This is a genomic window from Chroococcidiopsis sp. [FACHB-1243] (genome assembly GCF_014696895.1).
Taxonomy (GTDB): Bacteria; Cyanobacteriota; Cyanobacteriia; order Cyanobacteriales; family Chroococcidiopsidaceae; genus Chroococcidiopsis.
In genome coordinates, this window is record NZ_JACJQX010000009.1 from 1 (window position 1) to 57,671 (window position 57,671).

The window sequence follows — 57,671 nt, forward strand, 5'->3', positions numbered from 1 at the left end:
TTGAGTTGTGGGATTAAGCAATCGGGCATCAGGTTTATTCATGCCTCCATTGTACCTCTTTTGTCCTTTATTTGTAGCCTTTTCGATTGCCGGGTTAATAAAAGAGCGCACATCGCCAGAATTGCTCTACCTAGAATCAAAATTTGCATCTCTAATGTCTTATGGACTGTCCACCAAACTATTACAAGAATTACTACCAATAGAAGGAGAAATAAACGCTGCATCTATACGCAACAATCTACACGCATTAGGTCAACGCTTAGAATCAGAGTTACCGGAAGAAGCAGGAATATTATTCGAGGGTTGCCAAAGAGATTGGGAGAAGCTCCCCAGACCAGGTTTACCCTTGGTAGTAGGTATGGATGGAGGATATGTTCGTTTCTATGACAGGAAATCTAAAAAAGCCGGAAATTTTGAAGTTATCGCTGGCAAGAGTATAAAAGCAGACGGTGCATCCAAATGTTTTGGCATGGTTTATTGCTACGACACCAAACCCCAACGGCGTATATTTGAGGTGTTGAAATCTCAAGGGATGCAAATGAACCAGCAGGTCAGATTTTTATCAGATGGAGAAGAGATTATACGTGACCTACAATATTATCTCAATCCCAATGCCGAACATATACTTGATTGGTTTCACATCACCATGCGGATAACTGTGATGAAACAAATTGCTAAGGGGATAAGTAAAGAAGATTTGTCAGCAGGTATAAACAGCGAATCCATCCTCAAAGATTTGACTTCATTAAAGTGGTATTTATGGCACGGCAATGTCTTTAAAGGATTATCAAAAATTGAAGATTTAATCGATAGCGCCTTTGTCTTAGGTTCGGATGATGACGAGCGAGAACCAAGTCTTGAGGCACAAAAACTCTGCTCTCATTTGGAAGAGTTTGAAACTTATATTTCAAATAATGGGCAGTATATTCCCAATTATGGCGAACGCTACCGTAATGGAGAACCGATTTCCAGCTCGTTTGTAGAGTCTACCGTTAATCAAGTTATTAGCAAGCGATTCGTAAAAAAGCAACAAATGCGTTGGACTCTCTTATGGGGCGCATCTTCTTCTCCAAATGCGAACGCTAGTATTGAACGGAGAGTTAAAGAGTAAATTCCAGCAGTGGTATCCCGAATTTAGAGTGGATAGCGAACAAAACCAGCCAATGCTTCATACTGCTTAAATCCTCAGTATGAATGCGATTTAATTTACCTTGAAAGCACTAACCTATGTAAAAAACAAGCTAGTTTTTTTCTGTCTATGTACTTACCAACTTTCGTGTGTAAGTTGGTAAAATTAGTTGACATATCCCAAGCTTTTTAGGAGTTTGGGTCATGATGAAACAGATCGTCCAACTATCGAAAGTTGGTAAAACAGAAAAACAAGAGTGTAAATCACCTAACTCTCGCAAGTATTCAGAAGTTAGAACTAGGGAACATTTGTTACCTGAAGAAGTTGAGGCGATGCGGAAAGCCATCAAAAAATTGAAGGGTCGCCACGCTCATCGAGACTCAACCCTAATTTTGCTGCTCTACCGTCACGAATTGCGAGTGGCAGAGGCAGCAGCCTTGCGATGGGAGCAGATCGACTTTAACGGTGGAACGATTTACATCAAGCGAGTCAAAAAGGGAACTCCTTCTACTCACCCACTTTACTCTGATGAGATTCGCTCTCTCCGCAAGTTGCAGCGAGATTATCCTGCTAGTCCCTATGTTTTCCAATCTTCTCGACATGGACCGTTAGCACTTGATACTGTCGGTGGAATTATTGAGCGGGCTGGTGAGTTAGCTGGTCTACCTTTTCCTGTTCATGCCCATATGCTACGACATGGAACAGGTTACTACTTGGCGAATCGAGGTACTGACACTCGGACAATTCAAAGTTACTTGGGGCATAAAAATATTCAGCACACTGTTCGTTACACCGAACTTGCATCTACCAAGTTTCAAGGGCTTTGGGATGATTAATGTTTAGAACGCCTGCTGAATTATTGCCCATCTCCCCCGAAATTTTTCGCTCTCCAATATCTCCCCAGTCGTTTCGTTCACACCTACATGCAACTTCCGCCACGTCCGTCGCTTATCCACTCCATGTTGACGTACTTTCCATTCCCCCTCGCCATACACCTTGACTCCGGTTGAATCTACCACTACATGAATCGCTCCTTCACTCGGTGCCACGGGCATCTCTACCTCCACCTTGCCCATTCGTCGCGACAAGGTACTATGGTCAGGCACCGGCAGGTCAATTCCCATCAAGGCAAAACTTGGACTCCACAAATCCCTCCGTCTGCCGTCCGGGTAGATTAAATAACGATTGAGCCGTTGCCATCAATGCAATTGCCCCATCGCGCTCAGTGCTTAGATGCTCCACGCCTTCCACTCTTTTGTTCATTGATCCACCCTGCTCTTCCCCGCTTCGTCAATCCAAAAGCTCAAGCTTCCTCGTTGTTTGAGCGCAGCATCATAGTTATTCCAGTTGCGGACTCGGCTTTGAGGGTTTAGGTTTCGTTTTCATTGCAAGACAATTCAATGCTTCTCCATCTTCAGTATTTTACCCCCTATCTCATACCGTTTATGCAACAACGCCGAAAAACATACCAGTCGGGAAAAGACTGTAACCTAGCTAAAGTATGTATGTTGAGTTGAAGTACTTGTCCTGGGAGAATCGCGTCGATAAAGCGAGAACGGTTATTGCCTTGACCGTCCGTCGTTATTGAACTCCTAATCGTCCATGCTGGTTCTTCTGCCCATCGAAACTTTAATTTTTCAGCCCTGACTCCTGTGCGCTCAACAATTACAGCTTTGGGAAAGCCCCTACAGCCAGACGCACGAACTGTATCAGCGGCTCGGTCGGCAAATCTAATTACGGAGGTTCGTTGAGGATCTACATTTTTACTGTCCATGAGAAAATCGCTGAGTAGATTTGGTGGTAATCGCTTTATCTGCCAAGGTGCTAGCTGCGATGGTTCGAGCGTGGGGATGAGGTCGGCGATCGCCTCATACCACCCTCGCTTTTTTTCTTTGGCTGGTAGCGATGGCGGAAAGCCGCCCCTGACCGCCCTCAAAACTAATCGAACTCGATGTTGCGGTACGCCGAAATCAGCAGCATCTATTATTTGTCTATCTACCCAATACCCCAATTTGTAAGCATTTGCTCGATTTCAAAGAGCGATCGCGATCTGATGTAGCCGCGCACGTTCTCCAGAAATAAGTATTTTGGCTTTAAAGCTTCTAGATAGCGGCAGAGAACTATACCAATTTCAGCATCTTCTCGCCGTGGAGCAGAGAAACTACGGGCTGCGGACCATTGCTGGCAGGGGGGAGAGGCAAACAAAACATCCACTGGGGGAAGCGAGTAGGGATCGACCTCGGTTAGATTGGCACAAATTGCATCAAAGCTAATATTGCGACGATATGCCTTAACTACTTCTGGATCTTTATCGATCGCCCATTGGGGAGAGAGTACGTCAAGCAGTTGAGTAACCCAACCGCCACCACCGCAAAAGAGGTCGCCGCAAGTTATTGTCATCTTTTTAACCCTAAAAAAGCGTGAGTTGTTGTGTTTTGGGCGGACTGACTTTTTGGTAAAAAGGAGAATCTCTTAAAGTAGCGATCTCGGCTTTGACCCAAGCGAGGTTGTGTCGCCAATAGGGAAAGGTCGCTCCTGCCTTGCGCCAATCGCTCCAAAGGGCGTTGGCAATCGGAGAGCGCCCATCTGTCGTCAGTTTAATACCGTAGCGATCGCACTGATGCAGCAAAACTGGAAGGGGAGGAATACATCCTCGAATGGGTTTGTACCAAGTCACGCCAAAAATATGAACGCGATCAATCCCCGCTTCAGCAATTGCCGGAACAACTTCATCAATAACTTGAAAAAAAGTAGGAAGCCAACGCTTTTGCTTGCCCAAGATACACCAACCACTCAATCCCACAAAGTCTCCCGAGCGGCAATAAGCCAAAACCTTCTCTACGCAGGACATATATTGCTCGGCACTTACGCCTTGACAGCTTTGTACCAAGGTGAAATCTTGCAGTTTATATCTTTGTGAATCCAGATATTTAGCAGCTACAACGGTAGCCTCTACAGCTTTGTTACCTTCGCTAATACTCCATCGCTCCTTTTTACGCGTACCGTTGACGTACTTCTCGTCTATTAGTAAATCATAGGATACGAGCAAGGTTTTCTTTGCTCTAAGTAGATTGTTTAAAGTAAGTAACTGTCTATTTAAAGCTTCTGCTGGAGTAACGCGACAATTGGTTAAAACATCAGTAAAAGCTCCACTGTCATAGAGAATTTTGCTGTTGGAAAAATCTAGGAAACCACAATCCGGTACTCTAGCAATTGTCTTTCTGCTGTGGCTATTCACTCGAACTGGCGACAGCTGAACGCTGCCACAAATATTATTTATTTCTTTCTGATAGGTATTTGATTGAGCGTTAACAAATATTTCCAAATCCGGCTCGTAGGGATTCGTCCCCAGTCCGTAGGCTTCTGATAAAAAACCTAGTAAGTGCGACTTAAAGCGACGGGTGACGTATCTATCTGCTACAAGTTGAGAAGCAATTTTTTCCAGATCGACAGTTGGGTTCACGTACAGCAGTACTCGGTAGGAAGTTGAAGAATACCGTCAACCAAGTACAACTCAAGTTCGGATAAAGGAAAATCCGTGCGCTCGATTTTCTCAACTACAGCAGCATTGATAAAACCTTTGGCACACATGAGCTTGGCACTGCGATCGATATCGACAGTTAGCTGCCAGTGCTGACAATGACGCAAATACGGGTCTTTTCGCAAGAAAGGTTGATAAGAGGCGATCGCGTCGAGCAACCACCCAGCAGAACCCTTTTCAACCAGATAGCAAACACCTTCAGTATAGAGAAAGTGTTGCGAAGGGTGGGGGTAGAAAAGGGTCGTACCTCTAAATTGCGCGAGTAGTTCGCGTGTCAGATTGGATTTTTGAGTGTCGTTCATCTTTCAACCCCCGTGGAGACCACCACTGTAACGGTACTCCGTTCAGTGGTGGGAGGAAACGGGGGACAGGATCTAGGAAACATATCGAGTCCTCCATGTGTTGTAAGTTAAAAACTTGATGTCTTGGGGTTTAGCATTCTGGCAGAGTCGCTTACCCGTCTCGACAGAGTGTAGCGAAACTCTACCTTTACTCGAACCGCCAATAAAACAGAGATTGTACTTAGGGTGCAAGGCTAAAGAACCGCGCTTAAATCCTAGAGACATTGTTCCGCCGTAAGGGGAACGGATGTGACCTGGGGCGTGTTCTAATCGATGTAACTGCCTACGGTGAAATCGTAGGGGAATCACTACTAATAGCTGCGTATTGTCTGGTTTGTCGCGTCCTTCTGTATACCAGTTGGCTAATACAAAAGAATCGACATTTTGCGCTTCAAACTTTTCGGCTAACTTGTTTTTAGTCTTCTTTAGACCTAAAGAATCGCGTAGTCCTTTTGTTTCTAAGCCAGACTTGGTTTCCAGTATTCCAAGTTGACGTAGTTGATTGTAAAACCAAGCTTTACCAACTTCTAATGGACTGAATGAAGTATTCCACTTCTTACTGTTCTTCCAGGTTTTAGCCTTGATATCTTCTACCACAAAAGCAGTAATAGGGAATATCTTGCATAAAGCTTGACAGATACGCAATTTCCATTGCCATCTGGCTTTAGTAGATGGTGTTAGTCTTTGGGTGTTAACTAATCTGTTGGCACGATTTTGACGACAGGGAGTTTTTCTAAACCTTCTGGCTCGTCGCATATTCCGCCGCGTCTCAACGGCATCTTTTACCCAGTCCTCAGCATGAGCCAGAATATTTAGGTAGGTATGAGCTTGAGACTTGACAGTAAAAGCTTCGCGTTTGCTACCTGGGTCAATACCTACTGCAATTGGTTGAGTATTACGGCTTGATGGTTCTACATTTAGTCGAACGCAGAAGATTCCGCGTTTCCAAAATGGGGTAGCTTTGCTCGATTCAATCCAACGTTGCGCCCTGGCAGGTGTTGTTGGCATTAGTGGACGTTGATTTCGATCTACGACTGGTACGCAGCTCCAATGTGCGGGACACCCGCGCTTCCGCTTGCTAACATACATGGCGATAAGCCCAAAGTGTATACATCCCATCGCCGCTGACTATATCAGTGATACAAAACTTGGGAAGCATTCTGTATGTGATTTGAACTGCCACGTCCAGATAGTTCAGTTTACGTTTTCCGCACAGGCTAGACAACTGCTTAGTCTTGCTGGAACTAATTGGCTTTTAGTTCTTCGCAAGCCCACGCTATATTGCTCTTAGCAATTAGCGTTGGGTAGTTGACGCGTTCTCATTTAGTAAACTGGCAAACAACCCAAGCAAAAACAACAACAAGCAAGCACTGTAATATGCATTCAACTAGCTGATAGCCTAACGCTGCTACTAACTGAATCGGCTCTTGTTCAGTGCTTGAGTTGGTAGCTTTTTGAGGAATTTGAAACAAACTGCCGACTAGACACAATCCAATTGCGTAAGGTAGTGACGGTACTGGAGTTTTGAAGACGGGCAAGATGAACCAACTCCACAAATTTTACTAGCACCCAGCCTTGAGCGATCGCGCTAATCGTGCTATACCCTACGAGAAAGAGCAAAAAACCGATAATAGCTCCCATAACTAAAAAAACTTAGCATTGTAGTGACATTTACTTATCGTACTCTCTCGTGTTTATAAGTCGCGATCAACTGGTGGAAAAAGTCGATAAAGCATTTCAAGTCAGTTGCTTGAATTAACAGGTCGAACCTTGCAGGTGCAACGTCATAGTAGTGGTAACGAGTTCCATTTCGGTAATCTACTTGGAGAGTATTGAGTAAGTCGCAGTAACCTATTGCGACAACTTCACATTCTATAACTGGTAGCATTTCAATACTATCAAGAATTTTTTTGCTGGCAACAAACTGAAGGTTTTGGCTGAGAAAAAAATCAGGCTCTAGAAGCCAATCCCTCAGCTTAGTAGTTTTGACTCGGCAGGGATTCCATTTCTCGTTTAATTCTACCACTCTCCGATAATTGGTTTTTGCAAACTCGATAGGTCGATCGGGGGATTTCTTCGTCCGTACCAGCTTCCGCGAACTAGAACGGGGTTCTAATAAAATTGATGTATCTTTCATGAAATATTTTATGCTGTGTAAAAACTATTTGAGCGAAGATAAAGCGCGATCGCCCTTCTTGAAGCGTAGCAGGCACGAGTAGTACCTTCGTTTGACCACACCTGCTCGTACACACCCACAAACAACTTAGATAAGGGGAGTTGCTTAGAAAATTTCGATTTTTGGACTCGTATAGTTACAAACTAATTGTAATTTTGTTTTTTGTCAAGTTTTTCGAGCGGTTGGAGTAGAATCGAACGGTAAGTTTTTGTAACGAGATAGAATTTCTATGGGCTGGGGTGAAAAAATTAGTAATTTAAGAAAGCGCCTTCACCTGACCCAAAGAGAAGTAGCAAAGGCAGTTGGAGTTGACGATCAGACTATATCTAATTGGGAGCAAGGAAAAAGTAAGCCAAAACTAGATCCAGCTCAGACTTTTGCTTTGTGCAAGGTTTTGCAATGTTCTTTGGAAGAACTGGCATCTGCCATCTTAGGTGACTGAGCAAATCGTTTTACTTGTAAAACTATGTAAAGCAAAACGGTAATAATTACCGTTTTGACTGGCTGGCTTCTGCCCGTTTTTGACTCAGGAAGACAAGCAACATTGCTCCACATACTACTATTGCGGTGCGCTGGAGCAATCAATCTATTGTAAAACTATGTAAAGCAAAACGGTAATAATTACTGTTTTGGCTGACTCTTCCACTGAAAGCGTAGAAGTTGAAGTTTGGTGCAAACGGCAACTATTTCAGGCTGCTGCGATTAAAAAAACCGACTTGGGGGCTAGAATGGAAGGCGATAGCTCTTGTTAGTGCCTCAAACCCTATGCCTGCCTCTGTTAGCCCGTCGGTTCGTAAAGGTTTTGATTACAGTAGTCTTGATACTGCTACTTCTGATTTCGTGCGGCAGCAGACTGGCGACATCAAGGTGTTGATGAAGCGTGCTGCCCAAGACATCTTTGAAGTAGGGCAAAAACTCATTAGCGTTAAATCAAGATTAAAACACGGGCAATTTGGAGACTGGTTATACGCTGAATTTGCTTGGACGGAGAGAACTGCCCAACAGTTCATGAACGTAGCCAGACAATTTAAAAACGAAAATTTTTCGGATTTGCAATTTGCCCCTTCTGCCTTATACATATTATCAGCGCCTTCTATTCCTGAAGCTGCCCGTGCCGAAGCCTTAAGCCGTGCCGAGGCAGGCGAAAACATTAGCTTTACTACAGCGAAAGCAATCAAGCAGAAATACACTCCAGCTTCAACTAAGCCTCATCCGAAGGACGATCGCAAAGAAAATGTAGAAGCTGAAAGGAATAGCGACGCAAACGAGCGATCGCCCGCGCCATCACCGTCACCGATTTTACTACCGCAGCCAAGCCCGAAGCAGGAAATCGTTCGCCTTCTCCCTAAAAACCAAACAGAATTTTCTGTGGATGCTAGTCCTGCTCAACCTCAAACTGTGGCGATTGCCACTTCACAACCTAACATTTTAGTCGAGCAGTCGGAAGAAACTGGAAACTGGTGGCAACTAGGAAGACACTTACTTTACTGCGGCGACCCCAATTCTCGCGAATTTTTAGCACGAGTACCGGAAAAACCTCAGCTACTGTTTGCTTTTGCACCAACTCCGACCTGGCTACCTGCCATCAAAGCCAAGACGCAGATCGTTGTGGAAGACTATTTACCTCACGGCAGAAATATCGATCAATTCGATGAGAATTTAGAGTCGAATCTTTTGTTTCACTCCAACTTAAACGATGTGGCAGTTGTTTGTTTTCTCCCAATACCAGAAATTATCTCCGTCGTAAATCGGCTAGATCGTCAGGGATTCTTAGCTGACCCGAACGAAAAGAATTGTAAAAAAGTTATTGATTACTGGAAGGCAGGACGCTTAAAAGTAGAACGAATTAGTTAGTTTCACTTGGAAAAGCCCTCGCGATCGCTTTTCGAGCGAGTTTGGGCTTTTCTTATTTGCTCAAATGCCATTATAATATCTTCAATTAAATAGAAGCTTCGGCTTGGAGGGGAAGGTCTGTCGCAACCAGACTGATTTCACCCACCGAAGGCTCCGACCCATGTTCCTTACCGAGGAGGTCAGAACGCGATGCTTGTTATAGTATTGTGCCGTTTTTACGTGCCAATTGTCAAACAAAAATCAAAAGTTTTTTATCGAAGTTGGGAGCAACCTGCTGCTAGTGACCGTAAGGCACTGGTTTTAACTGGTTGGGGTAGTAGAAAAATACCTACTGGGGCAATCGTCCGCTACTTGGGTGCGATCGTTGCCATTTTCTATTACTATAGGAAGCAGGTAAAACTCAAAACGGTAATTATTAACGTTTTGGAGCGGGACAAGCCTAGAAATAGCCTTTTTGACCACAACTTACTCAAGTCGGGAAGTGGTTGAAGCGACCGGATTGTATTAAAAACAAAAAATTTGGGACGGGCGAGAAGGCACCATCCCCAAAAGCTTTTGCACGAGCTTTTACTAACTGCTGAGTATAGCAAAAAATTGGAGCAGTTGCCAGAACCTTCTCGCCCGTCTCGGTCACAGGAGAAAAACCGAGATGGAACGACACGAAAATTTACATTTGACCGCACTGACGCTCGACCGCCAACAAGTTGTAGCACAGTTAGAGACTCTCGGCTACAAGCAGGGAGACGCGGTGTACGTCAGAGCATTTCTGCCCAAAGAAGACCACCGCTACGCGCCTAACACGGGACGTAAAGCCAATCGCCTCAACTGGGAGCAAGTAGAAGGGTGGCAAGCACAGGGATATGGCGTTTATATAGTAGTGAATGGTGGGGGACATAAAGACGAAGATGTAAAGTCCTGCCGTGCCATCTTCTGCGAGTTTGACGATAGACCGATTGAAGATCAAATTAATTTTTGGCAAGACTTGGGGCTACCAGAGCCTTCGATGCAAATTGCTACCCGCAAGTCAGTCCACTCGTATTGGGTATTTGACGAGCCGATCGCCGTGGAACGATGGCGCGAATTACAAACTGCCCTACTTGCCTACACTGGCTCTGACCCAGCACTGAAAAATCCCAGTCGAGTCATGCGATTGGCAGGGGCTTATCATATCAAACCTGGCTGCGATCCCTTGCGCTGCGACATCATTCATAGTGGAGACAAGCGCTATGGCTACCAGGAGCTACGCGCCGCCATTCCAGTACCAAAAACACTGCTAGAAATACCACCCGTATCGCTGAGATCGCGCTCCTTCACTTCAGAGGGAGGCAAGCGTTACGACGATATTTCCATCCCTATTCCCGCTACAGTCCCTCTAGAAGTTTGCCTCGCCAAAGAATCTCGTGCCTTGCTGGAAGCGGGAGTAGCAGAAGGTGAACGCAATGCTCAAGGAGCCAAACTCGCCCGCGACCTGATCGGTACTGCCAACTACCTGCGCTCGATCGGTCAAAGTTTCGACGGCGACCCCAGGTTACTGCTAGAAGATTATGCCAATCGTTGTTTTCCGCCGCTGCCATCAAGGGAAGTAGAAACAGTCTGGAAATCAGCCGAAAAAGACAACCCCACTCCTAGCTGTACTCCAGAAGGAGTAAACACTTGTATCAGAGCGTGGTACTGGAAGCATCACGTCAAGCCACAGCAAGAATCTACCCAGAAAAACCATAACTATGCTGCTGGTCGTGGCTTTGGCAATACCAACAATCGCGGTGAGAACAAACCACCCGTTGCTACTATCACTCTATGCGATCGCATTCGAGAAATTCTCGACCGAGAAGAGAGCGAATCTAAAATTGCTAACTGTTTGATAGAGCTAGCTAGCGTCACTGGTCGGACTTATAACGAAATTAATCAACTAACCAAAATCATCCGCACTGAGGGAGAACTAGCGGCAGAAGTGATCGAAGCGGTAGAATCTTTTCGTCCCCTACTTAAGAGTAGTCGCAGGCGACTGAATATTTCCTCCTACATAGATCGCACGTTGTCCCAACCGCTGATGGCAAAGGCAGCAGCTATGCCTACCGCTCCAGAATATCTATTTAATACGGTACTTCCTTCTAGCGCCTCACGAATCGGTACGGCAGCAAGAGTTGTGATTAACTCAGAGGGAGGCTACACGCAACCTTGTATTTTCTGGACAGCCAACATCGCCCACTCCGGTCAAGCCAAGACTCCTCCGCAGCAGGTCATCCTCAAGCCGTTAGAGGAAATGGAAGCAGCAGCCAAAGAAAGCCACGACATTCAAATGGAAGATTACGAAAATGACAAGGATGCCGAAGGCAAACCACCAGTGCGACAGCGGCGGTTGCTCAACAACGTCACCACTTCCACTAAAATCAGAATTCACGACGAGAACCCACGCGGCTTACTAGAATATATCGATGAATTAGTAGCAGACTACCAACGGCTAAACCAGTATAAGAGCGGTAAGGGTGACGACCTGCAACTAGAGCTATCGTTTTGGAATGGTTCTGGCGGTAACTTCGACCGCCACGATGCTCGACTGTTCTTGAAGCGCGTTGCTTTGAGCAAGACGGGGACTTACCAGTGGGATACTTTGGCACGGCTGATGGCAACTGACGAAGTTAATTTTATTGCCTCTGGCTATTCCTCCCGATTCCTCTACTGCTCAATCGTGGATGCTCCAGCCCGATTTCTCGATCTTTTATCAATCCCAAATCCCGCTGCCGCCCAGTTAAGAGAAAAACTGTCTTGGTTGTACGCCCAGTTGGAACAACTCCCCGAAACCGATTACTTTCTTTCCCATGAAGCGAAAGTCCTGTTTCAAGGCTGGAATCATACCTTGGTAAATGCCGAGATGGAAGAAAAGCATTTTGGGCTATCGCTAGTCTATGCCAAAATCGAATCTTATACTGCTCGCATTGCACTGTGGCTGCACATCGTCAATGCCGTACTACGTGGAGAGTCGCCTTCACAAATTATCGACGGCACAACAATGCAACACGCGATTGAAATTGCTTTGTTCTATCTCGACCAGCATAAGCTAATCCACGCTCATAATGCACCTAACCGCCAACCAGAAGGCATTTTTCTGAAAGTCCAAACTCAAGCCGAGAAGGTTCATCAAAAGGGTGGTAAGGGTGTGAGTGCTTCGTTCTTGAAAAGCCGGATCAATGCTCTTAAAGGTTGGGCAGTGGAGAAAATTCGCGCTTGCATCTTCAAAGCCTTAGCTGCCTCTGGTCATGGACGAATCGAAGGTGAGGGCAGCGAAATGGTTTATATCCCCAACCCACCAACAGATGATGCCTTAGAATTGGTGGGTTTTGGTGAAGAATTGGTGGCATCACCAATAGTCCAAACCTCCAGCAATAGCGACTTACAAGCTTCAATTGGTGAAATTGGTGAGCGAGTGTGGTCTTGGGGGTCTCCCCCAGGAACATCTCGCGGTGAGGACAGTGCCATGCGGGGGTGTCCCCCGTTGAGGAGCCACTGCGTTGCGGAGGTTCCCTCGTCGATCGCAAGTGGCGTGCAACTGTCCGGTGAAGACACTCGCGTGCGTCCTTTGCCTCCGTTGAGCGAAGTGTCTGGTGGCACAACAACAGAGGCTACTTTTTCTCAGCCGTCAACTGAAGCAATCGCCTCGCCCTCAGACCACCAATTCACCAAATCAGTGGTTGAAACTATTACTGCGACTGGCTTAGACTCTGTTGTTGATACCACCAATTCTGCACCAATTGCACCAATTGAAAAAACACAGCAACAGTCACTAACTGCACGGGAACTGGCAGAGCAAATCCTGTTATGTTCCACCTGGACTGAGATTGCGAGTCGAGTAAAAGAAAACACTAATACGTTAGTAAAAGCTGCTAAGGAAATGACATCTACTCAGCGCCAGGGCTTGACTAAACTGTTAGTCGAGTATTTGTGTCAATTCCCTAGTAATCTCTATCAACTAACTTGGGTTCCCGAAAGGTTAAGGCAACGAGCGATAGAGAAGCTAACTTTTACTATCCACTGCGTAACGAATGCCGTGGAGGGCGCTTTGAATACAACTAAAGAAACGATTTCAGGCTGTAGGTTAAAATACATAGATTGTATTGGGACGCAGAACGAAGTTTGGCTATTTGTGACTCCCAGCGGTGATGATTTTTACGCTGGTCCGAACGCAGTGGAGGCTGTAGCGTGTTATGAATGGTAATTTGCTGCAAGTCCAATCAGTAATAATAGACGCACCGGAACTAACTGAAGACGAGGAACGCGATCGCCATCGGTTGGAGTTACGGGTAGAGCAGGCATTTTATCAGGCAGGAGCTGCACTGCGGGAGTTGAAGGAAAGAAAACTGTATCGCAGTACGCATTCTACCTTCGAGGAGTACTGCCAAGATAGATTTGGCTATCATCGCCGTCACTCATACCAATTAATCGATGCCGCAGTTGTATTTGAGAATTTGTGCGCCAATGGCGCACAAAAAAATTTAGACATTAGTGGCGCACGGATTTTACCAACCAGCGAACGTCAGTGCAGACCGCTGACTCAACTGGAACCAGCCCAACAAGTCAAAGCTTGGCAGCAAGCTATCGAGTTAACAGGTGGCAAGGCTCCCAGCGGTCGTACAGTAAAAGGTATCGTGGAGCGTTTGAAGGAAAAACCGCGCTGGCAAGCTGCTGATTTTTGTTGTATTGGAGATGTATTTGTCCTGAGTAAGTTGGAAGATAGCGATCGCAAGTATAATGGTTATCCTTGTATTGCAGTAGAGCTAAAACAGTTTAGTGTAGATGTTGACGTACACGATACAACTTTAACCGTGAAACCAGAGAACCTGAAAAAAGTTGACTCTCCAGATGCTTATCGCCAGCTTCCACAAATTCTCAAGCGGATTAGACGGTTGCGACAGGTGGATTCGCTCGATCGAAGTGTAATTCGCTTTTTGGAGGAATTGGGTAGGCAAAACTATCTCACAGAAGTTGAGGACATGTTACTCTCTTGCTTGGAGGAGCATTACAAAAAAGGACTACCCGCGACAGAAAACTGGGATTAATCAACTGTACTACCGTTGCACCAAGGGCAGCGCCAACAAAAGCGCAAGCTATGACAAGCCAGGACTTTCTAGCGTTAACGCGGTCTTGGCGAAGAAAGTGGAGCGAACTCGAAGCCGTGCCGAAAAAACTCTGAAGCTTATTGGTAGCCAATGCATTAGCGGGACTAAGCCCCGTCGAGAGAAGCGTGGGAAGAGTGAGCATTCCACCCCCTCCCGGGATCGTATCGATAATCCCCGCTACAAAACTAGTAGCCGCTAAACCAGCTAGGGTAAAATTAGAAATTTCCATAAAACTGTAGGCAATTGCTATTCCATTACGTTCTTTGTATACTAATACATTAAAATATTAACTTTCTTTAACTAGTAAAAATCTCTTGAAACAGCTCTTGAGTTGTTCAAATTAATTTACATCTTACATTAGGAACTAACTTGTCTTTTAGATTTAAAGTTGATACCTTGTATAGGGCTACTTAAAGCTATCTTTTTGAGAAATTTAATTTTCACACTTCATATCTTGCCTGAATCCGCGTCACTTTAGTGCGCGGAGTGGCTCAAATAATCTATCTTTTCTATAAACTTCCTCTATGAATATAACTCGCTTGCGGCAAATAGGATTTACTCTTTCGTTAATCTCATTGATACCTTCGCTTTTGTATCTATTCATTGGCGAAATAGCTCTAATACTAGAGCGTATATTGACAGGAACAATCATCATAGTTATTTTTACATTTATCCTAGAATATATAGTGAGCGGATTCTCAATTTCAAAATTGCTAGTATCTATAAAATTAAAAAAGGGAGCAATGCTTGGCTTTGCTACAGGAATAGTAGCAATGGCGATAATTCGCTCTGGAGCGATTAAGGCAATCTGTCAGCTACTTCACGTAGCGTGTAGACAATTACAAACATCAGGAAGGAATGATTTCTTAATGCTGCCCACTCTACCCCTATTTTTAGCAGTATTGGCGCTCGTGACAGGGCTTGCTGGGTTGATATTAATAGCGCTTGCCCGCCTGGAAGATTTTGCATTTGAAGATTGAAATTGAAAAGTATAAAGTCTGAGAAATATCCCGATTATAGCTTTGTAATAAGAAACTACGCTCGTCATACTAAAGAATAATATTGAAGCTCCGCTAATCTCGGTTAAATAATAGGTCGAGCGAGATATAAAGTGTGGGTTGAGGAACTTCAACACAAAATTTTTTTTATCTTTGCCATCGAGTAAACAACAGAGGAGCAGACTAGTGAAATCTATAAAAAGTTTACCAACACCCGTATCTCCATTTTTGAGTCACTCGGTTACAATTGTAATTCCTTGCTTGAACGAGGAAGGCAGTTTGAAAAAGCTTTTCCAAACGCTCGATCGCGCTTTTCAAAATCTGGGGTTTACTCTACCAGTACTTTTAATTGATGATGGTAGTACAGATAGTACACCACAAATTTTGACACAGTTATGCTGTCAATATGTTTATTTAAAAACAATTCGACATCCTCAAAAGCGAGGTGTTACCGGAGTTTGGAAAACCGCGATCGCCCACGTCAATACAGAATGGGTATTCTGGGGACAAGCCGATCTAGAGTCCGATTTTCAAACCGACTTACCTTTATTGTTAGAAGCTTGCGTACCAGGAGTTGATGGTGTTGCCGGATGGCGACAGCAACGCGGTGATGGTAAAGTCATGGCTTCCAAATTCGCCAATCTTGCCTGTCGGATGTTTTTTGGTTTGAAAATTCATGACATGAACTGGATCAAGCTCGTACGTCGCGATATTCTCGCTGAAATACCCTTCAATATCGTTACTCATCGTTACCTTTTGGCAGTTTTGGCAGGATGGGGATATAATATTACAGAAGTTTTCACACCTTGGCATCCCAGATTTTCCGGCAAAAGCAAATTTGGTCGCGGACGACTAATGACATCGGCAATGAGTTTTCTGAGAGCTTTGTGCTGGTTTCATGTCGAGCGGCAGCTTCACCAACCTCGCTTGTACATTTCAGCTGCTTTCAAGGCGATTTATGTTGGGTTCCGTGCTGGTAGGGAGGCTTTCGAGTTGCAAGTCCAGAGCGATCGTTTAGCAAATTATTGACCGAGTAGCGAGTAGTTTCGACTCTCCGTTGATCCTCGTTCCCAGTTCCTAATGAATAAACGCATTCTCGTTGTCAGTTCGGTATATCCTCAAAATGCAGAAGGCAATCACGGAGCCTTTGTGCGAGAAGCAATTTTACGCTGCCAATCTGCGGAAACTACGTTCTCAGTTTTTGCTCCAGCTTACGAAGGCAGTAAAAGCTATATATTAGATGGCGTGAAAGTTCATCGCTTTCGCTACTGTATCAAGCGGTTTGAAAATCTCGTCCGCGATGGAGCGCCGACTAAGTTGCAAAAACAGCCGCTTTATTTACTAGCAGCAGCGCTTTACATCCTTCTAGGTACGATTCAGTTATTTCTGGTGTGCTGCAAAGAAAAACCCGCCCTACTCCACGTTCACTGGGCTTTTCCCCACGGCTTGATGGCATTTCCTACTAGCAAGAGCTTGGGCATTCCGATGGTGTTCAGTTTTCACGGAGCCGAACTTTTACTCGCAAAGAAATTCCGCTTTGTCTCGACAATTTTGCGTTGGCTTACGCCCCATGCCAACAGCGTCACTGCCAATTCTTCTTTCACGCTAGGATTGGTACGCAAAATTTATGCTGGCGCAGTCACCGTAATTCCCTATGGTTTGACGATTGAGGCAAAACCGCCCAAACAACGTGCAGTAGGGGAGATTCCTCAATTACTTTTTGTTGGCAGACTGGACGAACGTAAGGGATTGCGATATCTGTTGGAAGCTTTGACACTGATTTTAAAACAACAGCCCGTGTGCTTAAAGGTGGTTGGTAAGGGAATCCTAGAAACGGAGATTAAATCTCAGTGTCATGCATTGGGTTTAGATAAAGTGGTAGACTTCCTCGGTTTCGTCAGTAAAGAAGAATTGGCAGATGCATATGCTTCCTGCGATATCTTTGTCCTACCTGCCATTGTCGATAGCAAAGGCGATACCGAAGGTTTAGGAATCGTGACGATCGAAGCCTTAGCCCACGAAAAGCCCGTAATTGCTAGTGCAGTGGGTGGTATTGGCGATGTTATCCGTTCTGGAGTCACTGGTCTATTAGTACCCCAAAAAGACCCTGACGCATTGGCAGCAGCAATCTTGAAAGTACTAGCTGACCCAAATCTGGCTCAACAGCTCGGACGAAGAGGCTTACAAGATGTTCAAGTCCGGTTTGGCTGGTCGCGGATCGTTCCTCTGTGGCAAGAGGTTTATAGTTTCGCTTTGACCAATCGAAATGGGATCGCTACTCGACTGAAAACTAAAAAGTTTAATCCTTCCTCTCAAGCTTAACTAAAAAACTATGAACAACATTCAAGGAACATACGACCTTCACCTAATTTTAATCGCGCTCGTTGCAGGAGTATTTGCTTCATATACTGCATTTAGCTTATTACCTTTATCAATTCAAAATCGAGATCGACAACGCAAGCTATGGTTAATTCTTAGTTCAATCAGCTTGGGTTTGGGAATTTGGACGCTACACTTTATTTCAATGATTGCTTTTTCTCTTCCAGTTCGGACTAAATACAATGCATTATTTACAATTATGTCGATTGGTCCAGCGATTTTTGCTTCGGGACAAGCCTTTTTCTTAGTTGTAGAAGCAGAAGATCCGACAAAAGCCAGCGTAGTTAAAACTTCTCTATGTTCGGTTTTAGTTGGACTTGGAATCGCTACGATGCATTACGTAGGTATGGCGGCTATGCAGACAGGAGCAACAATTCACTATAATTGGTTTCTGTTCTTAGTTTCTATTATTGTAGGAATCGCTGTATCGCATTTAGCAATTTTACTATTATTATGGTTGCAAAGAGTTCCCTCCTCATCGCAAAGAATAGCTAATTTTATTAGTGCAATCGTTCTGACAATAGGAGTTGGTTTTATGCACTTTACAGGAATGAGTGCAACTAATTTTATAACTGAAAAATCTTCACAACACTTTCCAGCGTTTTTTTTAAGCGACACGCTACTAAGTCTTATAGCATTTAGCATTGCTATTTTTTTTATGGGTACGGGGTTACTTCTTTTATTTACTTCTGTTGAAGATTATAAAACGAAGTCCAACATTAACTCGGTTAAAAACGATGCAAACGGTAAACTCTCGTCAAGTTCGAGATATTTAGACTAGGACTATTCTGAGAAGATAAAATTGATTCAATGCCGCATTTGAGCTGAAGGCGTACTCTCAGATTTGGGTACGGATAAAAAAGGTAAAAAAAGCAGTCCATATAGTAAGGCAATAAATACTACGATTGGTAAAACGACTGTAAAGTTCTCTTTGCGAACTATCGATTCTACAACAGAATAAATATTCCGCACCTTTAAGGAATTATTAAAGATTTGGTCGGAATAAATATCTTTAATAGAGGTGTATTTATGGCGGTCGAGATTGAAAGCTATTTTAGTAGGTGGTTCCGGTGTAAAAAAATGCAAAAGTCGCTCGGACTTTAGGTCAATGTAGCAAATATTACGAATATCTTGAGGAACGTCAACTCCATTGCTTGTAGAAACGGAAATAAATGAAGCGTCTACTAAAATGCTATTTAAACTTTCTGGTTTCACACTTCTAACTGTCTTTTGTAGCGGTCCTTTTTCTAAAAGTGTTATTATTTCTTCAAGAAGAGACTGTTCTAGAAGATCTTTTACGTAGTAGATTAGAAAGTATGGAACGTGTTTTCTGCCACGATCGTCGTTGCATTCATTGTACAACCAGCCAAAAAGCGTTTCATGTCGATTAATTTGATGAAGATATACTGCTGTAAATCCTTCTGGCGGAGGTTGATAAGCGTCCCAGTAGCGGTCAATAATTTCGCTTTTAATAGTACTCTCTAAACTTAGAGGAAAGCCTTTGCTATACGCTGAAGTAAAACCTACATCGTCGAAAGAAGTATATATAAGTTGTTCGACGTTTGATAGCATAAAATTCAATAATTAAACGGCACTTTCATTCTAGCAAACTAATAGAATAGCTTTATCCAACAACATAAAGTCATGGCTTCTCACCTCCTTACTACTCCCACAAAAAAAACTAATTGCTACCGAATACTAAGTTTAGGTCAACGGGGAGTTGGCAAAACAGTATTTTTGGCAGGAGCTTATTTAGATCTGCGAGACTCTGTAGAAGAAATCAAAGTAGATAGTCTCGATTCAGTAACGGAACAAAATGTATTAAAATTGCTAGGACATATTAGAGAGACGGGAGACTATCCTCCTCCCTCCGTTAAAATTAGCAACTTCAATTTTGCTCTAAAAATGTCAGTCAATCAGCGTAAAAAAGTTTTGTATAATTTTTCTTGGAGCGACGTACCAGGAGAAATTTGCGAACCAGACAACGAAAATTTTCAAGAATTAGTATTCAACTCTCATGGCTGCTGCGTTTTCTTCGACGCTTTCGCTCTTGTAAATCAGCCCGATTATGTCGTTCGTCTCAACAAGATAATGCAGCAATTGCTAGCCGTTGCTTCTCTCACAGCTAAAAACGGTATTTTCTATCCAATATCTTTGGTTTTCACTAAATGCGACCTACTAGGAGTTCCTCCATCGGATGTTTTGAGCTTGGAGCCACATTTAACTCCCATTACCGACCCACTCGATACTACGGGAGTCATATACAAGACATTTTATTCTGCCGTCCGAATAGCTAAGCAAGAGGGAGACAGTAAAGTTGTTTCTAGAGGCGGTGCGGGAGCAGCAATTTTTTGGCTGACTCAAGAATTGCTCAACATCAATCAAAGAGGCGAGACAAGGCGACTTGCTTCGCAGCTACATTCTTTATCTTTTCCATCGTTGAGAGCTTATACTGCCTCTGGTTCCTCGCTGAAGACAAAGCTAATAAATTCTAAAGTTTTTGCTTTACTCGGACTTTTGGCGTTCGTCTCCCTGGCATCCTGGTTCGGAATTACTTGGTACGAACGCCAAGTAGCAAATTCTCCAGATGCCCTGACCGCTCGTTCTATCGAGCAGTATAGGGGAGTCCTCCGCGCTCAACCAGAAAACACCGACGCTCTCATAAATTTAGCCAACCTTCTGATCCAAAAAGCAGAGTATAGTGGTGCTATAGAACTAATGCAACGGCTAGTAAAAGTACAGCCTCAAGAGATAGAGTGGCAGATGAACCTGGCTCGGCTTTATGCAGTAACGCAACAACCAAAAGAAGCTCAAAAAATTTACGATAGCATATTGAATCGTGACGGCACCAACGTAGATGCTTTACAAGAAAAAGCTATACTACTAGCATCGACCGACAAAGCAGCAGCGAAAGAGCTGGCAACAAAAGCAATGCGATACGCTTCGCCAGCAGCAAAGCCAAAAATTTCGCAATTGTTAAATAGCCTATCAAATTAGTATTAATTGATAGTTTTTCTTGCGTTGTAAATTTTTTGTGATATCTTGATCTTCATGTGCCGATCGCACGATGCTGAAAACTTGTCTGACTCAGGCAGTCGATGTCAGAAATTTTACTACTGAATAATGGTTGTAATTGCATTGACAAAAATTTCTCGGTGAGTTTGTGTCTGCTAGCAAAAAATTGGAGAAAACAATGACAGATAGAGAAGATATCTCGCTAGGCGTTCATAATCGTGCCGCAGTTCTCGATTTAGATAACGAATCTCGGTCTTGGCGTTACGGTGAAAAACCAGACTACACGAAAAGCGAGGAACGCCTAGCAAAACACAGTAAGTACAACCATACTGAAGGATCGCTAGCAGCGATTGCCCAGAATCTCGTCCGCGTGTTTGAGATGGAGGCTTCGTTCAAAGAAAATCCATCTGAGTGGCGTTCGATTGCCCAAGAAAAGTTCGTGATGCAGACGAACAACGGTCGCGCCTACACTGCTGAAGAAATTGCTAATATAGGAACCTATAACACGTTTCTACCCAAGAGCGAACATTACGATCCAGATCGGGAAGATTTTCAATCATCAGCCGATGTATTTCACGCGGCTTTTCCAGAAGGTTTCTTATGGGAGTTAGTGGAAGTTTACTCGGCTCCTCCTGTTGTAACGTTTAAGTGGCGACACTGGGGCGAGTTTACAGGGTCGTTCAAAAACTATGCTGCTACGGGCAAGACGATTGAAATCGTGGGAGTCTCCGTCGCTCATGTCAACGATCGCTTACAGATCGAGAGATTGGAACATTACTTCGATAATTCCAAATTTTTGCAAGGGCTAACCGCTGGATGTCCGTTTCACAATAACGGGGCAACTCAGTAATTTTTACCGATTTATGCTAAACCTGACTTCAAAAATGAAGTCAGGCATTTATGCCAGCTTCGAGCGAAAACTTTTTCTAAACCGAATAGAGTATTAGGTTAACTCTCCTCTTGTCAGAGTCATCTACAAACAATCAAAACTGCTGTTGCAAGTCCAGAGCGATCGCCGTGAGTTATCAATTTAGTTAAGATCGTACCGCTCGATCTTTCAGTGCTACCTCGATAATCCCAATAGAAGTTGATTTCCTGTTTTCTCTCAGTAAAAATCGCGGGCGATCGCAAGAGTGTAGAACCGCTTTCTATGTGTCAAAATCGCAGCCCAACTCCTCTTTTTCTGATCTTTCTCAGTACGGTAATTGTCGTACCTCTGGGTATTATAGGAATTCTTTCCATAACCGTGCTTTTACCTGCCTTAAGAAATCCCGAATCTAAATTCTACTCTTCTAAAATTGGTTATCCGGCACTGCAACGATTGAACGGCAGACCGATTGTCGTCCAAACCGTACCAGTAAGGTTAAGGTTAAGCAACTTGGAAGCCACCGCCGCCCCTGGCGAGTCTGTTGCTTTGCAGCAAGTGGAAATCCGTCCCTTGGTATCTGGAACTGTAGAAAAAACTCTAGTCGTAGAAGGGCAGCAAGTACGCAAGGGACAACCACTAATCCAGATTCAGCAGTTTCCTTTCCAACTTGCCGTCGATGCCGCACGTAAGAATCTAGCTATTGCTTCTATTAACTTTCATACAGAGAAAGAAACCATCCCAACCCAGCTAGCAGTACTAGAAGCTAATGTTGAAGCAGCTCGAAGAAGGTTATCGATCTCTCAAAGCGAATCTAAATTGATCGATACTCTAGTACGAGAGGGAGCTATTAGTAAAATGCAGCGCTACGACAAGCAAGCGTTGTATGCAGAGCGACAAAATGATTTTATAACTGCTCAGCAAGAGTTAGCAGTTGCTCGAAGTAACTTATGCAAGCAAAGGGCAACTGCCCGTCTTCAGATGCAACTAAACGAGATAGAGTTGAGGACTGCTTTGAAAAGTCTTAGCTACACCACGATCCGCGCCAGCGAATCTGGTTTAGTCAGTCAAGTTAACGTCACGAGCGGAGAAACTACCGATCTATCCAAGTCCGTCGTAACGTTAACTGCAAATACAGTATTCAAAGGTTACGTCGATCAAGCACGGCTCGATGCTGTCAAGATCGGCGATCGCGCTACAGTACGATTGGTAGCGTACCCAGGACGCACGTATCGAGGTAGGACGATCCGCCTCAACCCTACCGTACGATCGGAGCAGAGCGGCTCCCTAAAAGTGGGAGCCGACCGCCAATATACTTACTCTGTATGGGTAAAGATCGACGATTTGGCTATGCCACCAGGTTTGCAGGGCTACGTTGAATTTACTTCCAGTCGAACGATCGCGATCGTTCCAGAAAGTGCGATTACGCATTTGTCTGGGGGAGAAGGAATGGTGGCGATCGCCAAGGCAGATCGAGTAACAATCCGAAAAGTAAAACTAGGTAGGACACGCGACAACCAGCGCGAAGTAATAGAAGGGCTAAAACCTGGAGAACGAGTCATCGCGAACCCAAGAGCATTGAAACCTGGCGATCGGCTAAAGACACTGCCACAAAAAGAATAAAAGCATCTAATAAAAGTCAGCCATGTTTAATATTGTGAATAAAAGGATTGTGATAATATCCGAACAAACGACACGACTCAGCAATATTTTTGTTATTCAACCTAACTTCGATTGCTTAAATCGCGATACAGCTTTAATACTCCACCAAAGCTTTGTAAATCTCCTATTATATTCTCCTACTTTGTGCGCGATCGATATGTCGAAGATAGCACTTGTACATAGTTCGGCACTAGCGTATTTAATCACTATGCATAAGAATGCTCGGCAATGGCAACATCGTTTAATATTTTGTCACCTACAACCTTCTGTCAGTCTCGTACTAGAGATCGCACAACTCGACCGAGCATTTGAAATATTTGATAGTTGGAAAGATGCAGTTCAGCCAATAATACAAAAATAAAAAGATGCAAGATAATAAATGTTTATTTTTTACTACTCAAGAGGTTGAAGCAATTTTTCAAGATGCCGCTCATTTATCTGTGAATGAATTTAAAGATGATATATCTTACACGCAGTTAATAGCAATTGCTAAAGAAGTGGGTATCTCTAAAGCAAATGTAGATGAGGCAATAAAAAAATATTACTCCGCAACTAATAATAGTACAACTCTTACTTTAAACAACCAAAAAAGGTTGAATTATGATGAAGATTCTTTGCTTTGGCTACAATTTATTTTTAATATTTTAGTTTTCGCTATTGTCATAATATTTACATGGAATTTAATTCAAGCTTCATTTGAAACAATTCAACACTACATTACTATATCTTTACAACCAGGAATTTCGATTCTTACTTCTAGTACGCCTCAGACTATTATTAATAGAAAATCATTGCTTGTTTATCTTATTGGAAAGCTTTTTATATTTCTTAGTAATTTTTTATACGTTGTAGTTTCTACGGCTATAATATCTTTTATATTGACTTCATTTGTTCATATATTAATTAGTTTAGAACTTAGAAGTAAAAAAATGTTTATAGCTACATCGATCATTTTCTTAATACAGAAAGGTTAGGAAGGCTAGTTGTTATCGGATCGTTACAATTTTCCTCTGTTATTTCGGAGTATTTATCACTTTGCTTACTACATAAAAATTTTTGAGTGTAATTCAAAATTAGTAATTTATAAGTATTAACTTAACAATTTTTTTGTTGAATTCAATTTTTGGAATAAATATAATTAAATGAAATTTTTAAATAGAAAAAAGATTGTTTTTTCAATAGCAGCATTAACATTAGTTTTTGGGACGCTTTACCCTTGGTATTATTTGCCTTCAAAAGCTTTAGAAATCTTTGAACTTAGACTTACAGTAGCACAACTGGGTAGAGTGTTAGCACTAACTCTTGCTCTGCTAGCTTGTGTATTTACTTTTCATCATATTTCTAAACAAATTATCCGTTTATTTTTGTGGATTAGTCTTCTAGCTATCTTACTATTTCCTTACATAATTGTCACTTGGTCGCCAACGGTCAACTATTTAAGTACTGCTTACTATAAACAGTCGTCACGAGTTAGCAAGCATATAGAAAAAAATTTTCCTAACGTCCAAAGTCAGTGGAAACAAAATATTTTGCTCGATCGCTCGACTGCTATTGCTTCAGTTGCCGACTTTTCAATAGGAGATGTACGCTTTTTTCAGAGCGCTTCCTGGGATCGTTTATTAGTCAAAGGCTTTGGTTATAGCAATAATTTTTTTGCTTTTGTCGGGCGCGGTTGGGGATATACTGTTAGCGGTCTCATACTATGTTTGTTAGCAATTTACTTAAGTTTTAGCGATCGAGGCTTAGATCTTTTTATTAAAGATACAACTAAAATTGCTCCTTGGTTCGGTGTAGGGTTAATTATTTTATCTATTTCCCTAATTACACCCAACGTTATTAACTTTCAACTCGACACTTTAGTTGCTCAAGCTAAGTACCGCCAAGTACTAAATATTAGTAACGCTATCGGTTTATGGTATCCACCATTAAAAAGCGACAGTCGGTTTCTCTGTCGTATGGCACGAGCAGCATTTTACGGAAACGTACCTAACTTAGCTTTAGTTTCTTTTGCCAAAGGAGTTGAGGAATATAATTTAAATAATTATTTTGAAGCAGAGCGTTACTTTCAACAGTATTTGAATGACGATTCAACTAGTTTTGTAGCTAAAGGGTACTTAGCTACAACTTATATTAACCAAGGGGTTAGCTATTTTAACACTCAGAAGCCTGAAATAGCTGCAAATTATTTTAAAGAAGCATTACAGATATTTCCCAATCACGTTGAAGCGCTTTACGATCTCTTACTAGCAGAAGTAGCAAGCGCCAAGTTTGAAGATTCTGCTAAATCGGCACAAAAACTTATAGAAACACAGCACTACTCTCAATTACCCAACCTTTCTATAATTGCTCAAGGATACTTACATAAGAGTTGGGCAAAATTTCGCAGTGACGATTCGGTACGAGCTTGGAATTTGTATCGCCAATCCATTGATAAGGAAAGTTGGAATGAACGAGACGATTACATAGTTGAGCTAGAAAGTGAAGAACCAGTCTTGAGTGAAATCTCTGTAGATTAAGATACTATTCGGCAATCTACAAATGGCAAAAAAAGTAATAAATTTATTCACTGTATTTGCTTGGCATATCAGTTCTACGTTTTGTCCTCAAACTAAAAACTTTAAATGGTTGCTACATCAGTTCTTTTGATTAAAAGTTATCCTACACAATTAAATCGCTTGCTTTCTTTATTACTTATCCCTATTTTAGGATTTTTAATCGGATTACTTGCTTTTTCTACCATAGATAAAATACCCTCAGTATTAGAACGTGTTGATTGGTCTACCGAAGCAAGATGGATTGGAGCATCGCAACCGACATATCGATTTTATGCCCGTCACGATTTCGATCTTGCCGCTCCCGCGCAATCAGCTTGGTTGCGAGTCAGCGCGGACAATGATTTTATTCTCTACGTCAACGGGCAGGCGATCGCTAAGGAAAAAGACGTGCTGTACAACGCTTGGGGTTTGAGTAGCCGCCTGAGCGAAAAATTTCAAAAACTAGAAAGTGTTTCCTACCGAACGTATGGCTATGATTGGTTGCACCTTGCCAATGCCAGAGACTGGAAGATAACGACTTACGCGGATCTCGCTCCCTATCTCAAAGTGGGGAAGAATACAATTGCTTTGGAAGTTCAAAAAGGTCGCCCAAATCCTCGCATGGCGATCGAAGGATACGTCCACACCGTACCGAATGCGCCACCGATCGATCTGACGACGGGAGTGGCTCCCTGGCAGATCTCGACTTTGTACGAAACAGATCGAGATATTTTTTGGTTCGATCCAAACTTTACGCCTCTAGACTGGAGCGATGCTGTGACAGTCGGTTCCGTGCGAGAAAAAACCTACAGTAGAGTGTCTTCACATCTATTCGATCGCCCGTTGCAAGGAATGTGGATTGCAGGCGACGAATCTGCTAAAGGGGAGGTGCAACTTCAAGGCGAGTGGGAGATCGAAGGCGGTCGCGGGCGTGCCTACGTGAGATTTGCAGGGAGTAGCGAGTACCTCCTATCGATCGACGGGTTGCTCGTCAGGCGCTTCGCAGATCGCCAATTGCACATGTACGATATTACGAATTTCCTCCACCCGGGTCGGAATATCATCACCGTGCGTTTGGTTCGTCCCCTGTCTGGGTCAGATGAGGGTAGCCCTTTAGAGTTTTTCTTAGATGGCTGGATGGAACTAAAGGGTAATTTAGTAGCAACATTTGCCACTGGCGATCGATGGTATGCTCTACTTCCTTCGGACTTGGGGGTGGAGCAGAGACGGGCGGCGATCGCCATTCGCCCTCCAATCCCGTTAGAACTTCGCCGCAAGTTTGAAGGCAATGCTTATTGGTTGAATTATCCCAACTACCTTTGGCGGGCTGGTCTATGGTGTGTTGGAAGCACGGGACTAGCACTGTTAGGAGCTTGGTTGTTGGGTTCGTGTCAACGGCAGCATTATCGCAACTGGTGGCACAACTTGAGTGTTGGAACGGGGCTGTTGCTACCAGGAATTTTATTTTTAATCGGTATCGGTCTACTCAAACACCGATATGCCGAGTCCGAACGGGGGATAATATTCGCCCAATCTCAAAGTAATTCTTTGATTTGGCTAGGATTTTTAGGTATCGTAGCTGTAACGCTACTGTGGAGCCACAAAAGAAGCGATCGCGAGCGAAATCTCTTGGGAAGACTGCTATCGGCAGGTTTTGGCGCGATCTTCGTTACCGCATTAGTCCCGAGCATTTCATCTTTGCTGTTAATTGTCGCTATAGCTTGCTCTATTTTATTTTTACTGCCACAAGCTCTACCTAAATTACATTGGAACTACCTGGAAAAAGTTCAAGCAGTTTTGCAAAATCAGTGGTTACTAGTAGCCGCGATCGCTTTGTTAGGATTGATTTTACGAGTCTACAACCTCGGCTTTTGGGACTGCGAAGCCGACGAAAATACTTCACTAGATGCAATTAGAGGCATTCTCAAAACGAGAGCGCCGCAGGCAACCTCCGGCATCTGGTACACGCGATCGCCAGCATACCACTATGCAGTCGCCCTCTGGTTGCGGTTGATAGGAGAGTCAGTCGTCCACGCTCGCTTGTTTTCAGCTCTCTGGGGTACGGCAACTTTAGTTTTAGTTTTTATCTTTGCTCGTAAGTTTACTCCTATTTGGATTGCTCTTTTTATTACAGCTCTGTTGGCGATCGATCCTTTCGAGATCTATTTTTCTCGCTTTTTACGTTTTTATCAAATGGTACAATTTACAAGCCTCTTATCCTTTTGGCTATTTTTTAAGGGCTTTGTTTTTCGAGAAGGGAAACTATACCAGCACGGCTTTTTTATCGCTTTAACTCTTACCGTCCTAAGTCAAGAAGTTACAATCACTTTGATGCCTTGTTTTCTTCTCGGTTTTCTCTGCTTCTACCGACCATTTCGATTTGTTGATGACTGGCATCTTATAGTCAGTAGCTTAGTTAGTTCAATCGTCATATCGTTTAACATTATCTTTTTTTCTATAAAATGCTTGACTCCTGTGGTATCAATCTCTAACAGTACGGATTCCTATTTGAGATTACACTTATTTAATATAACTGGACTTGTCAATAACTTTTTTATTAATAATAGTCGCTTGAACGTAATTTACACTTCCTTCTTTTTCTTAGGATTTGCGTATTTTCTCAAACAACGTGATGGCAAACTAGTTTTTTTATTTAGTAGCGTTTTACTAAATTTAGTAGTTTTAACCCTATTAATTTATCAAATTGCTACTCGGTATGCTTATCAAGTTTATCCAATCTTTATTATTTTATCTATTTACAGTGGCACTATTGTGATAGAGAACTTAGGAAGATATTACGAGAAAATATTGAATGGACTGTTACCTCTAAGGAATGTTGCGATCGTCTTGCTTATCTTGCTTTTTATCTCTAATATTGAGCCAGAAAGAGTACTTGCTGCTTATCAGGATTCTATCAATAGACGCAACGATCGAGTATTTCAGTATATACGCGATCGCAGGCAATTGGGAGATGTGGTACTTTCTCCTTCTCCGCCTGGAGCGGCAATATATTTAGGCGGACTGGACTACTTTTTGCCAGGGAAGATTGCCTTTGACGTACCTTATTGGCATGAAGGACGAGTCATCGATCGCTGGGCTGGTGGTGTAATGGTAACTAACTTAGATCGTTTGAGCCAGATTTTGGAGAACGCTAACAGGGTATGGATTCACATGGACGACCATGCAGAAAGAAAGTTCAGCCGTGAGTTCTTGCAGTATTTACAGGTTTTAGGAAAACCTGAATTTGAAACGTTTGGCGCTCGTTTGCGCTTGTGGCGAAAAGAAGATGGAGTGCTGCCTCGCGTTCCAAATGAAGGTGGAGACTTAGGGAGTTATTGATGAAACTTGACAGAATAACTTTTATCAAAGTGGCTATCAGTATTGGGCTAATAATTTTAGTAACGACGCGGATCGATCTACATCAAATTCAATTAGAGATTCAGCATTTATCTATAGCTTTTATTATCTTTGCTCTAATTTACTATACGATCTGTCAATGGTTGAGCTGCTGGCGCTGGCGAATTATTTTGCAGTCTAGCGGACACTCTATATCTACACGTAGCTTGCTTAGCAGTTATTTTGCTGGAATGTTTCTCAATATTTTTCTACCAGGTGCGCTGGGCGGAGATATTTATCGAGTTTATCGAGTGGCAAAATTAACTCAAGATTCTGAGGTAGCACTAGTTTCTGTTTTTTTAGAAAGATTTACCGGACTAGCTGCGTTGTCTGCACTCGCCCTTATTGGCTTACCTCCTGCTTTTAAATCGATCGGGCAGTGGGATATTATTCTTTTATTAGCAACTTGCGCGGGTTCTTTAGTCGGAGCAGTTTTACTAATTACTAGTCCAAAACTATTAATGTGGTTTGAACCCTTGCTAGTTAGATTCAGGCTTGGTAAAGTATTAGCTCGTTTTACTAAAGTTCAACTTCTCCTACGTCAATTCTCTCAACATCGTCAAGCTTTAGTTATTTCAGTAGGTTTATCGTTTCTCCTTCAAGTAGCTATAGTTTATTATCATTATTTTATTGCCTATCAGTTGAAAATTTATATTTCTTATTTAGATTTATTAGTTTTCGTACCAATAGTTGCTGTAATAAGTTTGTTACCAATATCTTTAGGTGGAATTGGAGTAAAAGAAGGGTTATGGATATATCTTCTCAATCACGTTGGAGTTTCAGTAGAGAAAGCTTTACTCCTATCGCTAACAACTACAGTACTAGGATGGCTGTTAAGCTGTTTTGGGGCTGTATTTTTATTTTCAGATTTTTATAATTCGTCTACAGCTACAGCAAAACAACGTAATTAAAATATTGATATGCGTGTAATATATGCTGCTAAAACTATTAAAGTATTGCTTGCCATAAGCTTTGCAATATTACTCTCATGTACGGCGATCGCTAGAACGATTACTCCTGAGATTACTGTAGGAGTAGAGCGTATTGCTAAAGATAAGAAAGCCCAGAAAACAGACTTGCATTACGAATCAACTCCTCTAATAGTCAATATCTTATATCGTCATCCTTCTAGTTTATATAACCCAGTGTCCCCAGATGGTGCTAGTAACGCCAATATTAAATGGGAACAATGTGAAGCCGATCGCTGGTTTATTGAAGAACAGCGATATGGTGAAGAAAGAATCATCGCCGGACTACTCAAAAATGACTCCCAAGCCATACAGTCAGGTTTAAAAATGTTCGATTGGGGATTTGCTCGTCAGTCCCCAGATGGTAGTTTCGCGGGTACGGGCGATCCCTTTCACAGTACTTCTTTCTTCGTCCAAGCAGTTTCCCGTACCCTACTGGTGCTTCAGCAATCTCCTCAAGCCAGCAAGTACGCCGATCGAATAGCGCGATACAAACCATTGGTGCGCCGCGCCGCTCGTTGGATGATTTTACCTTCAGTTTGGAAAAAAGGGATCGAGCGCAACAAGCCTTATACCCACCGTCGCTACCTAGTTGCAGCAGCTTTGGGACTCACTGGAAAACTTACAGGCGATCGCCAGTTAATCGACTACGCCCGCCAGTCAATTAAGGACGGCTTATCACTTCAAAGCCTAGATGGGGGCAATCCAGAAAAAGGAGGCTACGACACGAGTTACCAAATGGTGGGGGTCGTATACGCCCAGAGGTGGGTAGTTTATTTTCCCGACGATCCCCTGACACCAAAAGTAAAGGCGATGATAAATAGAGCTTTAACGTGGGAGCGAGCAAGGATTTTAAGCACTGGGAAGATTAGTAGTCAAGGTAATACTCGCACTGAAGGAGAAGAAAAATCTCGTACTGGTAAAACTAAAGATGTATCTTCAAGAGTCATACTGCGTGGCTTTGCTTATTGGGGGGCAGTGACGGGCGATCCTAGATGGAATGCGATCGCCCGTAAGATTGCTAGCTATTATTACCACTCACACCCTGGCTGACCTGGAGACTATTTGAATTTGTAGCAGAAATAGCTCAATTATGAGTATAATGACAAGGACAAAAGAAAAGGCTATCGGACTGTGCAAAAGCCTTCCATATCCGTGTACGAAATTAATTGTTTTACCAATTTGGGAAGATGATTTATTTATTACATCATACCTGTAATAAATCATTACTTCGCCAAATCTGCGCTGGTTAAATCTTCATTCTCTCAAACGGGACTAAACTACTGATGCGTAGTTTGAAGGTGTGATTGTCGATCTCCACAGTTCGAGGCTTTCGCACATTTTAGAGTTGGCGCTTGTCAAAGGGGTGAATCGCATTGCAAAACTTCCCCTTTGACAAGACAAGGCAATGGTCGCTCTTTGCGGATCGCCTGCGGTAGTGGCGCATACCGTCGAGGTGTGGTTGCGCGATGTGCCAAAGTGCCAACGATGACAATGCACGGCTTGAGCTTGAAATCCCAACATCTGACTGCTTTGTCACCAAAACAAGAGCCACAAGTTCTTGAGATTGGCGATCGCCTGACCAAACTGCGCTCGTGCCAACTCGACCCATTTGAGGGAGAGATCTCATTATTGGAGCGTCCTGTCGTTCTCACGCCTACTGAGTTGGAGTATCTTGTCTACATTGAGAGACGTTACAGCATTGCGCACGATTAGGTCAATGCTCTTAATAGATCGGAGGCGGAATCCGAGCGTGAATTGGCTTAGAATAGATCGTTGCCACGGCTCAATCGTACAGTTAACAGAGCTTTTGGTTACTCGTGCTATAAATGTGCCCTCGGATTAAGTCCACTGCAATCGCAATCGGAATTGGTGCGGCTAGAGTACCCGAATAAACAGTTTAAAGAATTGCTGTACAGTGCCATACTGATGTTGGTGTTGCTATATGCAGGCATTCATATTAATCTGGAAGAGAAGATAGGCTGCGATGTAGCTAAAATCATGCAATTTAGAGCGAGCGCTACACATAAAATAAGCGCGCGCCAAGATTGAGATTGGTAGAGAGGCAATCGCGCTTTACAATCATTTAGAGAAGTTGTACGTATCTTTGTAATGCCACAAACCTCAATTTTACATTTTTACTTCAACCGCAATTGTCCTTACGCTCAGCGAAGCTGGATGACATTACTAGAGTTAGGAATAGACTTTGAGCCAGTTGAGATAGTATTAGGTAAAGACAATAAAACTGAGTGGTACTTATCAATAAATCCTAATGGTACAGTACCAACCATTAAGCATGGAGAAACAATTGTCTACGAATCTTCAGTAGTTAATGAATACTTATGTGAAGTATTTGATAGTCGTGAAGCTACACTCATGCCAGCCGAAAGTGCGGCTCGTGCAAGGGTAAGAGCCCTTATTCTTCGTTGCGATGCAAAGTTTGTTAAACTGACATATAGTTATCTTTCTCATAAAAGACAAGACAATCCGGTAAAAGATGACCAGCTACAAACGCAATTGATTGAAGAACTAAGCTTTTTGGATAAAACTATTGGTGAAGCTCGCGGTACATACTTTCTGGGAGAAAAAGTATCTTTAGTAGACCTAACTTATCTTCCTTTTTTCGAGCGCCAAATAGTAGCATTGTCTGCCTGGAAAAACTTTGAGCTTAAAGATAGAAACTTGCCATATCTAGATCAATGGGTAGACTCTATGTTCGGCAGAGATAGCTTTGTTAAAACTAAGTCTGAGCCGGAACAAATTAAAGAATTGTATTCTTTGTTTTTGGGTAAAGACTACTTCAAAAAAGTTGGAGTAGCCGAATAATAGCTCAAGCTCTTCCTGAGAGGATTGAATCTCATACATACTCATTAGACGAATGAATAAGCTTGAACTTTACCAATTATGCTTCGGAGCTAGTGGCATTTTTTTTAATCTGCTATTTAGTTTACCAGCATTAGCACAAATTGTTCCAGATACTAGTTTGCCCAATAATTCAAAGATTGATTCACAAGAGAATACTAGTACTATTACAGGTGGAACGCAAGCTGGCACAAATCTATTCCATAGTTTTGAAAAATTTTCTGTTCCCACTGGCAGTACCGCTCGGTTCAATAACGTTACTGACATTCAAAATATCCTAACCAGAGTTACGGGTGGCTCGATTTCTAATATTGATGGATTAATTCAAGCTAATGGTACTGCCAACCTGTTCTTGCTCAATCCCAATGGAATTATTTTCGGATCTAATGCTCGGTTGAATCTTGGTGGTTCTTTTATAGGTAGTACTGCCAGCAGTATTAAATTTGCTGATGGAATCGAGTTTAGTGCAGTGCTACCCCAATCGGCACCTTTATTAACAGTAGATGTGCCGATTGGCTTAAATTTTGGTAGTAAATCAACGGGAGCAATTCAAGTTCGAGGCATAGGTAGTCAAGTTACTTCAAATTCAATGGGTAAGCCTCTTTCAAGAGGTGATAGTTTAACCGGACTTCGAGTACAACCGAGAAAAACACTTGCACTAATTGGTGGAGGGATTGACATCGAAGGCGGTACGACAACCGCAGAAGGAGGGCGGGTTGAATTAACTAGTGTTGGGTCTGGTTTTGTTGCTCTTAGTCCTGATGATTCTGGCTGGCTGTTAAACAACCAAGGGGTATCTAATTTTAAAGATATCCGTCTTTCCAATCGTGCTTTAGTTGATGCTAGTGGGATTGGTAATAGTTCTATACAAGTCTCTGGGGCTAATGTGATGCTTGCAGACGGTTCGCTACTTCTGATTCAAAACCAAGGAGAGCAACCATCTGGAAGCATGAAAGTAAATGCGCTGGACTCGCTTGTTCTAGATGGAACTTCATCACATAGAAATATTGCTAGTGGGTTACGCACTGAAACGCTAAGCTCAGCTAATGGTTCGGATATCTCAATTTTTACTAAGAACTTGACACTTCAAGATGGAGGACAAATAGGTACCATTGCTTATAATACTGCTAGAGCAGGCAACGTAGATGTAAAAGCAACAAATTCTGTACAGATATTAGGAATATCGAAAATTAATCCTAATCGCAATAGTGGAATCGCTTCTTTTACTTATAGCTCAGGCAATGCAGGCAATATTCAAGTATTGGCAAATCAGTTGAAAGCTGCCGATGGAGGAATATTATCATCTTCAACACTGGGACGAGGAAATGGAGGAGACATTACTTTAAATACAAACCTTGTAGAGCTATCTGGTAGAAACTCTAGAAGTGTTTCTATAACCTCAAGGGCAGGTACGGCTAGCGGAGTAGCATCTATTGCTTTCAATACTGGCAATGCTGGTAGTGTAACAGTTAACACAGCAAGATTGAAAGTCATAGACGGAGCATCAATTAGTACTTCTTCTATTGCCAGTGGTAATGCAGGAACAATAAATATTAATGCTTCTGATTCTATAAATGTGAGTAGTTTAAGTGCTGATTCGTCTGTTCCTAGCACCATCAGCTCTTCCGTTACTTTTCCAGACGAAATAGTTCAACAAAGACTTAACGTTCCCAAAAGCCTGTCTGGTCAAGCTGGAGATATAATCATTAATACCCAAACATTAAATATTGATCGAGGAGGACTAATCAGCGTTCGGAACGACGGCACGGGTAATGCTGGCATCGTTCGCCTTAACGCCAATTCGATCGATCTAGACAAAGGTAGCATCACATCTGCTACCGCTTCTAAAGAAGGCGGAGACATCTTCTTAAATTCCCGCAACCTTCAACTGCGCGACGGCAGCAGTATTTCTGCCACTGCTGGACTAGCAGGCGGTGGAGGCAACGGCGGTAACATCATCATCGACACCGACACCCTTGCTGCTTTAAATCGCAGCAGTATCACCGCCAACGCCTTTACGGGGAGAGGCGGAAACATCCAGATCAATACTCAGGGATTGTTCCGCTCCACCGATAGTATATTCTCAGCTAGCTCTCAATTCGGTATCAATGGTTTAGTTAAAATTGAAACTACTGAATTTGATTTCATAGAAACAGCGTTACCAGAACAATCGCCGCAAAATCCACAATTAGCTATTGTCTGCCAAGGACAAGCGGACGTGGCTGCTGGCGAACTAGTAGATGCAGGAACTGAAGCCGCACCAACCGATCCCAGCAATTCTTTAAATAGTAGTTCGGGTTGGCACGATACTAACTCTTACCCTCAAGGTTCAAACGAAATAGCGCAGCTAGCCAGTTCTCATCCCACTCCTATAGTCGAAGCTCAAGGGTGGAAGCAAAACCACAATGGAACAGTAAGCTTTACCACTGAAACAGATGATATAGTACCCTATGGCTCTTTATCTTCTCCTGCTTGCATTCGTACTCAAAGTCGTTGAATCAAAGCTTTATTTCAGTGAGATATCCTTTCGACTTAAAAATAATAGTTCTTTCTCTAACACTTTTGTGCTTGTCCAATCAGTCGCTTCGAGCGCAAACTAAAATCTCAAACCGCAATATTCCCACCGCACCTTCTACTCCTTTTCCTCAAGACCTACCAAAACCTCCAAGCAACGAACCACCTATTGATATTTCTCCTTTTTTCCAATCTCCAGAAACAGACAGTATTGGTGCTGGTACGATTAGAGTAGAAAAACTTATTTTCAAGGGAAATACCGTTTTTAGTTCTCGACAGTTGGAAGCCAAGCTCTCTCCCTACTTAGGGCGCAAACTTACTTTCTCCGAGCTACTACAAGCCCGTTCTACAATCACCGAACTGTATACTCAAGCTGGATATATAAACTCTGGAGCATTCATTCCAGTAGCAGACAATCAAGCAGTCCAAACTAATCGAGGAATAGTCACTATTCAGGTTATAGAAGGAAAAATGGAGGCGATCGACGTTCGGGGTAGCACTCGCCTGCGAAAGTACGTACTTTCACGCCTGAAACGTGCAACTTCTCCCGTTCTCAACGTCAATCGATTGGTCGAAGCTTTGAGGCTCTTACAAGCAGATCCGCTTTTAGATGGGATTTCAGCTCAGCTAAATGCGGGATCGCAGATCGATTTGGCAACTTTAGACGTAACAGTTAAAGAAAAGCAGCCATTTCAGGTAGAAACTATCCTTAACAACGAGCGATCGCCAGCCGTTGGTAGCTTTCAGCGCCAAATCCGGCTCGGACACGCTAATTTGCTAGGCTTGGGCGACGAGTTGAGTATAAAATATAGAAATACGGATGGTAGCAACGCGATCGAGGCTAGCTATGCTCTACCGCTAAATTCGCAAAATGGAACTCTACAGTTTTCCTACACGGACGTTTCCAGTAAGATCATCGAGCGCCCCTTCACTCAGCTAGACATTATTTCTGACGCGCAATCTTACGAACTGTCTTTCCGACAGCCTTTGCTGCGCCAAGCCAGTGCAGAGGCGACTAGAGAATTAGCAGTAGGTCTTGCGGTTTCCCAGCAGGAAGCTAAAACCTCGTTGCTAGATACTCCGTTTCCCCTTTCCAACGGGGCGGACGAACGAGGACGGACGCGCATATCGGCTATCAGGCTGTTTCAAGAGTGGTCGAGTCGTAGCAACAGAAACGTTTTCCTTGCCAAATCTCAGTTTAGTGTAGGTATCGACGCTCTCAACGCCACTATCAATGGCTCTCCGCCAGACGGTCGCTTCATTGCTTGGCGAGGACAAGCCTTGTGGTTGCGAAAGCTTACTGAAGATTTAACTTTAGTATTAAAAGGGGACTTACAGCTGGCAGATCGACCTTTAGTTTCATTAGAGCAAATTGGTTTGGGGGGAGCTACGACCGTGCGCGGCTACAGGCAGGATACATTAATTAGCGATAACGGAGTGCTGCTCTCAGCTGAATTGCGTTGGGCAATATGGCAAAACGAAACCGATCGGTTACAAATCGTTCCTTTTTTTGACATTGGTTCGGCTTGGAACCGCGATCGGAGGGATAATCTAGTAAATCCAGATCTAGGAACTTTAGCTTCTGTAGGGCTGGGTTTGCAGTATCAGATAGGCGATCGCCTCGACTTTCGCCTCGACTGGGGTATCCCCCTCGTTGACGTGGAAACCGGATCGGAATCGAATTCATGGCAAGACAATGGCTTGTACTTCTCCGCGCGCTACCGTCCTTTCTAAAATACGCTATTCTCGGCATCGGCATACCAATTGTCATTTATTTATCTAGCGATCGCGCTAGTAGCCAAACTAGCGCTAATGCCCAAGCTCAAGCCCTCACCCAAGCAGGACACGTTCAACTAGAGCGCGGGGAAGCTGCTGCCGCGCTTCAGTCTTGGCAAGCCGCCAGCAAGTTATACCTACAGTCGAAAAATGAAGAAGGGGCGATTGGCAGCTCTATCAATCAAAGCTTAGCCCTTCAAACGTTGGGGCTTTATCCCCGTGCTTGCACAACTCTCGTGGAAGCCTTAGAATTGGAACCTTGGTTGTGTCAGAGTAACACTTCACTTCGGCAGCAGGAAGAAAGACCAATCCAATTCGGACAAAAACAGCCCTCATCTTCTTTAAATATCATCGGCTTACGCAGCATGGGCAACGTTCTTAGAAGTATCGGCAAACTGCGCGAATCGGAGATTGTTTTGCAGCAAGCGTATAAAAGTTCTTTTTCTCGCCAAAAAGAGAACGATGATGTATTGTTAAGCCTAGCAAATACAGAACGCGCCCTTTACATACAAGCACTCAACAAATACCAGCTCATAGAAGAACCTGTAGCTAAAGGACTAGCTTTACAAACAGCAGATTCAAAGCTCAGGCAAGCATTAGCAAACTATCAAAAAATAGCTAACGAGTCCGCCGCCGCAAATCTCGTCTTGCAGGCTAGGTTAAATTACTTGAGTTTACTGCTTGACATCAATCGATACTATGCTCTAAATGCACCCAATATAGATGCTTCAACCTTGCAAAAGCTACAGCAGGAAACTCAGCCGTTCATCCTCCCATCAATCGGACAACTATTAGTAGCTTCATTTGATTCTCTGCCAGTTATCGATTCAATTTATGCGAGATTAAATCTTGCCAACAGCCTGATCGAGGTCGATCGAATAGCAAATTTAAATACAGCACTCTTAAAGGAAAAAATAGACTTGCGACTTCAAGCTGAGACACTCGCTAAAACTGCATTGCAAATAGCGGAAGATATTAATAATATTAGAGCTAAATCTTATGCTTTAAAAGCATTAGGAGAAATAACAGAAATATTAGATAAACCAGAGAAATCGAGAACCCATTTAGTAGCGGCTTTGCGCTCGGCTCAGTCCGTCCAAGCGTGGGATATTACTTACCAAATACAACAACAGTTAGGAATGTTTTACAATCGTGTAGGAGATTTACCCAATGCTATAAAATACTACAAAGCCGCGATCGCTAGTTTAGATCGATTGAGAAGCAATTCAACTTTAAATAGCTTAGACAATCAATTTTTATTTAGAGAAGAAATTGAACCTATTTATAAAACTTATATTAAGCTATTACTATCTTCTCCAAGTCCAGATCTTCAAGAAATAATTCAGATTAATAGTAAAAAACAAACAGTAGAGATAGAAAATTTTCTGCAATGTGCAAAAATAGAGCGCGATCCAGTTGACGAAAATTCTACTCGCTCCTCAACAGCATATATTTATATCATCGATTTAGACGAACGAGTGGAAGCGATCGTCAATACTCCAGATCGAACTTTCCATGCTTATACTATTGATTCAAAGTCTGTGAAGGCTAACGTAGATAATTTAATATTAAATCTTCAACAAAATAAACTACCCTATACAAAACCTTATATAAATGAAAAGAGCGTCACTCTCTATTCTCAAGAGCTATATCAATTATTAATATCTCCTATTGAAAAACATTTATCTAAAGCAAAAACTTTAGTATTTGCTTTAGATAGTTCTTTCCAGAACGTGCCAATGGCGCTGCTTTATGATGGAAAAAAATACTTAATTGAGAAGTACAGTATATCAAATACGCTGGGATTGCAGTTGCAAAAACCGCAAATGATAGCTACAAATAACTTGAAAGCAATCGTAGCAGGTGTCTCAGAAAAGAGTCCGAGTTATCGAGAGATAGATACTATAGAAAATTTCTCTTCGTTACCAGAAGTAGTTAGTGAAATCACTAAGATAAAAGCAAGCGTACAAGTAGTAGAGCTACTCAATCAACAGTTTACTACCGAGCGGTTGCAACAAAAAGTCAGTACTTCAAATTTTCCTATCGTCCACTTAACTACTCACGGGCAGTTCAGCTCAGATCCGGATCGAACGCTATTATTGGCTTGGGATCGAGCGATCGATCTCCAGGAAGTAGGCAAAATAGTACAAAGCCGCTTGCAAAATCAGTCGGACGCTCTAGAATTGCTAGTCCTTAGTGCTTGCCAAACAGCAAAGGGAGATCGGCGCTCGGTTTTAGGGTTAGCTGGAGTATCAGTTCAATCGGGAGCGCGAAGCACTCTAGCTACTTTATGGTTTGTAGATGCAAAATCTACCGCTCGACTGATGGGAGAGTTTTATAGGAATTTAAAACTGGGAAAGCCAAAAGCTGAAGCTCTACAACAAGCACAACTGAGTTTAATTAAAGATCCTAACTATCGTCATCCTTTTTATTGGTCGGGCTTCCTACTTTTAGGAAGTTGGCTGTAAAAAATAGCTGTTTCAATTCCTTTTTTAGCTTTAGATAATTCCTCTCGATCCTTTTTTTTATTGGCTAGTTCGAGAGTAGTTTCATAGCTATAGATCGCTTCTCGTATTAAACCTGCCTCTAGGTAGCGATCGCCCAACATACGTTTTACTGAAGGATTAGAAGTCGTCTTGCTTACCTTCTCTAATGCTTTGATACTCTCGTCGAGTAGGTTTTCCGACATATAAATCGCGTCTAAGTCCAACAGTGCGGCTTCGTCTGAAGGTAAGTTTAAACTTTCAATTTTTCTAACTACATCAAATACCCGTTTAATCGTGTTTTCAGGCAGAACATTCACAACTGAAGAATCAGCTTTGAAGGGAGCTTTACCTTTGTTGGCGATCGCAGTAATCTTATAGGCATTACCAAATATAAGTTGTGGTTTGTCCGTAGGATAAGTCAGTCTCAGGGTAGCTGCATCGATGCTCTTTTCCCAAGCAACGCCCCTACCTTCTACTCTCACTGTATAACTAGTTGCTCCAGCAACAGGATGCCAAGCTAATAGGGGACGAACAGTGGCGATCTCGCTTCCATAGGGGCTAATTACGCTAGGAACTCCACTAGCGGCTATCGGACCTTTGGGTTGCAGGCAGTTGCTACGGTTTTCGATAGAACAAGGCATAGGTGTTGTGGCTGGTAACGCGCATTTCTGCTCTAACTCCGAAGCCACACCTACTTTTAAGTACAAAACTTGCCTAGTAAGATAGCACAGTACTTGCACGGATTTCCCTTTGACTGGTTCGAGCCGATCTCCTTTGCAGAGCAAGCTGCCAGCTTTCCAGTAGCGATCGCCATCGTTCATAATTCTACCAATAGGACTGCAATTGATTTGGGCGAGGCTGTTTCTCTCTCGCACTGAAGGGGAAGTACCCCAAGCTACTCCGTTTGTGAAAATGAGTAGCAAAGTTATTTCAACAAGTCTTATTTTCACTTATGTAGATACTGCAATTAAAATCGACAATGCATTAGTTATCTATATTTTCTCAGTAAAGACTTATTTTGCCAAATCCTATCGAGAAATTTCTGTCGCCACACTTGTACCTCCGGCAATCTCGAATTCAGCAAAAGACAGGCTTCCCAATTTGCACGGGGATCTCGGGCAGTTGCTTCTGCCAACCGTGCTAGCAGACAGTAAGCATCTGCTCTTTGCGAGTTGAGTTCTAGCGATCTTTGCAAGTATTGCTCAGCCACCGCGTACTGTTTCCGTTCGAGTTCAGCCCAGCCAATATTTTTATACAAAGTAGCTTGAATTTCGTTACCGTTACTATCGTTTAGTCCCGTTCGGACTAAATCTATAGCTTCGTCATAGTGTTTTTGAAGAATTTTTAATCTTGATAAATTATTGATAGCTTGTTTGGCGCGACCGTTACTATTTGTAATAGCAAGGCGATACTGCTTTTCTGCTGAAGCATATTCTCCTAGCTCGTCGTAATAACTTCCTAGCCCAAAACGCCCTTCCCAATTATCGGGAGCGAGTTCAAAACTTTTTTGATAATTGTCTAGCACGCAACTTTTATCTTGCAACTGTTGGCAAACTAGTGCTAGATTGTTACGAGCATCTACATCTTTTGAGTTGAACTTTATTGCTAACTGGTAGAAACTTTTTGCAGCAACAGGATGATTTTGATGGCGATAAGCTTGATTGAAGTAATAATTAGAAATTGCCCAACTAACTACTTGATGTAAAGGCAAAAATCCTATTCCAATTAAACTAGCAATAATAGGTATCAATACTTTCGATCGTTTCAGTCGCGCTATTTTCGATTCAAATGGTATTTTCCCGATCCTTTGTAAGACAATCCTAGCATTTTGCGGACGATTGCCTGGAAGATGAGCCATTAAATCGTCAATCAAGTTTGCCAGAGGTCGGTCAATTTGCGGTGCTTTATTTCTCCAGATTAATTGACCCGTTTTAGAATTTTGAGGTAGATCGAGTACGGAGATACCTGTTAGTAAATGAACGAAAGTCCTTCCAAGCGCAAAAAAATCTGACTGCGGTACGGCTTTTCCGTTTATCTGCTCTATAGGCGTGTAGCCAGCGGTACGAATAACCGTTACATCGTAAAACTTACTAGCTCCCATAATATGATTTACATCTCTACTTATTTTTGCTAAATAAGTATTAGTTGTATCGCGTACCGCACCGAAGTCGATTAAAACTAGCTTATTTTCGGGAGTAAGAATGATATTTGATGGTTTGATGTCTCGATGAAAAAAACCTTGTCCGTGTAGCTGTTCTAAAATTTTTACTATTTGATCGAGCCAATTGATAGCTTGAGTTTGAGAAATTTTACCATTCAACTCTATCCAGTCAGCTAAATTAAGCCCTGGAATTTTTTCCATGACGAGGCAACGCAGTAACGGAGAGTTTCCATTTGGTTGAAAGTCAAAAAACTCATCTATATCAACTCTAGGAATACCAGGATTGTCAATTAGTTGTAACACGCTAGCCTCTCGCTCTAATAACTCAACTAGCTTGGAGTTGCTAGAGTTCAGTACCTTCATAACTTTATGAGTTCCTGGCGGGTCTAACCAAGTTCCTTTCTCGTCTACAACTTCAAATATTTCTACGCGATCGCTATCGTCTAGCGATCGCAATGGTTCTAATAAACGAAATTGTCCGTTAATAAGTAATTGAGTGCCGCAAGAATGACACAATTGAGCTTCATCTAAATTCAACCGCTGACGACACCAAGGATTAATACAATATTTCACACGACAAATTCGCTCCGGTCGAAATTTGTATACCGATCGGATATTGGTTCTAATTGATTTAACGATTGCAGCTTATCTTGTTTCAGTAAGTACGTTTTAAATAGGGGTGGTAGCGCAAATAACAGTTCTTTTGTTTTTTTATCTTTACTAATTATAATTAACGAACAGTTATCTAAGTTTTCCACAGCTGTCATTAAGTCTGAAAGTGAAACATCGTTTTTGGACTTGGCTTTCAAATCAGCGAATAACCGATCGAAGCCGACTGAGATATTATCGTCTACCACTTTTTCTGTTAAATACACGATAATTTGCTTTTCTAAAGCAGATAATCGTTCGGGACGATACTGCTGCCTTAAAACCTCCTTATAAATTTCAGAAATTAATTCTGATTTGTAACTGAGAAATTTTGCAACGCTGCCATCAAAAAACTTAATAATTTTTTCTGAAACTAGCTTAACAACACTAGGGTTTCCCAAATAAGGTTCGAGCATTTGTTCCCACTTACATTCGTCAGCTAGTTTCGCAGCTCGAAGCATTCCTTTTGCTGCCTCTAAATCTAATCCATCAAGTTTCAACGAATGGCACGGTCTTCCCGAACGCTGTAACTTTACTATGTTTTTTAAAGGCTGTCTACTTGTTAGAATAATACAACTAGAATGTTCTTCTTCTATAAGTCTTCTAAAAAAATTACTGTACTCTACAGCAATTTCTTCTCGATTACTCGAAGTTTTAAGGCAATCCTCCAACCATCCATCTATTTCGTCCAAGACTATGAGGTAGCGATTTTCTCTTAAAACTTTTATTAAGCTCGAAGTTTTTGCTTGTATGTCTTGCTCCTTTGTATTACTAGAAAGTTTTGCGTAATTTGAACTAAGTAGCTCGTCTAATAAATCGTCTAATTGCGGACCGTACTGTACTGCTTTCCAAAACACGTAATTAAATCGGCATAGCTGAGTACCATTGATAAAATTCTCGATTAATTTAACTACTAAGGCACTTTTGCCAATACCCGCTTCTCCATAAATGACTATGCATCGGTTTTTACTCGTTAATTCTGCTAATTCTGTCAGTTCTCGACTACGACCTTGAAAACAATTTATGCAAGGGGGTTGTCTGACTATCTCGATAGGTGAACTTGATATACCTCGCTCTAACGTTTCTGGTTGCCGATCTGTAAGTATTTCTAACTTTTTTTCTAAAAGCGATCTGAAATTCCACTTGGTAACCTTTATCCCATCCGTTATAACAATGGTTAATAAATCCCATACTTGACGAGCTACCACCGCTCTTATATATACAGAACTATGTGCTAGTGTCTTTGCCATCTGCTCGTAACTTTGACCGTCCCAAGCAGCAGCTAAAAAATCTTTTTCTTTTTTTGCTAAGCTTCTACCTAGTTTAGCTTTGACTTGTCGGTCGATCAACTCTATAGCTGTGTCAAAATCCATATTTTTCTATACTGGCTATTTCTTTACATAAGACTGCACGAGTGATCGTCAATAGCAAGTTGTGCTATCTATTTAAGTAATCATTTTTGCTGCCGAACGCTTTGCTTACTTTAGTTTAATTAATATTTTTGTTATATACAAGATAGTAAATGTTATATACATGTTTTTTAATACTGCGTATAGTTTTTAGCTGGACGTGTCTTCACGAGACGTATCCCTGAGCCGATGCCTTTCGATCAGCTCTCTATTTTCCGGCTTATCGAGCCATTCGCCGATTGCTTCTTCAAGTACGTCACCCATAGACAAGTCTTTATCCATTCGTAGAGCGATTACAGCTCTCATCACTCGCCTTAGCTCTGCGGGTATGTAACCTCTAATTTCCTCTTTGTCAGCCATAGCTCAAAATATAATTCGAGCTTAATCATCCCATAGCTCATTCGACTTTCTTCGTTTATGCGCATTTACGTAAACGCATTTACGCAAATGTGCGGATACGCGCTAAACTATTTAATTAGAAAATAGGAGAGCTAAAGCCGCTTGCAGAGTGCAAGCGATCTTCACTTCCGATCTATAAGAACAACTCGATTAAGCCTTACTGGTGAATACTAGAACGATGAAGGAGGCGAGTGCTACAGATTGCATATCAATGCAGATAGTCGATCGAAAAAAGCTTGAGGACAATTGCACTGGCTATCGTCACGTTTGTCTCTCATTATACCATGCTTTCTGTATTGACTTATGCAGTATGTTACTGTTTAATCTTGAAAGAAACTTTGTAGATCACAATCACTTGAATGTAATCTACAAAAAATTTATTAACGCGAATTGTTTACTTCTTTATGAATTTGGGGAGTACTATGATTGCCCGCGAAGTATCTTGTGAATGTTTAAGCTCCGAATTCTCGAATCGTTTGTATGCTTGTCACAAATTTGACTATGCAGCCTTGGACAGCAGAACTCGCTTGCTAGCCCAAGAACACGCCCGCGAAATAAAATCTCTGTTGCGTCAAAGTGCCGACAATATGTTTCAAATCGGGCAGAGCTTGATAGACGTTAAACAATCGCTCCCTCATGGCTGTTTTTGTAAATGGATCGATTCGGAATTTAATTGGAGCGAGTCATCGGCTAGAAAATTCATGCAGGTAGCCCGACAGTTCAAAACAGTAAAAATTACCGATTTAAATATTACCACCAGTGCTATCCTTGCTCTAGCTCGTAATTCCGTCCCCGATCGAGCGCGTGACGAGGCAATCGCCCGCGCTCGTCAAGGTGAAGTTATTGAAAGCAAGATAGCTAAGGAAATTATCAACCGACACAAGCAATTCATGTCAAGTACGGAGCGAATGACTGTAGATATAGATAACAACAGTCAGACAGTAGATGTCGATGCCGAAGTTGTAAGAGAGCCTGAATTGGAATCTATCGAACTATTAGCAAATCTTCAGTTGAATGACTCGGCTTCCACAGACAACAGTAGCGAGCAGATAATATCGGGATTTTTAAATGAAGATCCTAGTTCTGCTCAATCGCTTAGAAATTTGTGCGGCAATTTAGCTACCGAGAGCGAGACGAGAAAAACGCTTGACATAGAGATAGTGGAACCGTTCACTGTGTTTGGTTTAGCCGATGACAGCACTTCAGGCAATCCTCTTGCTGCCAGTATAGAAAGTATGCCCTACGAGCAAATTGTAGAGATTCTAGCAGCGATCGCGCAATGTACGAAACTAACAACTTTTAATTCAGCTAACTCAGCGGACAAAGACATCTTAATGTCGATCGTCAAGTACTCTCAACTCTTAGTCAAGTACTCTCAACTCTTAGCTAAAAATGCAAAGCACTTGTTAGAGCAAGTACATTTTCAGGACTGACTTCAGCTGTCTCTAAACTAACAATCTGTTGTCTTAGTCTAAGATAGCAAAATATCTACTGCCCAATCGAATTTACTTAAACTTTCCAACTACAGTACAACAACTTTGTAAGAAAGTTGCGCTATTTTTTGCTACTCGATAGTAAGCAATAGGTAAATACTTCTGCACTACTGAGCTTAAAATTAAATTAATATTTCTTCATCTGCTGGCAACCTTTTACTATTGACTATACTTTTGAATAATATAAGCTTTATATATACGAAAAGGTATATAGCTTCTCACTGCCTTCATAAACTACGACTCCAACCTTACACTTGAGTTGGTAGTAACCTCAGCTAACTAAATCAATCGTTAGCCTTGTAGTTTGAAAAAAAGGCAAAACCGATCTGTAAAAAAGTACAGTACCGCACTCACTTCCTTCTTCGGCTATTTAATTTGCGTCTGCAAATCACACCGCGATCGCTTAACTGATATTCGCGTAACATCATCATGACATGGACAATGGATAAAAGCAATACTAGCACGGGTTCTAAATATAATTTGCTAACCTGGCAGCAGCAACAAGCAGTTGACTTACTATTACTTGGAGTTACTCAAGAAGTAATAGCAGCAGAACTCGGCATCAATCGAGAAACCTTAGATGGCTGGTGCAAGAATGAGTTTAGCTTTGCTGAAGCCTTAGCATCGCGCCGACAAGAGCTGCGGATTGAAGCAGCAGGCTTGGAAAACATAATGGGTCGATCGATAGATCGCGTAGAGCGAGAACTTAATGACAACGGTAGCTTTGAGAAAGAAGATGTGAAGGTAGCCTTCGATATCATCAAATTGTTGTCTCCTCATAAATACCTGCGTATATCAGAGCAATCTGCATAGCATTGCAAGTAGTGCGAGTGCGAAAAGCCCTTCAGAAGTAATGCAAGTTACAACCTTATCCGAACTGAAACTTGAATCCGAATAACTGCAAATGGGAAGTACTTATGTTAGTTCAAAGAATAAACAAAAGTTGTGTCGGAGAAGAAATACGCAGCCGTTTGGCTCAACTCAAATCAAAGTCTTACAAAACTTCATTCCTACTAACTTTGTACGTTGTAGCAACAGACTTTGTATTCAATAGCGTACCGTTTACTCTCCTGACCGTAATCGCGATCGGCGTGGCAATTATCTGCAAGCAAGTTCCGAAACAGAAAATGCAGCATTACTACATTGCTGTTCTGAGTTTGGGTATGGCATTGCTAATACCGTCATCCACAGTTCTAGCTCAAAATGCACCTGGACAAAACCAAAATCAAGCAGGCGGAGGCATTTTCGGGAATTTACCTCAAATCTTTAGCAATGCTGCTGGAGCTAATGGCGGAGGTACGATTACCAAAATATTTGCAGTGATTGGAGCTGTTTTAGCTTGCATTACTATATTTACATTTTTTCAAGGTATTACTCGAATGCGTGATGGATCTGAGGTTGGCACGGCAATGGGTCCGTTTTTGTGGTGTTTGGCGTTTGCTGCTGGTTGTCCGTTAATCATATTGTTGTTTACTGGTGGTGGTACGGGTATCTGATGGTAAGTAATAAAGCTAACAAACCAGAGCGGCATTCTAGATACCCAATTACCGCAAACCCTGTAATTGGGAAAAATCCTACAATAGCAGGGCTACCGTCAGAGCTGTTGCCCTTCTTCATTTTCTTTGGAATAGTTGGAGTTTTAGGCAAGTTCTACCTCCACTGGGACTGGTTGTGGACGATCGGTATTGTTGCTTGGATGTGCGGTAGTTTTTGGTTGCTATCAGGTGGCTACCCCAATAAATTTCTCTCTCAATTTCATCCCACCCCAAAACTGAGGCGCAAAAACATTTCCTGCCAGTGGCAGTCGAACGTTCCTTTACCAATTAAGGCAACTTCCACCATGAATCTACCCTTTGGTTTTGGAGGGCGAAAAGTTACTACTCCTGGACTACCGTCTGAATCGTATTACGTGGCTGAAGATGCATTTAACATCTTGTGTTACGTGCAGGTTGACTTACAAGGACGGCAAGTAGGTTTACGATTGTTGAAAGCAGGAAAGAATCGATTCAAATTTACCTTTGATTTTTTAGTTGACGGCGAACACCCGACGCTGACTGAGGAAAACGCTCAAACTATTTTGAATAATTGGGAAAGCGGACTGAAAGGTTTGCCTTTTGGAGAGCGGATGACCGTGGAGTGCGAGTCATTCTCTAGCGACGATGCTCGCCAAATCGAACTAGAAGAATATGCCAGTAGAAAATCCAATCTACTCTACGCTCTGATTCGTGCTCAGCAACAAAAAGCAGGAGAGCAAAAGCGAAAAGGGCTGCGAAACCCCAAAGATATTAGAATCACTTGCACGTATACTCCATTAGAAACAGATGCCGATGTAACGGATATAGTTGGCAGAGCGCTAACCTCTCTAAAAAAGTTTTTTAAAACTTTCAAAGGGCAGAAAGAGGAACTCGATCGCCAGCTTTTGCAAGAGACACTGACTCATGCATATACGAAGGGCTATTTGCAATGGGACGGGATCGTTAACGAACTAATGAAACTCAACGGTAGAATTGACACTGCAAAAGGGCTTTGGGAAAGGGACTGGAACTTTTTACATTACGGCGATGCTCCGGCTATTCCCCAACTACTCGTTCTCAACGAAAAAGGCATATCTGTGGAGCAGAACAACGCGCTGCTGTGTGCTTCCGTATTGTTAAGCGGGGAGCGAGGGCGCGATGCCACGCCCTATACCGGACGCGAGTGGGTATACGTTAAAGATAAATACGTGGGATATTTGGAACTAGGCAAATTTGGAGAATATACGAATGCCGTAGATCAGCTCCGTCATATGTGGTTGCCGCAGACCAAGACACAAGATTATAGGTTTGTCGCTACTTTTTGGATAGACGATATACACCTGCGAAAATTCCAACTCGAACGACAAACTCGTAACGCCAAAGAGCTGTCGATTAAAGCCCTCAAGAGTAAAACCGTTGATGTTAATGCCGATGAAAGAGCAGCTTGGTCGATTGCGGCACGGCAGGCAATTGAGCGTGGAGAGAACATGATAGGCGTGGCAGCTGGTGTATTTCTCCATCGTTCCAATCCTCAAACCTTAGAACAAGATCTACGCAAAACAGCTACTTATTTTAAGTCTACAACCATTTGTGAAACAGAACTCGCTTACCTGCGGTGGTTGCAATCTTTGCCATTTACTTGTAGCTGCCCTGCAAGCGATTTTTATAGCAATAAGTACCTTTATTCAAGCTATGAAGCGATTACGCTTCTGCCACTATTAAATACTCAAAAGATTCACCAACGGGGAATCGAATTACTAGCGAAAGAAGGCGGTACGCCAATTTATTTCGATTTGTACAAAGTTTTAAGATTAGCTGTTTTTGCTACAAGCAGAGGTGGTAAGTCCGTATTTTTAGGTGAAATTCTAATCCTGTGCTTAATTCTTAACATTCCTTTCATTGCTCTGGATTTCCCGCGACCGGATGGCACGTCCACTTTCTCCGATCCAATTAATTTACTAGCACAAAGCGGTGAAAAGTGCTTTTATGTAGATACTTTTGTATCGTCTAATAATCTACTTGAGTTTCCCGATTATAGCGGACTTCCTAGAGCTGAAGAACGGACTCAAGAGATTCGCGATTTTCATGTAGACGCAATTGTAACTTTAGTAACTACAGACGCAGATGACGAACAGGATATTAGAGATTTAGTAGTGCCGTCCCTTCACGATTTCTACCTTCAGCCAGAAATAATGCGGCGATACAAAGCAGCAAATGTAGCAGGACACGGTACGCCAGAACACGCGAACACGCCTACATTGTGCGATTACCTAGAGTTTGCCGAAAAGTGGATGCCCGAATACTTGGCAGCAAACGATCCAACAATTACTGATATTCAACGAGAAGCATCTGGACGAATTCTGGCACGGCTGAGGGGAATTCTTAAGAGTTCGTTAGGTAGAGCGATCGGTCGTCCCACCTCTTTTCGCTCCGACGTTACCGGGCTAGTATTTGCCTTCCGCAACCTGTCAAGCAACCGAGAAGCTAAGGTCTTGATGCTAGCAGCTTACTCTGCTCTATTGCGTCGAGCCTTGGAGAGTCCTATTAGCGTCTGCGTTCTCGACGAACTTTCAATACTAGCAGGTTTTCCGTCTATCATGCGGATCGTCGGGCAGTTCTGCGCCAATGGTGGTAAGTGGGGATGTAGCGTCGTCGTATCCGGGCAAGAACCAAACTCTCTAGCACAAACGGCAGTTGCTTCCCAAATATTCGACAACTTGACGGCTTCCATGTGCGGACATATCAAAGGGACTGCAATTCAATCAATGTCAGATGTTTTAGGATTCGAGCGATCGCTGGTAGCTCCTTATGCATCTAGCTCAACTAAACCTTCTGCCATTAGCTTGACTTCCAACTGGCTGATCAATTTGGACGGAACGACACATATCGAGTGCCTATATCGCTCTAACAGATTAATGCTAGCTCTGATGGCAAATAACCTTGACGAGTCGGCAGCGCGATCGAGAGTTATGGCGGCTTATGAAGATCCGCTGGAGGGGCTACTTGCCTTTGCCAAACTGTACGAACGCGCTCTAGTTACGGGAATGCCGATGGATTCAATTCAGCCTGTACGTCAGCTAGTAGCTTCGGTTGCGAACTAAGGGGATGCAATGCTTATAAAAATGGATCGACGACTAAAAACATGGTACTTAATTGGTACGAGTATAGCCGCGCTTTTTTTTTCTGCTGGTATTGCTTGTGCGGGGATTACGAGAGATGCTGATAACATTAATAGAGGAATAGATCGCATCAGTCCGATAGCCAAAAAAATTGGTGGATCTGATATATCATCGACAGTCGATCAAATTAGTAAGTATCTCGATCGTGCGGGTAATTTTCTTGATGAAATCGAGCAGTATTGGGATGAAATTTCCGGTTTTTATCGCGATATTATCGATTTCGATCTAGATGGAATTATCTCTGATGTAGACAGAATCACGGGAATTTTGGGTATCCCTAACCCATTAGCAGTGCGCTCTACCATTATGCAGCAAGCGTCGATGCCCAACCAGGTTATTACGGCAAATGTTGGAGCTAACGCTATAGATCGGCAAGTTGTAGAGGGAGTTATCTCAGGAGTTTTCAGCAAACGCGGACAAGAAATAATTGCAAATCAGCAAAAAACGGTTCTCAATTCTATAGATCAATCTAACACTGCCGCTCGCCATGCCTTAAAGCGAAACGTTACTCAGGATGTTTTAAAAGATATTGCCGTACAGCAGACAACACTAGCAGCAATAGCCGGACAATCTTCAGCACAACTCACGGCGATCCAAACTCATGCGGCAGCTTCCAATTTAATGTTAGATGATATCAGTACTACGCTCGATCAAGTGTCGGTCATTGGTGAACTAGAACGGCAGCAGACGCTTAACTCCAAAATTGCTGCTTCTCAAAATTTATGGATTCCTGGACTGGATCGATACAGTAACGATGAGTGAAAAAACGTATGTTCGATACTTATTATTTAGCACTAGATACTTTTAGCGACTTGATGAATAATACTAAAACTAATCAAGAAGCTATTACGCAAGCTTGGAATCTTAATTGGCAAATTCTTATTTTGCCAAAAAATAATTTAATTTTTCAACAACTAGCTTATGTAGCACGAGTAATTGGTGCATGTTGCTTTCTCTACTCATTTTATCGAGCTTTACAGCATTTAAAACAGACCTTTGATATCGAGCAATTTATGTTTTTAATTCGTCCCATGATGGTACTGCTTTTGCTCATACCTAACGGCGATCATTCAGCTCAAGTCACTTTTGGCTTGCACAGAATCCTCGAACGCGGCATTTCTAGTTTTTTAGCTCAGGAAGTTAATGGAGTTAAAATTAAACAAGTTATCTACGATCCAATTGCAACGGCTTCTGCTAGGGATGCATTGATTCAAGAACTCAATCAGTGTAGCGCTCGTCCGATGGTTGCTCCTGCAATTGAATACGGTCCACCACAACTTACTCAAACGGAGTGCGTCAATAATTTGAAAGAACGTGCCGAAGAATTACAAAATACTTACGAGCAACAGTATTGCGGAGGCTTTTGTCCAGGAGCAGCAAGATTTTTTAAAACTTTTGCCAATACAATAACTGATGTTTTGAGCAAAGGAGCTTTTAAACCAACCAATAATACTAGTCCGATGGGAGTACTTTCACCGGACAGTACTGTAGTTGGAACTGTTCTGAGCGCGCTAAAAGATGTTGCCAACGCTGCCGGAGGCTATGCTGCTCAATCGGGAATGGAAGCTTCACTCTATGCCAAGTCATGGATGTTCACCAACTCAATGGAAGGGGGTCAACTGCTATCAGGTCTCATTTTTCCAATTGTATTGGCAATTTCGTTGATGCCCGAAAAGAGAATGCTAGTTTTTGATTGGTTCGTAATTTTTGGCTCTTTTACTCTGGCACTACTCTACTACGATATTGCCATTGGGTTAACAGCTCTACTTTTGGTATACGCTAAATCTCAAGCCATGAATACTTTGCAGTACGCTTACATGCTCGGTTATGGCGCTCCAGCAATCGCCCTCGGTCTGGCAACTGGGGGAGCGTTTGTGGCGATCAAGGCAGCTAACCAGTCTTATGCCGAACAAATAGGTATGGTGACGAGCGTGGCAAATTCTGTAGTTTCCATAGCAACTATCTTAATCTAGTGTCAATATGCACCGCCTTCCCTTTGATAGACCCCGTTTTCACTCTAGTAACTTCATCCCACTAACTCAGCTTGCTGTACTGGCGATTGCGATCTTACTTCTATTGATGGTTTTTTATATGGGAACGCAGTTAAGCGCTTTGGCACGCAAACCTCCTCCTTCATTAGTACAATTGGTTGACGGGCAGGTACTTCAAGTTGCCCCCGCTTCAGCAGACTATCGAGAACCAGGAGTCGTATCTCGCGTAGCACAGGAGTGGGAAACGCTCACTTACAACTGGTCGGGAAAGCTGCCCAACGGCAAAATCGATCCAGGCATTAATATCGGTAAAGGTAAGAAAGTTACTACTGCAACGTGGGATGCTGCTTTTCTTCTAAGCGAGGATTTTCGGCGGGAATTTCTGCAAGGAATTGCCGATATTACCCCTCCAGAGATTTTTGAATGTCCCGACCGAGGTGTTTGCCAGCTGCAAACGGTACTGCAAATCGACCAACTCTTGCCACCCAAACCGATCGGACAGGGTCAGTGGTCGGTGGACTCGATCGGTCACTTGATCGCTTTCAATTTAAGTCAGCCAATCGGCGAACCGATGCCGATCAACAAAAGGATTCGACTAAGAGCAATTCCCCCACCCCGCTATCCGCTCGAAAAAGGACTATCTCCCCTTCAACAAGCCGCGTATCACTTAAGGAAGGCAGGGGTAGAAATTTTCCTAATTGAGGACATACCTAATGCTGCTTGAGGTTAGCAGAAACTCTCACATTTACAAATGAAGAAATTCCCTGTCATTCTACTAAGCCTTAACAAGGTTAACAAAACTCGTTTACAAACTTAAATGGAGGTGCGGAGTTCCTCAATTCGCTAATAATTGCGCTCGTATTTGGGATTCCGTAGCTGAATAAAATGGACAAGAGCAAAATTGATGAAGAAGTAGGCTATCAGCACGACGAGCCAGATGTGGCTACAGCGTCTAAGGAAGAAGTTCCCCTCTTAGATGCTGGCGATCGCATCAAGCCAGCTCAGGTTAAACGCCAGCGTTCTTTTGGTAATAAACCTCTTCCCCGCCTGATGTTAATTGGTACGGGTAGCTTTCTGGCAATGCTAATAGTGGTGGGCTTTATTAAGGGCGATACTAATAGTGGTGGTACTTCTCAACAACAACCAGCTACAACAAATACCCCTCCCCAACAAGAATCAGACCTTGCAGTTGAAAATGCCAAATTAAAAAGGCAGTTAGCTCTTGCCAAACAACAGCAGCAACTCGCCAATTTGAGAGTGCAGCTTGCTAAGCCCAAACCCATCGTTACGCCTCCCTCCCCTCGTCCCTCTCGAATTGCCTCCACTCGCCCCATTACAGCTTTACCCGTGCGCCAAGTGATGTACGTCCCAGCACCCAGACCAATAATTACTCATTCTCAACCTGCGAGACCTCAGCCCGCTACGCCCGTTCCAGTTGCTACCCCTTCTCCCGATCCTTACCTTGCTTGGAACCAAGCTGCAACTTTGGGCAAGATTGGCAGTACGTCGGTAACAGGTATTTCTGAAAATACAAGTCAAATGCAAGCTTCAAGTGTTGATGATTCCGACGAATCTGATACAAGCGAAGCGAATATATCAGTATCCCAGCCGAGTGGAGGAACTGGCGAACCTCCGATTCAGCTTGGTTTACAAGAGCGAAGATCGCAAAGCGAAAACCCCTCGGCATCGTACCAGTCGAGCAATAATTACCCAGTTACCGATCGTAGTTTGATCGTCGGTACGCACGCCGAAGGAGAGTTAGAGACGGCGATCGCCTGGACGGGCGAGTTGCAAAATGCCGACCAAAGATTTCTCATTCAACTCAAGGAACCACTTCGAGCCAACGATGGTTCGGTTGCGGTTCCTCAAGGGACGAAACTCGTTGCAAGAATCGATCGCGCGACTGGTAACGGACTGTTACAACTTTCTGTTCTATCTCAGCTGTCACAAGCTAACGGTCGCACTGTCGAGCAGCCCTTACCTCCTGGAGCTATCTTGATTTTTAGTAAAGATGGTCAACCGTTGCAAGCTAAAGCACGGAGGCGGAGAGATTTGGGAAGAGACATACTCATGCCCATACTAGCTGGTGCTTCTAACGTAGCAGGATTGATAAATTCTCCTACTTCTGAATCCGTGTACAGTTCGGGAGACTTTTACAACTCCACAATCAAACGAGATCGGCGAGATTATTTAGCTGGCTTTGGTCAAGGAGCGTCGCAGTCTTTAGTCTCTCAAATGCAAAATCGCAATCAACAATCGTGGCAGGATAACCAATCGCAAGCTCCAGTTTATCAGTTGAAGCAAGGTACTTCCGTCCAAATTTTCGTCAACCAATCATTCCCCCTCGAACGATGAAACGCTTGATTTTTCTCTCTCTTACTTTACTGGGACTATACGGCAATCCCGCTACAGCTTTTCCAACTCGCGAAGTTTTCTCCGACCGAGCGCAAGGAATTGATGGTTCTATTATTGAATTAGAAATTTACCCTGGGGATCTTTTTACGATCAATTTTTCTAAAACTGGCGAAACGGTAAAGCAAGTTATGGCTGGCGATCCTTCTCGTTTTACTTATGGTGGAGTAGACGGAGTACTATGCCCTCTCACCGTAGCGGAAAGCTGTACCAGCACGGGTGCAAAAGTCGTGTTTATCAAGCAAATATATCCTCCGCTAGAATTTCCCAACCAATCTCACAGTGCGGATGGTAGCACTCAGTTAAAAGTCTATACGGAAGGCGATCGAGGACTAAGACAATATATTTTTAAACTTATTCCCATACCAGTGGGAGTGAAAAAAACTTCTAGTTATTCGTCTTTAATTATCAATCCCGACAGTTTAAAGCCTCAACCGTTACTATTACAAAACAAATAGAAATCTATTTTTTCTACATAAATGTAAGCTTATATGCGTTATTTCAAAATTAATAAATTATTATTATATTTAATTATTTGGACTGCAAGTTTCTTGCTAATTTTTGCTTGTCTAGAAACTGAACCTGCGTACTCGCAAAACTTAGAAGTCGATACTAGTACTACGCTACCAACTATTACATATACTGACGGACAAGAGGAAACATACGTCCCAGATTGGTCTAAGGTTACGTTTTCTTCGTTTTCGGCGATCTCACAGTCGGGTTGGGTCGATTTTCCGCAAGACTTAGTAAAAACTCTAAAATATAACCCCTCGCGAGTTTGGCAAGCTGGTACGTCCGTTGACGCGCTCGTGCAATTGGGCGATCTTAAAGACGCTTTCCATCTCGAAGCATTCAGCTTGAATGATATTTCCGACCTCACGGGATTGGCGCTAAAAAACATAAATTTAAATAACTTTGGAATAGCAGATTTACAAACTCCCCTATCTTTAGTCAAAGCGATTCCACAATTGGCAAACTTATCAATTGACAGCGTTGCACCTTTGAAGGATTTATTACAGCTATCGGGAGGACTGGGCAACGGCACGATCTCCCAGATATTGCAACAAAATCCAGTTTTTGGCAACTTGTCTTTGGGTAAATTAGACTTATCTCAGTACAGCTTGCAGTCTATTCCAGGTTTGTCCCAAGCGTTTATCGGTAACTTTACAGGTTGGCAGCAATCTTTTATTACCGATATCCCTGGCTTGAATCTCGTTTCCTTCAGTCAGTTTCCCGTACCTTTCCTGAGCGGAGGCATTTCTTTCGGTAGGATGGATGTTGCTTATTCCAATGCCGAGTATGGCGATCCTACGGTGCCTGCCGACTTGTATATCAGCGGTAGCATCAATCGCAAAGGAAAAACCGTTCCCGTACCCTGTACGGCTGGAAAGCCTTGTAGTTACGCAGAGATTGTCGATCTTTTTTCCATCGATGGTTCTTTGCATGGGAAGCGTTGGGTTTCGGGTCTATCCCAAAAAGTTAAAGGTGGATATGGACCTTTGGCGAAAGTAAATGGGGGTTGGGAACCTACGGGAATTAAAGTATATCCAGGCGTTCCTTTTAAAGTAGTGCTGACGAGCGTTGACGAGACAAAAGGAACTGCTAAATTCGCACTGTACTTCAACTTTTGCGCCGACCTTCCCTTCGTAGGTAAATCCTGCACTCCTTATTTTATCGGTCCCGTTCCTTGGTTTCCAATCCACGAAAAAGGACTTATAGTTGTAGCGTCAAATTCTCAGCCCAACGTAAATATCCCCGCAAAATATCAAGCCCGAATAAACGAGATCGGGCAACAGTACAAACCGCAGCGGACAACCAATACTTCGGAAGTAATTAGCAGCACCTCTCTCTGCGGACAAGGACCAGGGGGAATCGATTTTCAAGCGCTGGCAGATGCGACTAGTAGCATTGAAGGCAACTACAACAGCATCGGGCAGTGGGGATGTGATGGCGCGGGAAATTGCGGGCGTGGGTTGGGACGTTACCAGTTAATGACTTACCGCAGTGATGTTCGATCGGCAATTACGAGCCAACCAGGAGGTAGCAACTTCTATGCTCGTCTTCAAGCAGGATATAACCCATCCACTGCCGAACTCAATCAATATTTTTCAACTCAAGTACAAGATCGTTTATTCGTCACCGCTCAAACACAGAATATCAACCGCCTGCTACGGCGCGGAAAATCAGGCGACGAACTGGTAGCTTGTCTGGGGCAGATGTGGTATTCGGGGACTTGCAGCAATTCAAGCGGGCGCGACTACACTGGCGGTCCCACTATTAGGGAATACGGTCAGAAATTGGTGAAGGGATATCGTCAGGCTTTGGCAAAGTCTAACAAAAACTGCGCCACATCCCCTACAAAAGATAATACCTCTCAAAGTCGCGATCGATCGCAGTAGCAGTAAAGGATGAACAATATGGTAACTCGTTCTACTTTTCTTCAATTAGTGTTTATATCCAGTATTATCTGGATCTGCTGCCATGCCGTAGTAGGAAATGCTACCGAGATCTTGAAGTGGGAACAGTTGCAGGGTGCTACTCCAGCTTTGATAGAACGGGTCAGTCGCGATTATACAAGCGATATTGCCCCAGAATCTCCCGTAAATGTAAGACAGATGCGAGTGATGCAAATTAGCAAGCCTAACGCAAAAACTCTTTATTTAATTAACACTCGCTTGCCAGGAGATACTAACCTCAGTTGTGGAGTATCGGGATGCTTGTTCTACGGTTACGTCAAAGACGATCGCAACGATCGCTTCATACAGGTATTCAACGGCTACGTTAACGATTTTCAACCGCAGAAGGCTCCCCCAATTATACAAGTTAGCGATCGCTTAGAGCATCGCCTACCTTGC

The 57,671-nt window shown here is 42.8% G+C and carries 48 protein-coding genes and 1 pseudogene (1 of these 49 running past the window's edge); 36 read left to right on the forward strand and 13 right to left on the reverse strand.

Annotation, left to right across the window (positions count from 1 at the left end; all coding sequences use genetic code 11):
• Positions 1–94: 94 nt before the first annotated feature.
• Positions 95–1,181, forward strand: a pseudogene (locus H6G17_RS08505) (ISKra4 family transposase); the annotation flags it as partial.
• Between the two features lie 151 nt (positions 1,182–1,332).
• Positions 1,333–1,965 (forward strand): tyrosine-type recombinase/integrase, encoded by a 633-nt coding sequence (locus H6G17_RS08510; protein ID WP_192156134.1) that lies wholly within the window; start codon positions 1,333–1,335, stop codon positions 1,963–1,965.
• Between the two features lie 3 nt (positions 1,966–1,968).
• Here the strand turns inward: H6G17_RS08510 and H6G17_RS08515 are convergent, their stop codons facing one another.
• From H6G17_RS08515 to H6G17_RS08555, 9 genes are all read right to left on the reverse strand, one after another.
• Complete coding sequence (locus tag H6G17_RS08515) at positions 1,969–2,253, reverse strand: transposase (RefSeq protein ID WP_347276418.1); 285 nt, start codon at positions 2,251–2,253, stop codon at positions 1,969–1,971.
• Complete coding sequence (locus H6G17_RS08520) at positions 2,243–2,392, reverse strand: hypothetical protein (RefSeq protein WP_192156137.1); 150 nt, start codon at positions 2,390–2,392, stop codon at positions 2,243–2,245. Before H6G17_RS08520 ends, H6G17_RS08515 begins: the two co-directional genes overlap by 11 nt.
• Positions 2,393–2,558: 166 nt before the next feature.
• A complete protein-coding gene (locus H6G17_RS33975) occupies positions 2,559–3,140 on the reverse strand; it encodes a DNA cytosine methyltransferase (protein WP_192156138.1) in 582 nt (193 codons plus the stop codon).
• A complete protein-coding gene (locus H6G17_RS33980) occupies positions 3,125–3,529 on the reverse strand; it encodes a DNA cytosine methyltransferase (RefSeq protein ID WP_192156139.1) in 405 nt (134 codons plus the stop codon). Before H6G17_RS33980 ends, H6G17_RS33975 begins: the two co-directional genes overlap by 16 nt.
• 10 nt (positions 3,530–3,539) lie before the next feature.
• Complete coding sequence (locus H6G17_RS08535) at positions 3,540–4,592, reverse strand: hypothetical protein (RefSeq protein WP_192156141.1); 1,053 nt, start codon at positions 4,590–4,592, stop codon at positions 3,540–3,542.
• On the reverse strand, positions 4,589–4,972 hold the full coding sequence (locus H6G17_RS08540) for a DUF6876 family protein (RefSeq protein WP_192156143.1): 384 nt from the start codon (positions 4,970–4,972) through the stop codon (positions 4,589–4,591). The genes H6G17_RS08535 and H6G17_RS08540 overlap by 4 nt, the downstream gene beginning before the upstream one ends.
• A gap of 72 nt (positions 4,973–5,044) precedes the next feature.
• Positions 5,045–6,019 (reverse strand): RRXRR domain-containing protein, encoded by a 975-nt coding sequence (locus tag H6G17_RS08545; protein ID WP_199316600.1) that lies wholly within the window; start codon positions 6,017–6,019, stop codon positions 5,045–5,047.
• Between the two features lie 423 nt (positions 6,020–6,442).
• Entirely contained in the window at positions 6,443–6,652 is a 210-nt protein-coding gene (locus H6G17_RS08550) for a hypothetical protein (RefSeq protein ID WP_192156147.1), read from the reverse strand.
• Positions 6,653–6,686: 34 nt separating this feature from the next.
• Positions 6,687–7,148, reverse strand: a complete 462-nt coding sequence (locus H6G17_RS08555) for a KTSC domain-containing protein (protein WP_192156149.1) — start codon at positions 7,146–7,148, stop codon at positions 6,687–6,689.
• Between the two features lie 268 nt (positions 7,149–7,416).
• Between H6G17_RS08555 and H6G17_RS08560 the strand changes: the two genes are divergently transcribed.
• The 9 genes from H6G17_RS08560 to H6G17_RS08610 all read left to right on the forward strand — a co-directional run bounded on the left by H6G17_RS08560 (position 7,417) and on the right by H6G17_RS08610 (position 18,313).
• The gene (locus tag H6G17_RS08560; RefSeq protein WP_106166015.1) at positions 7,417–7,629 is read left to right on the forward strand and encodes a helix-turn-helix transcriptional regulator; all 213 of its coding nucleotides are present in this window, start codon (positions 7,417–7,419) and stop codon (positions 7,627–7,629) included.
• Between the two features lie 323 nt (positions 7,630–7,952).
• Positions 7,953–9,041: a DUF3102 domain-containing protein gene (locus H6G17_RS08570; protein ID WP_192156151.1), complete on the forward strand. Its 1,089-nt coding sequence runs from the start codon at positions 7,953–7,955 to the stop codon at positions 9,039–9,041.
• 189 nt (positions 9,042–9,230) lie between these two features.
• Positions 9,231–9,530 (forward strand): hypothetical protein, encoded by a 300-nt coding sequence (locus H6G17_RS08575; RefSeq protein WP_192156153.1) that lies wholly within the window; start codon positions 9,231–9,233, stop codon positions 9,528–9,530.
• Between the two features lie 160 nt (positions 9,531–9,690).
• Positions 9,691–13,254 (forward strand): DUF3987 domain-containing protein, encoded by a 3,564-nt coding sequence (locus H6G17_RS08580; protein WP_192156155.1) that lies wholly within the window; start codon positions 9,691–9,693, stop codon positions 13,252–13,254.
• Positions 13,244–14,095, forward strand: a complete 852-nt coding sequence (locus H6G17_RS08585) for a hypothetical protein (protein WP_192156157.1) — start codon at positions 13,244–13,246, stop codon at positions 14,093–14,095. Before H6G17_RS08580 ends, H6G17_RS08585 begins: the two co-directional genes overlap by 11 nt.
• A gap of 695 nt (positions 14,096–14,790) precedes the next feature.
• A complete protein-coding gene (locus H6G17_RS08595) occupies positions 14,791–15,135 on the forward strand; it encodes a hypothetical protein (protein ID WP_206757150.1) in 345 nt (114 codons plus the stop codon).
• Between the two features lie 204 nt (positions 15,136–15,339).
• The gene (locus H6G17_RS08600; protein WP_347276416.1) at positions 15,340–16,182 is read left to right on the forward strand and encodes a glycosyltransferase family 2 protein; all 843 of its coding nucleotides are present in this window, start codon (positions 15,340–15,342) and stop codon (positions 16,180–16,182) included.
• Between the two features lie 51 nt (positions 16,183–16,233).
• Entirely contained in the window at positions 16,234–17,475 is a 1,242-nt protein-coding gene (locus tag H6G17_RS08605; RefSeq protein ID WP_192156164.1) for a glycosyltransferase family 4 protein, read from the forward strand.
• Between the two features lie 10 nt (positions 17,476–17,485).
• Complete coding sequence (locus H6G17_RS08610; RefSeq protein ID WP_192156165.1) at positions 17,486–18,313, forward strand: MHYT domain-containing protein; 828 nt, start codon at positions 17,486–17,488, stop codon at positions 18,311–18,313.
• Positions 18,314–18,339: 26 nt separating this feature from the next.
• On the opposite strand, the gene H6G17_RS08615 is transcribed toward H6G17_RS08610, so the two are convergent.
• On the reverse strand, positions 18,340–19,104 hold the full coding sequence (locus tag H6G17_RS08615; protein ID WP_192156166.1) for a hypothetical protein: 765 nt from the start codon (positions 19,102–19,104) through the stop codon (positions 18,340–18,342).
• Between the two features lie 72 nt (positions 19,105–19,176).
• Here H6G17_RS08615 and H6G17_RS08620 point away from each other — a divergent pair, with 72 nt between their 5' ends.
• The 14 genes from H6G17_RS08620 to H6G17_RS08685 all read left to right on the forward strand — a co-directional run bounded on the left by H6G17_RS08620 (position 19,177) and on the right by H6G17_RS08685 (position 39,592).
• Positions 19,177–20,529 carry a tetratricopeptide repeat protein gene (locus H6G17_RS08620; RefSeq protein ID WP_192156167.1) on the forward strand — a complete coding sequence of 451 codons (1,353 nt, stop codon included), beginning with the start codon at positions 19,177–19,179 and terminating at the stop codon, positions 20,527–20,529.
• 196 nt (positions 20,530–20,725) lie between these two features.
• A complete protein-coding gene (locus H6G17_RS08625; RefSeq protein ID WP_192156169.1) occupies positions 20,726–21,397 on the forward strand; it encodes a SnoaL-like polyketide cyclase in 672 nt (223 codons plus the stop codon).
• Between the two features lie 237 nt (positions 21,398–21,634).
• The gene (locus H6G17_RS08630; protein WP_199316601.1) at positions 21,635–23,035 is read left to right on the forward strand and encodes an efflux RND transporter periplasmic adaptor subunit; all 1,401 of its coding nucleotides are present in this window, start codon (positions 21,635–21,637) and stop codon (positions 23,033–23,035) included.
• A 196-nt stretch (positions 23,036–23,231) separates the two neighbouring features.
• Positions 23,232–23,435, forward strand: a complete 204-nt coding sequence (locus H6G17_RS33395; RefSeq protein ID WP_277875959.1) for an STAS domain-containing protein — start codon at positions 23,232–23,234, stop codon at positions 23,433–23,435.
• 4 nt (positions 23,436–23,439) lie between these two features.
• Positions 23,440–24,048 (forward strand): hypothetical protein, encoded by a 609-nt coding sequence (locus H6G17_RS08640; protein ID WP_192156173.1) that lies wholly within the window; start codon positions 23,440–23,442, stop codon positions 24,046–24,048.
• Positions 24,049–24,216: 168 nt separating this feature from the next.
• Positions 24,217–25,590, forward strand: a complete 1,374-nt coding sequence (locus H6G17_RS08645) for a tetratricopeptide repeat protein (protein ID WP_192156176.1) — start codon at positions 24,217–24,219, stop codon at positions 25,588–25,590.
• A 105-nt stretch (positions 25,591–25,695) separates the two neighbouring features.
• Entirely contained in the window at positions 25,696–28,947 is a 3,252-nt protein-coding gene (locus H6G17_RS08650) for a glycosyltransferase family 39 protein (protein ID WP_192156177.1), read from the forward strand.
• A complete protein-coding gene (locus H6G17_RS08655; protein ID WP_192156179.1) occupies positions 28,947–29,915 on the forward strand; it encodes a lysylphosphatidylglycerol synthase transmembrane domain-containing protein in 969 nt (322 codons plus the stop codon). Before H6G17_RS08650 ends, H6G17_RS08655 begins: the two co-directional genes overlap by 1 nt.
• A 9-nt stretch (positions 29,916–29,924) precedes the next feature.
• Positions 29,925–31,025 (forward strand): hypothetical protein, encoded by a 1,101-nt coding sequence (locus tag H6G17_RS08660; RefSeq protein WP_192156181.1) that lies wholly within the window; start codon positions 29,925–29,927, stop codon positions 31,023–31,025.
• Positions 31,026–31,364: 339 nt separating this feature from the next.
• Positions 31,365–31,688, forward strand: a complete 324-nt coding sequence (locus tag H6G17_RS08665) for a hypothetical protein (protein ID WP_192156183.1) — start codon at positions 31,365–31,367, stop codon at positions 31,686–31,688.
• A gap of 396 nt (positions 31,689–32,084) precedes the next feature.
• Positions 32,085–32,798, forward strand: coding sequence for a glutathione S-transferase family protein (locus H6G17_RS08670; protein WP_192156185.1), 714 nt, complete (start codon positions 32,085–32,087; stop codon positions 32,796–32,798).
• Positions 32,799–32,850: 52 nt separating this feature from the next.
• Positions 32,851–35,331 carry a filamentous hemagglutinin N-terminal domain-containing protein gene (locus tag H6G17_RS08675; RefSeq protein ID WP_192156187.1) on the forward strand — a complete coding sequence of 827 codons (2,481 nt, stop codon included), beginning with the start codon at positions 32,851–32,853 and terminating at the stop codon, positions 35,329–35,331.
• 71 nt (positions 35,332–35,402) lie between these two features.
• Positions 35,403–37,082, forward strand: coding sequence for a ShlB/FhaC/HecB family hemolysin secretion/activation protein (locus H6G17_RS08680; protein WP_192156189.1), 1,680 nt, complete (start codon positions 35,403–35,405; stop codon positions 37,080–37,082).
• Positions 37,034–39,592 (forward strand): CHAT domain-containing protein, encoded by a 2,559-nt coding sequence (locus tag H6G17_RS08685; protein WP_192156191.1) that lies wholly within the window; start codon positions 37,034–37,036, stop codon positions 39,590–39,592. Before H6G17_RS08680 ends, H6G17_RS08685 begins: the two co-directional genes overlap by 49 nt.
• Here the strand turns inward: H6G17_RS08685 and H6G17_RS08690 are convergent.
• The 3 genes from H6G17_RS08690 to H6G17_RS08700 all read right to left on the reverse strand — a co-directional run bounded on the left by H6G17_RS08690 (position 39,553) and on the right by H6G17_RS08700 (position 43,792).
• Positions 39,553–40,533: a hypothetical protein gene (locus tag H6G17_RS08690; protein WP_192156193.1), complete on the reverse strand. Its 981-nt coding sequence runs from the start codon at positions 40,531–40,533 to the stop codon at positions 39,553–39,555. The two genes, H6G17_RS08685 and H6G17_RS08690, sit on opposite strands and share 40 nt — an antisense overlap.
• A gap of 65 nt (positions 40,534–40,598) precedes the next feature.
• Positions 40,599–42,344, reverse strand: coding sequence for an AarF/UbiB family protein (locus tag H6G17_RS08695; RefSeq protein ID WP_192156195.1), 1,746 nt, complete (start codon positions 42,342–42,344; stop codon positions 40,599–40,601).
• Entirely contained in the window at positions 42,341–43,792 is a 1,452-nt protein-coding gene (locus tag H6G17_RS08700; RefSeq protein ID WP_192156197.1) for an ATP-binding protein, read from the reverse strand. Before H6G17_RS08700 ends, H6G17_RS08695 begins: the two co-directional genes overlap by 4 nt.
• Before the next feature lie 857 nt (positions 43,793–44,649).
• Between H6G17_RS08700 and H6G17_RS08705 the strand changes: the two genes are divergently transcribed.
• The 11 genes from H6G17_RS08705 to H6G17_RS08755 form a co-directional block, all read left to right on the forward strand.
• Positions 44,650–45,660 (forward strand): DUF3102 domain-containing protein, encoded by a 1,011-nt coding sequence (locus tag H6G17_RS08705; protein WP_192156199.1) that lies wholly within the window; start codon positions 44,650–44,652, stop codon positions 45,658–45,660.
• A gap of 489 nt (positions 45,661–46,149) precedes the next feature.
• Positions 46,150–46,533: a helix-turn-helix domain-containing protein gene (locus H6G17_RS08710; protein WP_192156201.1), complete on the forward strand. Its 384-nt coding sequence runs from the start codon at positions 46,150–46,152 to the stop codon at positions 46,531–46,533.
• 104 nt (positions 46,534–46,637) lie between these two features.
• The gene (locus H6G17_RS08715; RefSeq protein WP_192156203.1) at positions 46,638–47,216 is read left to right on the forward strand and encodes a hypothetical protein; all 579 of its coding nucleotides are present in this window, start codon (positions 46,638–46,640) and stop codon (positions 47,214–47,216) included.
• Complete coding sequence (locus tag H6G17_RS08720) at positions 47,216–50,335, forward strand: hypothetical protein (RefSeq protein ID WP_192156205.1); 3,120 nt, start codon at positions 47,216–47,218, stop codon at positions 50,333–50,335. The genes H6G17_RS08715 and H6G17_RS08720 overlap by 1 nt, the downstream gene beginning before the upstream one ends.
• 21 nt (positions 50,336–50,356) lie before the next feature.
• Entirely contained in the window at positions 50,357–51,175 is an 819-nt protein-coding gene (locus H6G17_RS08725) for a hypothetical protein (RefSeq protein ID WP_192156207.1), read from the forward strand.
• A gap of 8 nt (positions 51,176–51,183) precedes the next feature.
• A complete protein-coding gene (locus H6G17_RS08730; protein WP_192156209.1) occupies positions 51,184–52,386 on the forward strand; it encodes a hypothetical protein in 1,203 nt (400 codons plus the stop codon).
• Between the two features lie 7 nt (positions 52,387–52,393).
• A complete protein-coding gene (locus tag H6G17_RS08735; protein ID WP_192156211.1) occupies positions 52,394–53,128 on the forward strand; it encodes a hypothetical protein in 735 nt (244 codons plus the stop codon).
• Between the two features lie 161 nt (positions 53,129–53,289).
• Positions 53,290–54,759, forward strand: a complete 1,470-nt coding sequence (locus H6G17_RS08740; RefSeq protein WP_192156213.1) for a TrbI/VirB10 family protein — start codon at positions 53,290–53,292, stop codon at positions 54,757–54,759.
• Entirely contained in the window at positions 54,756–55,274 is a 519-nt protein-coding gene (locus tag H6G17_RS08745) for a hypothetical protein (protein ID WP_192156215.1), read from the forward strand. Before H6G17_RS08740 ends, H6G17_RS08745 begins: the two co-directional genes overlap by 4 nt.
• A gap of 33 nt (positions 55,275–55,307) precedes the next feature.
• On the forward strand, positions 55,308–57,215 hold the full coding sequence (locus tag H6G17_RS08750; RefSeq protein ID WP_192156217.1) for a hypothetical protein: 1,908 nt from the start codon (positions 55,308–55,310) through the stop codon (positions 57,213–57,215).
• Positions 57,216–57,233: 18 nt separating this feature from the next.
• A protein-coding gene (locus tag H6G17_RS08755) for a hypothetical protein (protein WP_106216663.1) crosses the window boundary here: on the forward strand, positions 57,234–57,671 show its 5' portion. Its footprint extends 99 nt past the window's final position; the window shows 438 of its 537 coding nt (coding positions 1–438); its start codon is at positions 57,234–57,236; its stop codon lies off the right edge, out of view.

What these genes read in the sequence shown, in the direction of transcription:
- H6G17_RS08615 (WP_192156166.1), bottom strand. Translation starts at nt 19,104, where the DNA reads ATGCTATCAAACGTCGAACAACTTATATATACTTCTTTCGACGATGTA.
- H6G17_RS08580 (WP_192156155.1), top strand. Translation starts at nt 9,691, where the DNA reads ATGGAACGACACGAAAATTTACATTTGACCGCACTGACGCTCGACCGC.
- H6G17_RS08735 (WP_192156211.1), top strand. Translation starts at nt 52,394, where the DNA reads ATGCACCGCCTTCCCTTTGATAGACCCCGTTTTCACTCTAGTAACTTC.
- H6G17_RS33395 (WP_277875959.1), top strand. Translation starts at nt 23,232, where the DNA reads ATGTCGAAGATAGCACTTGTACATAGTTCGGCACTAGCGTATTTAATC.
- H6G17_RS08575 (WP_192156153.1), top strand. Translation starts at nt 9,231, where the DNA reads ATGCTTGTTATAGTATTGTGCCGTTTTTACGTGCCAATTGTCAAACAA.
- H6G17_RS08675 (WP_192156187.1), top strand. Translation starts at nt 32,851, where the DNA reads ATGAATAAGCTTGAACTTTACCAATTATGCTTCGGAGCTAGTGGCATT.
- H6G17_RS08640 (WP_192156173.1), top strand. Translation starts at nt 23,440, where the DNA reads ATGCAAGATAATAAATGTTTATTTTTTACTACTCAAGAGGTTGAAGCA.
- H6G17_RS08570 (WP_192156151.1), top strand. Translation starts at nt 7,953, where the DNA reads ATGCCTGCCTCTGTTAGCCCGTCGGTTCGTAAAGGTTTTGATTACAGT.
- H6G17_RS08740 (WP_192156213.1), top strand. Translation starts at nt 53,290, where the DNA reads ATGGACAAGAGCAAAATTGATGAAGAAGTAGGCTATCAGCACGACGAG.
- H6G17_RS08725 (WP_192156207.1), top strand. Translation starts at nt 50,357, where the DNA reads ATGGATCGACGACTAAAAACATGGTACTTAATTGGTACGAGTATAGCC.
- H6G17_RS08625 (WP_192156169.1), top strand. Translation starts at nt 20,726, where the DNA reads ATGACAGATAGAGAAGATATCTCGCTAGGCGTTCATAATCGTGCCGCA.
- H6G17_RS08560 (WP_106166015.1), top strand. Translation starts at nt 7,417, where the DNA reads ATGGGCTGGGGTGAAAAAATTAGTAATTTAAGAAAGCGCCTTCACCTG.
- H6G17_RS08715 (WP_192156203.1), top strand. Translation starts at nt 46,638, where the DNA reads ATGTTAGTTCAAAGAATAAACAAAAGTTGTGTCGGAGAAGAAATACGC.
- H6G17_RS08730 (WP_192156209.1), top strand. Translation starts at nt 51,184, where the DNA reads ATGTTCGATACTTATTATTTAGCACTAGATACTTTTAGCGACTTGATG.
- H6G17_RS08550 (WP_192156147.1), bottom strand. Translation starts at nt 6,652, where the DNA reads ATGGGAGCTATTATCGGTTTTTTGCTCTTTCTCGTAGGGTATAGCACG.
- H6G17_RS08650 (WP_192156177.1), top strand. Translation starts at nt 25,696, where the DNA reads ATGGTTGCTACATCAGTTCTTTTGATTAAAAGTTATCCTACACAATTA.
- H6G17_RS08520 (WP_192156137.1), bottom strand. Translation starts at nt 2,392, where the DNA reads ATGAACAAAAGAGTGGAAGGCGTGGAGCATCTAAGCACTGAGCGCGAT.
- H6G17_RS08585 (WP_192156157.1), top strand. Translation starts at nt 13,244, where the DNA reads ATGAATGGTAATTTGCTGCAAGTCCAATCAGTAATAATAGACGCACCG.
- H6G17_RS08645 (WP_192156176.1), top strand. Translation starts at nt 24,217, where the DNA reads ATGAAATTTTTAAATAGAAAAAAGATTGTTTTTTCAATAGCAGCATTA.
- H6G17_RS08620 (WP_192156167.1), top strand. Translation starts at nt 19,177, where the DNA reads ATGGCTTCTCACCTCCTTACTACTCCCACAAAAAAAACTAATTGCTAC.
- H6G17_RS08710 (WP_192156201.1), top strand. Translation starts at nt 46,150, where the DNA reads ATGACATGGACAATGGATAAAAGCAATACTAGCACGGGTTCTAAATAT.
- H6G17_RS08540 (WP_192156143.1), bottom strand. Translation starts at nt 4,972, where the DNA reads ATGAACGACACTCAAAAATCCAATCTGACACGCGAACTACTCGCGCAA.
- H6G17_RS08745 (WP_192156215.1), top strand. Translation starts at nt 54,756, where the DNA reads ATGAAACGCTTGATTTTTCTCTCTCTTACTTTACTGGGACTATACGGC.
- H6G17_RS08515 (WP_347276418.1), bottom strand. Translation starts at nt 2,253, where the DNA reads ATGGGAATTGACCTGCCGGTGCCTGACCATAGTACCTTGTCGCGACGA.
- H6G17_RS08685 (WP_192156191.1), top strand. Translation starts at nt 37,034, where the DNA reads ATGGCAAGACAATGGCTTGTACTTCTCCGCGCGCTACCGTCCTTTCTA.
- H6G17_RS33980 (WP_192156139.1), bottom strand. Translation starts at nt 3,529, where the DNA reads ATGACAATAACTTGCGGCGACCTCTTTTGCGGTGGTGGCGGTTGGGTT.
- H6G17_RS08610 (WP_192156165.1), top strand. Translation starts at nt 17,486, where the DNA reads ATGAACAACATTCAAGGAACATACGACCTTCACCTAATTTTAATCGCG.
- H6G17_RS08670 (WP_192156185.1), top strand. Translation starts at nt 32,085, where the DNA reads ATGCCACAAACCTCAATTTTACATTTTTACTTCAACCGCAATTGTCCT.
- H6G17_RS08655 (WP_192156179.1), top strand. Translation starts at nt 28,947, where the DNA reads ATGAAACTTGACAGAATAACTTTTATCAAAGTGGCTATCAGTATTGGG.
- H6G17_RS08750 (WP_192156217.1), top strand. Translation starts at nt 55,308, where the DNA reads ATGCGTTATTTCAAAATTAATAAATTATTATTATATTTAATTATTTGG.
- H6G17_RS08510 (WP_192156134.1), top strand. Translation starts at nt 1,333, where the DNA reads ATGATGAAACAGATCGTCCAACTATCGAAAGTTGGTAAAACAGAAAAA.
- H6G17_RS08705 (WP_192156199.1), top strand. Translation starts at nt 44,650, where the DNA reads ATGATTGCCCGCGAAGTATCTTGTGAATGTTTAAGCTCCGAATTCTCG.
- H6G17_RS08660 (WP_192156181.1), top strand. Translation starts at nt 29,925, where the DNA reads ATGCGTGTAATATATGCTGCTAAAACTATTAAAGTATTGCTTGCCATA.
- H6G17_RS08555 (WP_192156149.1), bottom strand. Translation starts at nt 7,148, where the DNA reads ATGAAAGATACATCAATTTTATTAGAACCCCGTTCTAGTTCGCGGAAG.
- H6G17_RS08700 (WP_192156197.1), bottom strand. Translation starts at nt 43,792, where the DNA reads ATGGATTTTGACACAGCTATAGAGTTGATCGACCGACAAGTCAAAGCT.
- H6G17_RS08605 (WP_192156164.1), top strand. Translation starts at nt 16,234, where the DNA reads ATGAATAAACGCATTCTCGTTGTCAGTTCGGTATATCCTCAAAATGCA.
- H6G17_RS08720 (WP_192156205.1), top strand. Translation starts at nt 47,216, where the DNA reads ATGGTAAGTAATAAAGCTAACAAACCAGAGCGGCATTCTAGATACCCA.
- H6G17_RS08545 (WP_199316600.1), bottom strand. Translation starts at nt 6,019, where the DNA reads ATGCCAACAACACCTGCCAGGGCGCAACGTTGGATTGAATCGAGCAAA.